General features: G+C 62.4%; 50 protein-coding genes (1 of these 50 running past the window's edge). 25 read left to right on the plus strand and 25 right to left on the minus strand.

Annotated elements, in window-relative coordinates; genetic code table 11:
* Window positions 1-137: 137 nt before the first annotated feature.
* Window positions 138-1,028 carry a LysR substrate-binding domain-containing protein gene (locus ACW9IB_RS05595; RefSeq protein ID WP_457365580.1) on the minus strand — a complete coding sequence of 297 codons (891 nt, stop codon included), beginning with the start codon at window positions 1,026-1,028 and terminating at the stop codon, window positions 138-140.
* Between the two features lie 101 nt (window positions 1,029-1,129).
* Between ACW9IB_RS05595 and ACW9IB_RS05600 the strand changes: the two genes are divergently transcribed.
* From ACW9IB_RS05600 to ACW9IB_RS05610, 3 genes are all read left to right on the plus strand, one after another.
* On the plus strand, window positions 1,130-2,545 hold the full coding sequence (locus ACW9IB_RS05600) for an aldehyde dehydrogenase family protein (protein WP_457412683.1): 1,416 nt from the start codon (window positions 1,130-1,132) through the stop codon (window positions 2,543-2,545).
* A 145-nt stretch (window positions 2,546-2,690) separates the two neighbouring features.
* Window positions 2,691-4,583, plus strand: coding sequence for a penicillin-binding protein 2 (mrdA, locus tag ACW9IB_RS05605; RefSeq protein ID WP_457365582.1), 1,893 nt, complete (start codon window positions 2,691-2,693; stop codon window positions 4,581-4,583).
* Between the two features lie 74 nt (window positions 4,584-4,657).
* Window positions 4,658-5,125: an SRPBCC family protein gene (locus tag ACW9IB_RS05610; protein WP_457365583.1), complete on the plus strand. Its 468-nt coding sequence runs from the start codon at window positions 4,658-4,660 to the stop codon at window positions 5,123-5,125.
* Window positions 5,126-5,158: 33 nt separating this feature from the next.
* Here the strand turns inward: ACW9IB_RS05610 and ACW9IB_RS05615 are convergent, their stop codons facing one another.
* Window positions 5,159-7,396: a TonB-dependent receptor gene (locus ACW9IB_RS05615; RefSeq protein WP_457412685.1), complete on the minus strand. Its 2,238-nt coding sequence runs from the start codon at window positions 7,394-7,396 to the stop codon at window positions 5,159-5,161.
* A gap of 181 nt (window positions 7,397-7,577) precedes the next feature.
* Between ACW9IB_RS05615 and ACW9IB_RS05620 the strand changes: the two genes are divergently transcribed.
* From ACW9IB_RS05620 to ACW9IB_RS05635, 4 genes are all read left to right on the plus strand, one after another.
* Window positions 7,578-9,935, plus strand: coding sequence for a DNA polymerase II (locus tag ACW9IB_RS05620; RefSeq protein WP_457412687.1), 2,358 nt, complete (start codon window positions 7,578-7,580; stop codon window positions 9,933-9,935).
* A gap of 70 nt (window positions 9,936-10,005) precedes the next feature.
* A complete protein-coding gene (locus tag ACW9IB_RS05625) occupies window positions 10,006-10,584 on the plus strand; it encodes a GNAT family N-acetyltransferase (protein WP_457365586.1) in 579 nt (192 codons plus the stop codon).
* 12 nt (window positions 10,585-10,596) lie between these two features.
* Window positions 10,597-11,229: a glutathione S-transferase N-terminal domain-containing protein gene (locus ACW9IB_RS05630; protein ID WP_457412688.1), complete on the plus strand. Its 633-nt coding sequence runs from the start codon at window positions 10,597-10,599 to the stop codon at window positions 11,227-11,229.
* Window positions 11,230-11,394: 165 nt separating this feature from the next.
* Complete coding sequence (locus ACW9IB_RS05635; RefSeq protein ID WP_457365588.1) at window positions 11,395-11,976, plus strand: DUF4174 domain-containing protein; 582 nt, start codon at window positions 11,395-11,397, stop codon at window positions 11,974-11,976.
* A 366-nt stretch (window positions 11,977-12,342) separates the two neighbouring features.
* Here ACW9IB_RS05635 and ACW9IB_RS05640 read toward each other — a convergent pair whose 3' ends face one another.
* From ACW9IB_RS05640 to ACW9IB_RS05700, 13 genes are all read right to left on the minus strand, one after another.
* On the minus strand, window positions 12,343-13,371 hold the full coding sequence (locus ACW9IB_RS05640) for an acyltransferase family protein (protein ID WP_457412689.1): 1,029 nt from the start codon (window positions 13,369-13,371) through the stop codon (window positions 12,343-12,345).
* Window positions 13,372-13,414: 43 nt separating this feature from the next.
* The gene (murJ, locus tag ACW9IB_RS05645) at window positions 13,415-14,824 is read right to left on the minus strand and encodes a murein biosynthesis integral membrane protein MurJ (RefSeq protein WP_457412690.1); all 1,410 of its coding nucleotides are present in this window, start codon (window positions 14,822-14,824) and stop codon (window positions 13,415-13,417) included.
* Window positions 14,825-14,826: 2 nt separating this feature from the next.
* Window positions 14,827-16,260: an O-antigen ligase family protein gene (locus ACW9IB_RS05650; RefSeq protein WP_457412691.1), complete on the minus strand. Its 1,434-nt coding sequence runs from the start codon at window positions 16,258-16,260 to the stop codon at window positions 14,827-14,829.
* A complete protein-coding gene (locus tag ACW9IB_RS05655) occupies window positions 16,257-17,360 on the minus strand; it encodes a glycosyltransferase family 4 protein (protein WP_457365592.1) in 1,104 nt (367 codons plus the stop codon). The genes ACW9IB_RS05650 and ACW9IB_RS05655 overlap by 4 nt, the downstream gene beginning before the upstream one ends.
* A complete protein-coding gene (locus tag ACW9IB_RS05660) occupies window positions 17,351-18,568 on the minus strand; it encodes a glycosyltransferase family 4 protein (protein WP_457412692.1) in 1,218 nt (405 codons plus the stop codon). Before ACW9IB_RS05660 ends, ACW9IB_RS05655 begins: the two co-directional genes overlap by 10 nt.
* Before the next feature lie 8 nt (window positions 18,569-18,576).
* Entirely contained in the window at window positions 18,577-19,905 is a 1,329-nt protein-coding gene (locus ACW9IB_RS05665; protein WP_457412693.1) for a GH39 family glycosyl hydrolase, read from the minus strand.
* Window positions 19,895-21,085, minus strand: a complete 1,191-nt coding sequence (locus ACW9IB_RS05670; protein ID WP_457412695.1) for a glycosyltransferase — start codon at window positions 21,083-21,085, stop codon at window positions 19,895-19,897. The genes ACW9IB_RS05665 and ACW9IB_RS05670 overlap by 11 nt, the downstream gene beginning before the upstream one ends.
* Window positions 21,085-23,076, minus strand: coding sequence for a GumC family protein (locus ACW9IB_RS05675; protein ID WP_457365596.1), 1,992 nt, complete (start codon window positions 23,074-23,076; stop codon window positions 21,085-21,087). Before ACW9IB_RS05675 ends, ACW9IB_RS05670 begins: the two co-directional genes overlap by 1 nt.
* A 14-nt stretch (window positions 23,077-23,090) precedes the next feature.
* Complete coding sequence (locus tag ACW9IB_RS05680; RefSeq protein ID WP_457365597.1) at window positions 23,091-23,867, minus strand: polysaccharide biosynthesis/export family protein; 777 nt, start codon at window positions 23,865-23,867, stop codon at window positions 23,091-23,093.
* Between the two features lie 29 nt (window positions 23,868-23,896).
* The gene (locus ACW9IB_RS05685; protein WP_457365598.1) at window positions 23,897-24,808 is read right to left on the minus strand and encodes a glycosyltransferase family 2 protein; all 912 of its coding nucleotides are present in this window, start codon (window positions 24,806-24,808) and stop codon (window positions 23,897-23,899) included.
* Window position 24,809: 1 nt separating this feature from the next.
* On the minus strand, window positions 24,810-26,270 hold the full coding sequence (locus ACW9IB_RS05690; RefSeq protein WP_457365599.1) for a mannose-1-phosphate guanylyltransferase/mannose-6-phosphate isomerase: 1,461 nt from the start codon (window positions 26,268-26,270) through the stop codon (window positions 24,810-24,812).
* Window positions 26,270-27,709: an undecaprenyl-phosphate glucose phosphotransferase gene (locus ACW9IB_RS05695; protein ID WP_457365600.1), complete on the minus strand. Its 1,440-nt coding sequence runs from the start codon at window positions 27,707-27,709 to the stop codon at window positions 26,270-26,272. The genes ACW9IB_RS05690 and ACW9IB_RS05695 overlap by 1 nt, the downstream gene beginning before the upstream one ends.
* Before the next feature lie 560 nt (window positions 27,710-28,269).
* A complete protein-coding gene (locus tag ACW9IB_RS05700; RefSeq protein WP_457365601.1) occupies window positions 28,270-28,950 on the minus strand; it encodes a DJ-1/PfpI family protein in 681 nt (226 codons plus the stop codon).
* Window positions 28,951-29,040: 90 nt separating this feature from the next.
* On the opposite strand from ACW9IB_RS05700, the gene ACW9IB_RS05705 reads away from it, so the two are divergent.
* Window positions 29,041-30,006, plus strand: a complete 966-nt coding sequence (locus tag ACW9IB_RS05705; RefSeq protein WP_457412697.1) for a GlxA family transcriptional regulator — start codon at window positions 29,041-29,043, stop codon at window positions 30,004-30,006.
* Here the strand turns inward: ACW9IB_RS05705 and ACW9IB_RS05710 are convergent.
* The 3 genes from ACW9IB_RS05710 to ACW9IB_RS05720 all read right to left on the minus strand — a co-directional run bounded on the left by ACW9IB_RS05710 (window position 30,003) and on the right by ACW9IB_RS05720 (window position 33,700).
* Window positions 30,003-30,902, minus strand: coding sequence for an alpha/beta fold hydrolase (locus ACW9IB_RS05710; protein ID WP_457365603.1), 900 nt, complete (start codon window positions 30,900-30,902; stop codon window positions 30,003-30,005). The two genes, ACW9IB_RS05705 and ACW9IB_RS05710, sit on opposite strands and share 4 nt — an antisense overlap.
* Before the next feature lie 178 nt (window positions 30,903-31,080).
* On the minus strand, window positions 31,081-32,907 hold the full coding sequence (locus tag ACW9IB_RS05715; RefSeq protein ID WP_457412698.1) for a glycoside hydrolase family 15 protein: 1,827 nt from the start codon (window positions 32,905-32,907) through the stop codon (window positions 31,081-31,083).
* Window positions 32,900-33,700, minus strand: coding sequence for a glucose 1-dehydrogenase (locus ACW9IB_RS05720; protein ID WP_457412699.1), 801 nt, complete (start codon window positions 33,698-33,700; stop codon window positions 32,900-32,902). Before ACW9IB_RS05720 ends, ACW9IB_RS05715 begins: the two co-directional genes overlap by 8 nt.
* Before the next feature lie 289 nt (window positions 33,701-33,989).
* Between ACW9IB_RS05720 and ACW9IB_RS05725 the strand changes: the two genes are divergently transcribed.
* The 9 genes from ACW9IB_RS05725 to ACW9IB_RS05765 all read left to right on the plus strand — a co-directional run bounded on the left by ACW9IB_RS05725 (window position 33,990) and on the right by ACW9IB_RS05765 (window position 41,924).
* Window positions 33,990-34,703 carry an HAD family hydrolase gene (locus tag ACW9IB_RS05725; RefSeq protein WP_457412701.1) on the plus strand — a complete coding sequence of 238 codons (714 nt, stop codon included), beginning with the start codon at window positions 33,990-33,992 and terminating at the stop codon, window positions 34,701-34,703.
* A 29-nt stretch (window positions 34,704-34,732) separates the two neighbouring features.
* On the plus strand, window positions 34,733-35,959 hold the full coding sequence (locus ACW9IB_RS05730) for a transaldolase family protein (RefSeq protein ID WP_457412702.1): 1,227 nt from the start codon (window positions 34,733-34,735) through the stop codon (window positions 35,957-35,959).
* A complete protein-coding gene (locus ACW9IB_RS05735) occupies window positions 35,956-36,684 on the plus strand; it encodes a sulfotransferase-like domain-containing protein (protein ID WP_457412704.1) in 729 nt (242 codons plus the stop codon). The genes ACW9IB_RS05730 and ACW9IB_RS05735 overlap by 4 nt, the downstream gene beginning before the upstream one ends.
* Before the next feature lie 10 nt (window positions 36,685-36,694).
* Window positions 36,695-37,420 carry an SDR family oxidoreductase gene (locus ACW9IB_RS05740; RefSeq protein ID WP_457365610.1) on the plus strand — a complete coding sequence of 242 codons (726 nt, stop codon included), beginning with the start codon at window positions 36,695-36,697 and terminating at the stop codon, window positions 37,418-37,420.
* Window positions 37,417-38,553 carry a hypothetical protein gene (locus tag ACW9IB_RS05745; RefSeq protein ID WP_457412705.1) on the plus strand — a complete coding sequence of 379 codons (1,137 nt, stop codon included), beginning with the start codon at window positions 37,417-37,419 and terminating at the stop codon, window positions 38,551-38,553. The genes ACW9IB_RS05740 and ACW9IB_RS05745 overlap by 4 nt, the downstream gene beginning before the upstream one ends.
* Window positions 38,554-38,560: 7 nt before the next feature.
* A complete protein-coding gene (locus ACW9IB_RS05750) occupies window positions 38,561-39,331 on the plus strand; it encodes a class I SAM-dependent methyltransferase (protein ID WP_457365612.1) in 771 nt (256 codons plus the stop codon).
* 10 nt (window positions 39,332-39,341) lie between these two features.
* The gene (locus ACW9IB_RS05755) at window positions 39,342-40,571 is read left to right on the plus strand and encodes an MFS transporter (RefSeq protein WP_457412706.1); all 1,230 of its coding nucleotides are present in this window, start codon (window positions 39,342-39,344) and stop codon (window positions 40,569-40,571) included.
* The gene (gene cysC, locus ACW9IB_RS05760) at window positions 40,568-41,206 is read left to right on the plus strand and encodes an adenylyl-sulfate kinase (RefSeq protein ID WP_457412707.1); all 639 of its coding nucleotides are present in this window, start codon (window positions 40,568-40,570) and stop codon (window positions 41,204-41,206) included. The genes ACW9IB_RS05755 and cysC overlap by 4 nt, the downstream gene beginning before the upstream one ends.
* A gap of 73 nt (window positions 41,207-41,279) precedes the next feature.
* The gene (locus ACW9IB_RS05765) at window positions 41,280-41,924 is read left to right on the plus strand and encodes a CGNR zinc finger domain-containing protein (protein WP_457412708.1); all 645 of its coding nucleotides are present in this window, start codon (window positions 41,280-41,282) and stop codon (window positions 41,922-41,924) included.
* Window positions 41,925-41,931: 7 nt separating this feature from the next.
* Here ACW9IB_RS05765 and ACW9IB_RS05770 read toward each other — a convergent pair whose 3' ends face one another.
* The 5 genes from ACW9IB_RS05770 to ACW9IB_RS05790 all read right to left on the minus strand — a co-directional run bounded on the left by ACW9IB_RS05770 (window position 41,932) and on the right by ACW9IB_RS05790 (window position 47,185).
* The gene (locus ACW9IB_RS05770; RefSeq protein WP_457412709.1) at window positions 41,932-42,516 is read right to left on the minus strand and encodes a TetR/AcrR family transcriptional regulator; all 585 of its coding nucleotides are present in this window, start codon (window positions 42,514-42,516) and stop codon (window positions 41,932-41,934) included.
* A 108-nt stretch (window positions 42,517-42,624) separates the two neighbouring features.
* Entirely contained in the window at window positions 42,625-44,001 is a 1,377-nt protein-coding gene (locus ACW9IB_RS05775) for a carbohydrate porin (RefSeq protein ID WP_457365617.1), read from the minus strand.
* Window positions 44,002-44,055: 54 nt separating this feature from the next.
* Entirely contained in the window at window positions 44,056-44,421 is a 366-nt protein-coding gene (locus ACW9IB_RS05780) for a RidA family protein (protein WP_457365618.1), read from the minus strand.
* A gap of 110 nt (window positions 44,422-44,531) precedes the next feature.
* The gene (locus ACW9IB_RS05785) at window positions 44,532-45,530 is read right to left on the minus strand and encodes a dipeptidase (RefSeq protein WP_457365619.1); all 999 of its coding nucleotides are present in this window, start codon (window positions 45,528-45,530) and stop codon (window positions 44,532-44,534) included.
* Window positions 45,531-45,532: 2 nt separating this feature from the next.
* On the minus strand, window positions 45,533-47,185 hold the full coding sequence (locus tag ACW9IB_RS05790; RefSeq protein ID WP_457412710.1) for a serine hydrolase domain-containing protein: 1,653 nt from the start codon (window positions 47,183-47,185) through the stop codon (window positions 45,533-45,535).
* Between the two features lie 100 nt (window positions 47,186-47,285).
* On the opposite strand from ACW9IB_RS05790, the gene ACW9IB_RS05795 reads away from it, so the two are divergent.
* The 5 genes from ACW9IB_RS05795 (at window position 47,286) to ACW9IB_RS05815 (ending at window position 53,305) form a co-directional block, all read left to right on the plus strand.
* Window positions 47,286-48,059 (plus strand): helix-turn-helix domain-containing protein, encoded by a 774-nt coding sequence (locus ACW9IB_RS05795; RefSeq protein WP_457412711.1) that lies wholly within the window; start codon window positions 47,286-47,288, stop codon window positions 48,057-48,059.
* A gap of 83 nt (window positions 48,060-48,142) precedes the next feature.
* Window positions 48,143-49,288: an NAD(P)/FAD-dependent oxidoreductase gene (locus tag ACW9IB_RS05800; protein WP_457365622.1), complete on the plus strand. Its 1,146-nt coding sequence runs from the start codon at window positions 48,143-48,145 to the stop codon at window positions 49,286-49,288.
* 19 nt (window positions 49,289-49,307) lie between these two features.
* Window positions 49,308-50,648, plus strand: coding sequence for a serine hydrolase domain-containing protein (locus ACW9IB_RS05805; RefSeq protein WP_457412712.1), 1,341 nt, complete (start codon window positions 49,308-49,310; stop codon window positions 50,646-50,648).
* Between the two features lie 60 nt (window positions 50,649-50,708).
* A complete protein-coding gene (locus ACW9IB_RS05810; protein ID WP_457412713.1) occupies window positions 50,709-52,715 on the plus strand; it encodes a S9 family peptidase in 2,007 nt (668 codons plus the stop codon).
* Window positions 52,712-53,305 (plus strand): HD domain-containing protein, encoded by a 594-nt coding sequence (locus tag ACW9IB_RS05815; RefSeq protein ID WP_457412715.1) that lies wholly within the window; start codon window positions 52,712-52,714, stop codon window positions 53,303-53,305. The genes ACW9IB_RS05810 and ACW9IB_RS05815 overlap by 4 nt, the downstream gene beginning before the upstream one ends.
* A gap of 53 nt (window positions 53,306-53,358) precedes the next feature.
* Here the strand turns inward: ACW9IB_RS05815 and ACW9IB_RS05820 are convergent, their stop codons facing one another.
* Entirely contained in the window at window positions 53,359-54,753 is a 1,395-nt protein-coding gene (locus ACW9IB_RS05820) for a heavy metal sensor histidine kinase (protein ID WP_457412716.1), read from the minus strand.
* Window positions 54,726-55,421 (minus strand): heavy metal response regulator transcription factor, encoded by a 696-nt coding sequence (locus ACW9IB_RS05825; protein WP_457365627.1) that lies wholly within the window; start codon window positions 55,419-55,421, stop codon window positions 54,726-54,728. The genes ACW9IB_RS05820 and ACW9IB_RS05825 overlap by 28 nt, the downstream gene beginning before the upstream one ends.
* A 228-nt stretch (window positions 55,422-55,649) precedes the next feature.
* On the opposite strand from ACW9IB_RS05825, the gene ACW9IB_RS05830 reads away from it, so the two are divergent.
* From ACW9IB_RS05830 to ACW9IB_RS05840, 3 genes are all read left to right on the plus strand, one after another.
* A complete protein-coding gene (locus tag ACW9IB_RS05830) occupies window positions 55,650-56,252 on the plus strand; it encodes a hypothetical protein (RefSeq protein WP_457412774.1) in 603 nt (200 codons plus the stop codon).
* 69 nt (window positions 56,253-56,321) lie between these two features.
* Complete coding sequence (locus ACW9IB_RS05835; protein WP_457365628.1) at window positions 56,322-56,945, plus strand: cytochrome b/b6 domain-containing protein; 624 nt, start codon at window positions 56,322-56,324, stop codon at window positions 56,943-56,945.
* Window positions 56,938-57,176 carry the start of a molybdopterin-dependent oxidoreductase gene (locus tag ACW9IB_RS05840; RefSeq protein WP_457412717.1) on the plus strand. The gene runs 523 nt beyond the window's last position, so only the first 239 of its 762 coding nucleotides appear in the window; its start codon is at window positions 56,938-56,940; its stop codon lies off the right edge, out of view. The genes ACW9IB_RS05835 and ACW9IB_RS05840 overlap by 8 nt, the downstream gene beginning before the upstream one ends.

Consider the following 57,176-nt stretch of genomic DNA (forward strand, 5'->3'; position numbering starts at 1 on the left):
GTGGGGTTTCCCCATGTGAGAGTAGGTCATCGTCAAGATTAAATTCCGAAACCCCATTTGCGAAAGCAGATGGGGTTTTGTTTTGGGCGGGTGAAAAGTTTGAACACTCACCAGGCCCTCAGTCCTCTACGCGCCCATCAAAACCCTTGCTCTCTGATCAGTTCTATCAACGCTCTAAGCCCCGCCGGAACGTGTCGTCTTCCTGGATAGTAGAGGCGCAGCTTATCGAGCGGTGGTGTCCAATCCTCCAGTACACGCACCAGCGTCCCTGCGGCGAGGTCTGAAGCCGCGTGCCACTCCGTCAAATAAGTCAGCCCCATGCCTGCTCTGGCTGCTTGCGCCATCAGCGTAGAGTTATCGAGTGTCAACGAACCCTGCACATCCACAGATATGGCTTCGCCATGCCGTTCGAACTCCCAGCGATAAATCGCACCACTCGGCATTCTGCTACGAATGCATTCATGGCTGATCAGATCCAGGGGCGATTTTGGGACAGGCCGATTGGCAAAGTAGGCAGGGCTGCCCAGCACCGCAAAACGCTGCGCAGGACTGATGTCTACGGCGATCATGTCCTGCGCAATGCTGTCGCCCAGACGAATGCCTGCATCGAACCCTTGGGCGACGATATCGATCAGACGCCCCTCCGTGACAATATCCAGCTTCATCTGCGGATAGCGCCGCGCGTATTCCAGTAGCAGAGGCATCACCTGCTTGGCTGCGCCAGCCGAGGTGTTCAGCCGCAGTGTGCCGCTGGGTGCGGCCTGACGATTTCCTGCCTGCTCCAGTGCCACCCGGATCGTCGAAATAGCCGGAGTGATTGTGCTGACAAACTCCGCTCCCACCTCCGACAGCGACACGCTGCGCGTCGTGCGATTGAACAGCCGTACACCTAGCCGGGCCTCTAGCCCGGCAATGGAGTGGCTGAGTGCGGAGGTCGAGACATTCAACTCTGTCGCCGCTGCCCGAAAGCTGCGATGACGCGCAACTGCCAGTACCGCTTCCAACTCATTCAGTCCCGAGGTATTCATTGTCCTGTATCGCTCATCAACTCATGCTGTTTTGTACGGATTATCAGGCTAATCATAGTGGCATACCGTAGGGCATACCAACTGAGTTCCTTGGAGGTCCCATGCATCAGATCAACCAGATTTATATCAACGGCCAATTCGTGACGCCCCATGGCGAAGAGCTATACGATCTCTTCAATCCCGCCACCGCCCAATGTATCGGTCAGGTTCGCTTGGCCGACGAGCAAGATGCGATCACCGCGATCCATGCCGCAAAGCAAGCGTTCCCCGAATACGCTCGCACCACAAAAGCGGTACGAATCGACTATCTCAAACGCATGCACGCTGCCGTTGCGTCCATAGAGTCAGAACTCACCGATGCGATCATCGAAGAGTATGGCGCCCCAGTGTCCCGGGCGGTCTGGATGGCCAAACATGCCGCGAGTGTCCTGCTGGACGCGGCAACCGTGCTGCAAGACTACGGATTCACCCAGCGTATCGGCATTGCCGAAGTGACAATGCAACCCCTGGGTGTCGCCGGCCTCATCACGCCTTGGAACAGCAACGCCGGTTTCATTTGCGGCAAACTCGCGGCCGCGCTGGCCGCCGGCTGTACGGCGGTGATCAAACCCAGTGAGATGAGCGCCCTGCAAACCGCTATCGTGACACGAGCCTTGCACGAAGCGGGTTTACCGCCGGGTGTCTTCAATATCGTGACTGGACGCGGCGAAACCGTTGGCGCCGTACTCAGCACACATCCGGATATCGCCAAGGTTTCGTTTACCGGCTCGACAGCTGTGGGTAAGCAAATCCTGCGTGCCGGCGCGGAGACCCTGAAACGCATCACCCTCGAGTTGGGAGGAAAGTCGCCGGTCCTGGTGCTTGACGATGCGGACCTGAAAGAAGCCATCCCCATGGCGCTTCAGGCCGGCTTCATGAACAGCGGCCAAGCGTGCATTGCTGGCAGCCGAATCCTCGTACCCGCTCATCGGCTGGAAGAAGTCGAGGCGCTGATCGTCGAGGAAGTCGCTGCGATCCGTGCGGGAGAGCCCCGCGACCCAACCACCAGCGTCGGCCCCATGGTCAGTCTCAAACAATGGCAGCGGGTCCAGCGATACATCCAGCTCGGCTTGGAGGAGGGCGCTCACCTGCTGGCTGGCGGTCCAGGCCTGCCGGACGACATTGAGTCCGGTTGGTTTGTGCGACCTACCGTATTCAGTCGAGTGACCAATCAGATGACCATTGCCCGTGAAGAAATCTTTGGCCCGGTGCTGTCGATCATTACCTACAGCGATGAGGCCGAAGCCCTGAGCATCGCCAACGATACGCCCTACGGGTTACAGGCGTACATTCTGTCCTCCGACCCCCATCGAGCCCGCACATTGGCCGCTCAAATCGAGGCAGGTCGCGTGTTGATCAACACCCTGGCTCACGAACCGTTTGCGCCGTTCGGTGGTTTCAAGCAATCGGGCATTGGCCGTGAATATGGCACTTTTGGCCTGGAAGCCTTTTTGGAGCCAAAATCGGTTTTGTCTTGATGAAATAAACGTCCTCCAGCCTGCCGTTGGGGAAATCGATGCAAAGTGTTTCTGCATTTTTGGTATGGTGCAGCACATTTTCACAGGGATTGATTCTTCACCCGCAGGATGCGGCGTCGACCTTCTTCAACGAGATGCTGTAGAAATGCCTGAACCCATACCGATCAAGGACCACGAAAAAGAATACCGCCTGGTCAACAAGCGCCTGTTTGCCTGCGCATTGCTGGTGGTGGGCATTACCTGCGCCCTGGTGGGGCGCATGTACTTCCTGCAGGTCGTGCAGTTTGACTATCACTCCACCATTTCTGAAAACAATCGTGTTCACGTACTGCCCATCACGCCGACCCGCGGGCTGATCTATGACCGCAACGGCGTGGTGCTGGCCGACAACCGCCCCAGCTACAACCTGACGATCACCCGTGAGCGCACCACGGACCTCAACGGTGAACTGGATGCCATCGTCAATTTGCTGCATTTGCCTGCCGAAGACCGCGCGGTCTTCGACAAGGCGCTCAAGCAGGCACGCCACCCCTTTGTGCCGGTGACACTGTTTTACGAACTGACCGAAGAACAAATCGCGTTACTGGCCGTGAACGAGTTCCGCCTGCCTGGCGTCGACGTCGAGCCACAGTTTGTGCGGCACTATCCATTGGGGGCGCATTTCGCCCATTCCATCGGCTACGTGGGGCGGATCAACGAAAAGGAATCCAAGGCCCTCGACTCGGTTGAATACCGTGGCACCCAGTCCATTGGCAAGACCGGTATCGAGCGCTTTTACGAGTCCGAACTGCACGGCCATGTGGGTTATGAAGAGGTCGAGACCAACGCCCAGGGCCGTGTGCTGCGTGTGCTCAAGCACACCGACCCGATTCCCGGCAAAAACATTGTGTTGAGCCTTGACGTCAAACTCCAGGAAGCTGCTGAAGAAGCCTTGGGCGATCGCCGTGGCTCGGTGGTCGCACTCGACCCGCAAACTGGCGAAGTGCTGGCCATGGTCAGCAAGCCGAGCTTCGACCCGAACCTGTTCGTTACCGGTATCAGCTTCAAGGAATACGCCGCGCTGCACGACTCCATCGACCGGCCGCTGTTCAACCGCGTCCTGCGCGGGCTCTATGCGCCAGGCTCGACCATCAAGCCAGAAGTGGCCATCGCCGGCCTCGACAGCGGTGTCGTTACCGCTCAGACCCGGGTGTTCGACCCCGGTTACTACCAACTGCCCGATTTTGACCACAAATACCGCAACTGGAACCACAGCGGCGACGGTTGGGTAGACATGGACGCAGCGATCATGCGCTCCAACGACACCTACTTCTACGACCTGGCCCACAAGCTAGGCATCGACCGCCTGCACGACTACCTCGCCGAGTTCGGTCTGGGTCAGAAAGTCTCGCTGGACATGTTCGAAGAGTCCGCTGGCCTGATGCCTTCCCAGGCATGGAAACGTGCGACCCGCCGCCAACCCTGGTTCCCCGGTGAAACCGTGATCCTCGGAATCGGCCAAGGTTATATGCAGGTCACGCCGCTGCAACTGGCCCAGGCTACCGCGCTGATCGCCAACAAGGGCGTGTGGAACCGACCGCGCCTGGCCAAGACCATCAATGGCGTGCCGCCGGTGGACGAAAACCCGATGCCCAACGTGGTTCTCAAGAATCCGCGTGATTGGGAGCAGGTCAACCATGGCATGCAGTTGGTGATGCACGATCCGCGGGGTATTGCCCGTGCCGCGGCGCAAGGCGCGCAGTACCGTATCGCTGGCAAGAGTGGTACCGCGCAAGTGGTGGCGATCAAACAGGGCGAGCGCTACAACCGCGACAAAACCCTGGAACGCCATCGTGACAACGCCTTGTTCGTCGGTTTTGCCCCTGCCGAACACCCGAAGATCGTGATCTCGGTGATGATCGAAAACGGCGAGGCCGGTGGCCGCGTGGCGGGCCCGGTGGTGCGGCAAATCATGGACGCCTGGCTGCTCGACCAAGAGGGGCATCTGAAGCCGCAATACGCAACCCCAGCCAAGGCGCCCGGTGATCCGCGCGTCTGAAGCGACAACCCGAGTGTGCCGTGAAGAGTTGCGCATTGTTCGATGTCGCCTACTGTCAATGGAGGAGGTGACTTATGCACGTATTGGATCGCATAGAACGAAAAGTCCTGCTCAACGCGCCACGTAAACAGGTCTGGGAAGCACTGGTCGATGCCGAGCGGTTCGGCAACTGGTTCGGCATCGCCCTTGAGGGCAAACACTTTGTGGCGGGGGAAACACTTGAGGCACCGATCACTTATCCCGGTTACGAGCATGTGATCTGGAAGGCAAAGATCGAGCGGATCCTGCCGCAAACCCTGTTCTCTTTCCGCTGGCATCCGTTTGCAGTAGAGAAGGGTGTCGATTACGACAAAGAAACACCCACCTTGGTGGAGTTCACGATTGAAGACCGTTCGCCGGGCATTTTGCTGCGGGTAGTCGAGTCCGGGTTTGACGCCGTACCCGAAGCTCGACGGCAAAAAGCGTTCAAGATGAATTCCCGAGGCTGGGATGAACAGATGGGCAACATCGAAAACTACCTGAGCCAGGCCCGTCAGGCCTGAAGAGCGGCAGCCTTGGCTGCCGCCCATCCACCCTTAGAAGTCCACCGTTGCCGAAAACTTCGCCACGCGCGGGTCGCCTTGGCTCAGGAAGCCACCCTGGGCCGATTCCCAGTACTTCTCGTTAGCGACGTTTTCGACCGTTGCACCCAGGGTGACGTCACGCTGGGCGACCTTGAAGTTGTAGCGTGCGCCCACGTCGAAACGGTTCCACGTCGGTAGGCTCAGGTTGTTGGCCGCGTCGGCATACTGGCCGCCGGTACGCAGCATGCGTCCGTTGAGCGTCACGCCTTGCAGGCCCGGCACATCCCAGTCCACCCCGGCATTGAGCTGGAAGGAGGGCACGCCGATGGCGCGGTTGCCGTCGTTGGCGCCGTTCTGGGTGTCCTTGAGTTCGGTCTTCATCACGGTCACACCGCCGAGCAAACGCAGGCCGCTGACCGGTTCGCCGAAGACGTTGAACTCCACGCCCTTGTTTATCTGCTGACCTTCACGCACATAGCGCGCGGTGTTGGCGTCGATCACTTCGGTGTAGCCGGCGCCGGGCTGTTCGATACGGTACACACCCAGCGTCGCGCCGTAGGTGCCCATGTCCACTTTCACGCCGGCTTCGATCTGCTTGGAACGTGCCGGCGCATAGGCCTGGCCGCCGCCGATGACTGTGCGGGTGCCCGAGTTGATCGGCGAAGTGGGGCCCTGGGCCAGCCCTTCGATGCGGTTCGCATACAGGGACACATGTTCCCACGGCTTGAACACAAGGCCATAGACCGGCGTGGTGATCGACTCGTCATAGTTGGCCGTACGGGTGCCACTCATGTAGTTGTAGCCCTGCACCACCATCTGCTGGCGGCGGGCGCCAACGGTGACCAGCAGGCGGTCATCGAACAAGCCCAGCGTGTCGGACACCGCCAGGCTGCGCACGAAGGTCTTGCCGGTGATGGTCGGGTCGCTGAAGTCGGTACCCGGCGTATTGCGCGGGTTGTTCAAGGCCGGTGGCGCACCGGTCACCGGGTTGTAGATATTGGTCGCGGTGCGTCCACTGGCGAACACATAAGCATTGCGCCCCTGGGTCCAGATGCCCGCCAGGCCGACATTCAGGCGATGGCTGACCTGCCCGGTCTGGAACTTGCCGTTCAGACCGCCCATCACGCTGCTGTTGTCTTCTTCGTGGGCAATGGTCGAGCCGCTGGCCTGGGCATTGCCGAAATTGTCGGTCAGGGTCACCGACGAGTAACGGCCCATTTCGCGGGTATGCTTGGCGCCGGCCGCCGCGTAAGCGGTCCAGTTGTCGTTCAGGTCGTACTCGGCGCGGAGCATGCCCAGTGTGTCTTCCAGGCTGGTACTGCTCCAGCTCGGCGCGTAATTGGTATCGGCTGATGGCGCATCCGGTACGTGGGTGGCGGTACCGAGGAAGACGGAGTTGCGTCCGCCGTTGATACGCTGCTTCTGATACACAAAGTCACTGGACAGGCGCAACGCATCGCCACGGTAGTCCAGGCCGACTGCGAACAGCTTCGAACGCTGGCTCTCGTCATCGATGCCGGTATCGCCTTCGCGCTGGGAAATGTTCACCCGTGCGCCAAACCGATTGTCCTCACCGAAGCGCTGACCAAGGTCCAGGTGCTCGCCTACCCGGCCATCGCTGCTGATGTCGGTGCTGAAACGACGCAATGGCACATCGTCAGCGCGTTTGGCTTGCAGGTTCACACCACCGCCAATGCCCGAGCCGGTGGGGGTGACGCCGTTGATGAAAGCGTTCGGGCCCTTGAACACCTCGACCCGCTCCAGTGCGTCAGTGGAGATGATCTGACGCGGCAGGATGCCGTACAGGCCGTTAAAGGAAATGTCGTCGCCGTTCAGTGGCAGGCCGCGAATCATGAAGGTCTGGGCCTGGTTGGCGAAGCCCGACGCCTGGCGTACGGACGAGTCGTTGAGCAGCACATCGCCGACGGTTTCGGCTTGCTGGTCGCGAATCAGTTTTTCGGTATAGGAGGACATGCTGAACGGCACATCCATGATGTCCTGATTGCCCAGCACGCCCAATTGCGCACCGCGTGCCACCTGACCGCCGGCGTATACCGGGGGCAGGGCATTGGGCGTAGGGGCTTCGGCGTTGATGCTGGTGGCGCCCAATTCCAGGGTGTTGCCATCCTGACGGTTGTTCGCATCCTGCGCAGTGGTGGGGCTTGCGGCGTGAGCGGCAACGCTCAGGGAGCAGCAAAGGGCGAGCAGAGTCGGGCGAAACGGCACATCGAATGGGCTACGGGCGAACATGGTCGATCCTGTGGGAAAAAGGGCAACAAATGTTGCGCGTCCTCACTGCGCGGATACGACTCCGATGCAAATGATAGTAATTATTATTAACGCCCTGCAACAATTATTTGTCTTGACGGTCTGCGTGCGCGTATTGCCGAGTAGAATCTCGTCCTGAAAGCGATTCCTGAGGTGCGGTACGGTGGATTTACAGCAGGGTTTTGTCCTGACCCGGCATTGGCGCGATACCCCGGCGGGCACGGAGGTCAGTTTCTGGCTGGCCACCGACCAAGGGCCAAGGTGCATCCGCCTACCCGTACAAACCTCGGTGGTGTTCATTCCCGAAGCCCATCGCAAACCGCTGGGTTGGCTGCTCAAGGACGAACGCGACATCGAACTGCGCCCCCTGCAGTTGTGCGACTTCCATCACCGCCCGGTGCTGGGCCTCTACGCCCGCCAACATCGCCAGCTCATGGACGTGGAAAAACGCCTGCGCGCCGCCGGTGTCGACGTCTACGAAGGCGACGTGCGTCCGCCCGAGCGCTACATGATGGAACGCTTCATCACCGCCCCCGTGTGGTTTGGCGGCACACCTGCTGCCGACGGCGTGTTGCTGGAGGCGCAGATGAAACCAGCGCCCGACTACCGCCCCTCGCTCAAGCTGGTGTCCCTCGACATCGAAACCACCGCCAAGGGGGAGTTGTATTCCATCGCCCTCGAAGGTTGCGGCGAGCGTCAGGTATACATGCTCGGGCCGCCGAACAAGGCCGATGCCGTCGACTTCAAGCTCGACTACTGCGACACCCGCGCCCAACTGCTCGAACGTCTCAACCAATGGATCGCCACGCATGACCCCGATGCAATCATCGGCTGGAATCTGGTGCAGTTCGACCTGCGGGTGCTCCACGAACATGCCCAGCGTCTCAACGTGCCGCTGCTGCTCGGGCGCGGCGCCGAGCCGATGGCCTGGCGTGAGCATGGCAGCCGCAACCATTATTTCGCCGCGGCGGCGGGGCGCTTGATCATCGACGGTATCGAGGCCTTGCGCTCGGCCACCTGGAGCTTCGAATCCTTCAGCCTCGAAAACGTCGCGCAAACCCTGCTGGGCGAAGGCAAGGACATCTCCACACCGTACCAACGCATGGACGAAATCAATCGCATGTTCGCCGAGGACAAGCCGGCCCTGGCGCGCTACAACCTCAAGGACTGCGAGCTGGTCACGCGCATCTTCGAAAAGACCGAGTTGCTCACGTTCTTGCTCGAACGTGCCAGCGTCACCGGGTTGCCGGCCGACCGCAGCGGTGGCTCCGTCGCCGCGTTCACCCACCTGTACATGCCGCTGATGCACCGCCAGGGCTTCGTCGCGCCGAACCTCGGAGACAAACCGCCCCAGGCCAGCCCCGGCGGATTTGTCATGGACTCGCGTCCCGGCCTGTACGAGTCGGTGCTGGTGCTGGATTACAAAAGCCTCTACCCCTCGATCATCCGCAGCTTCTTGATTGATCCGGTCGGCCTGATCGAAGGCCTCAAGCACCCCGACGACGCAGAGTCGGTGGAAGGCTTTCGCGGCGCGCGCTTCTCCCGTACCCGGCATTGTCTGCCGTCCATCGTTGCGCGGGTTGCCGAAGGCCGCGAAATGGCCAAGCGCGACCACAACGCGCCGTTGTCCCAGGCGTTGAAGATCATCATGAACGCCTTCTACGGCGTACTCGGTTCCAGCGGCTGCCGTTTCTTCGACACACGGTTGGCCTCGTCGATCACCATGCGCGGCCACCAGATCATGCGCCAGACCCGCCAGTTGGTCGAAGCCCAAGGCTATGAAGTGATCTACGGCGACACCGACTCCACCTTCGTCTGGCTCGGCAGTGCTCATTCCCAGGAAGACGCCAATCGCATCGGTCAGGGCCTGGTGCAACACGTCAACGACTGGTGGCGCGAACACCTGCAACGTGATTTCGGCCTGCAAAGCGCCCTGGAGCTGCAATACGAAACCCACTTCACGCGCTTCCTGATGCCGACCATCCGCGGTGCCGAGGAGGGCAGCAAAAAGCGTTATGCCGGCCTGGTAGTGCGCAGCGATGGCCGTGAAGACATGGTCTACAAAGGCCTGGAAACCGTACGCAGCGACTGGTCGCCTCTGGCCCGGCAATTCCAGCAGGAGCTGTATCAGCGCATCTTTCATCGCCAGCCCCACCAGGACTACGTGCGTGACTACGTGCGGCGCACCCTCAGTGGTGAATTCGACGAGCTGTTGATCTACCGCAAACGCCTGCGCCGCCAACTGGACGACTACGAGCGCAACGTCCCGCCCCATGTGCGCGCGGCGCGCCTGGCCGACGACTACAACGACCGCCTGGGCCGGCCACGCCAATACCAGCGTGGCGGCTGGATCAGTTACGTGATGACCGTCAACGGTCCGGAACCGTTGGAAGTGCGCCAGGCGCCGATCGACTACGACCACTACGTCACCCGCCAATTGCAGCCGGTGGCCGATGCGATTCTGCCTTTCGTGAATGACGACTTCAGCACGCTGGTCGGTGGGCAAATGGGCCTGTTCTGAAACGGCTTGCCAGCACCGGCCAAGAGCCTGCACTCTAGGCCACTGACGACCCTCAGACGGCGCAGCCTCCATGACCCAGATCACCCTGACCGGCACCACGGTCGAACTCCTGCCCCTGCAACGGGAACACGCCACCGCCTTGCTCGACGCCGCCGCCGATGGCCAACTGTGGAACCTCAAGGTCACCAACGTACCGGGCCCGGACACCGTCGATCAATACATCGATACCGCCCTGGCCGGACGCGACGCCGGCACGGTGATCCCGTTCACCATCGTGCGCCGCGACACCGGCCAGGTGGTCGGCAGCACGCGGTTCTGGAAGGTCGACCGGGTCAATCGCAAGCTGGAAATCGGCCATACCTGGCTGGCGGCATCCACGCAGAAATCCTCGATCAACACCGAAGCCAAGCTCCTGCTGCTGACCCATGCCTTCGAAGTACTCGACTGCGTGCGCGTGCAATTCACCACCGACGAACTCAACGAAAAATCCCGCGCCGCGATCCTGCGCCTCGGCGCCGTGCAGGAAGGCATTGTGCGCCACGAACGCATCATGCCCGATGGCCGCAAGCGCAACTCGGTGCGCTTCAGCATCATCGATTCGGAATGGCCGCAGGTGAAGGCCCACTTGCAGGCCAAACTGCAACGCTAGGAGGAAGTGCCCATGTACACGCTCTATGGCATCGACGAGTCTGGCTCCTGCATGATCGAAATCGCCCTGCAGCGTTGCGGGGTGCCGTGGCGGAGGGTCGACGCCAGCTCCTGGGTCACGGGGGAGGGCAGTGACGAACTCGCCCGCATCAACCCGCTCAAACAGGTGCCGACGCTGGTCACGCCCAATGGCCAGGTGCTGACTGAAAGCGCGGCGATTCTGATTCATCTGGGCCTGGAATACCCGTCTTCCGAACTGCTGGCCGGCAACCGCGCGCAGATCCTGCGCGGCCTGGTGTACATCGCCGCCAATTGCTATTCGGCCATCGGCATCATCGACTACCCGCAGCGCTGGTTGGGCAATGTCAATGAGACGGTGCAGACGCAACTGGTCACCGGCACGCGGCGCTATCTGCACCAAGCCTGGGTGGTTTTCGCCGACCAGTTTGCCGAGCAGCTGTTTGCCCCCGGTGGAGCGCCGAATGCCCTGGGCATCATGGCGGCGGCGGTGTCGCGCTGGGATGAGGCGCGGGACGCCTTGAACGGCCTGGCGCCCGGCTTTGCCCAGAGCCTGGCGCAAGTGGACGCCGATGCCCTGGTGGCCCCCGTGTTTGCGCGGCATTGGCCGGAATGGAAGGTCTCATGATGTTTCCGCAATCAGAAGAAACAATGACCCGTGAACCCTGGCAACCCCTTGCGCAGCGGGCGTCCTGACCTACGCTTTCTTAAAGTGGTGTAGGAATCATCCTTGAATTTGACTGTCGCAGACATGAAACTCAAGAACCCTGCACGGAATTCAAAGGAGGTGTGCATGCTCATCCGGTCGCTGACCCTGGCTACCTTGATGGCTTTTACGGGGCCGCTGTTGGCCGCGGATGATATCAACCCGCTCAAGCAGGATTTGGGCAAAGCCCGGCCGCTGGTGGTGGTGGAGCTTGATTCCGGTAACGACACCCTGGCGACCCTCAAGAAACAGCTCGACGAGCCTGCCAACAAACAATCCTTTGAAGAACGCAGCATGGTGTTCTACACCGTGAAGTTCGGCAGCATCGGTGCCGAGGGCGAGAAGTTCGCCAAGGACCCCAAAGACAGCAAGAAACTCACCCCTCCGGAAACCAACGCACTGATCCGCGCCCTCAAGCTGGGAGCCGGCAGCGGGACCAAAGTGATCCTGGTGGGCAAGGACGGCGAGAAGAAGGTCGAGAAGACCGTGCCGCCGGATACCCTCGACCTCAAGGCCTTTTTCAGCGCCATCGACCAGATGCCCCAGGCTGAAAAAGACCTGGCCGCGCCGGCCGAACCTGAACCCGCCGCAGCGGCTCCTGCGCCGGCCAAGGGCGCCAAAGCAGGCAAACACCCGACCAAGCCAGCCCCCCAACAACTCGACGACTGAACCACGCTTTTTCATGGTGAACGGGCTTGTCGAATCGTCGCACCGCCCGCGCGGGTCTGCGCAGCAGACCCAAACCCGGACAACGCGCTACACCTGAAAGAACGCGCTGGTTCGAATGGGGCCGCTTCGCAGCCCGGCGCAGGGCAAGCCTGCTCACCACAAGGCCAGTGGCGCTGATTTCTTATTGGATGAGCGAGCTTTTTGTGGTGAGCGGGCTTGTCGAATCGTCGCACCGCCCGCGCTGGTCTGCGCAGCAGACCCAAACCCGGACAACGCGGTACACCTGAAAGAACGCGGTGGTTCGAATGGGGGCCGCCGGCGCAGGGCAAGCCTGCTCACTACAAGGTCGGTGGCGTTCAGCGAGTATCAGCGCGGTTCCTGGGGTTTTTTATGTACTGGAAACGGAAAATAGAAAAACCGCAGAAACGCCACCCGCTTGATCACTTCCCCGATCAACAACGGCACCACCACCGCCACCACCAGACCGACACAGGCCGCCAGGAACGCATGCAGGCCCAGACGCCCCATCAGGTCGAAGGTCTTGTGCTGGATCTCACCGTGGAAAATCAGCAGGATCAGCGTCGACTGGCCGATATAGGTCATCGCCCGGGTGACCAGCGCCGACACCATCAGTACCCGTGCCAGCGCCCAGCACGCGTACACGCCAATCACCGCCAGCAGGCTGGTCCACAACCAGTGATCATAGCGACGCTGCGCCAGGTCCATGGTGTCCCAGGTCGGAATGAACACCGCCGCAAACGCCAGCACCGCGATCACCAGCATCAGCCATGAACCCGGATGGGTGCGCAACCAGTCGCGCAACAGGTAGCCAACGATGAAATAGGTGCTGCTGATCAGCGTGATATCCAGGCTGAACGGCAACCCCGGCAGCACCCAGGTGTGCTCACCGAACGTCACCGGCAGTTGCCAGAACATCGGCAGCACCCAGATCCCGACCAGCAGTTGCACGCCCACCACCAGCAGGCTGGCCCATAGCGGCAGCTTCAGGCGCTGGATCAACCGCAGCATCACCCAACTCAACAGAATCGCCACCCAGAAGTGCGGCAGGAACCACATGGCCTGCCACGGGATGGTGTCCACCGAGGCATACAACACGCCACCGATGTCGGGCAACAAAGGCTGGCCGCGCAGGATGGCGCGCACGGTCACGTACAGCAACATGGTGAAGAAAAACGGCTTGAGCAGACCATCGGCCTTGCGTATCGCCATTTCCACGAACGGTTGCTCGGGCTTGAAGAACACCCCGGACAAAAAGAAAAACAACGGCAGGATGAACGACGCCAGAATCGGGTACATCAGGTCCGGGGACGTGGCGACGAACCAACTGTGGGCATACACGATCACCAGGATGCCGATGCCTTTGGCGATATCCATTTGAATCCAGCGATTTTTCACCTGACCTCTCCCAAACGATCATTCAAGCCTTGCGCCAGGGTTTCAGCCACAGGCCCATCCCCAGCAACACGACGGCGCCGGCCAGGGTGCTCAGACCCAGTTGCAGCCACACGCCTTCAATTCGAAACAACACCCAAGCCGCCAGGCCCATCAGCAATGCGCTGAGCAGCCATTGCCGCGCCCAGGGCAGGGCGTCCAGCAAGGCCTGGCGCTGCATCAGCAACAGCGCGGTGCAGATCACTCCCGCCAGCGCCGCCAGCGGGATACCGGCCAGGCCAAACACAAAGGGCAGGGCGCCGAGCAACAGCACGTTGACCAGGCTGCCCAGCAACTCGCAGCGCAGCGGCTGGCGCGTATCCCCGGCGGCGTAGGCGTAGCGCGCGAGCAAGGCGTTCCACGCGCCGAACACCAGCGGCACGGCAAACCACGCCAGCAGCAGCGGCAGCGGCGAGTCCGCCGATTGCTTGGGCAGCAGCAAGGCCACCAGGCTCGGTGCCGCCGCCACCAGGCCGACGCCGGCGGGCAGGGTCAGCACGCTGGCGGTTTCCAGGCCGCGTTTGAGCAGGGCCAGGCGCTCATCGCCCTGGCGTCGGCTCATCATGCCCAGCAACACCTGGTTGAGGCTCATCAGGGCAATCAGCGGCAGGTTCATCAACTTGCGCGCCAGGTTCACCCAGGTCACCGCGCCTTCCCCCAGCAGCGAGGCCACCAACCGCTCGATAAGGGCCAGGCCCTGGCTGGCGCCGTTGCTCAGCAAGAGCGGCCCGATACGCTGACCCAGCTCCCGCAACGGTGCGAATGTCCATTGCCAGTGCCACGGGCGCCAGCCCTGGCGCCACACCGACGGCAGCAGCGCCAGCGGCATCAACAGGCTGCCGGCCAGGCAGGCCAGGGCGAGTGCATGGGGCTGCGTGGCGGTGCCGGCCAGGGCGAGGTAAGTCACCGGCGGCAGGTTGAACAGCAGCGAGCCCAGGCCCGCCAGCACAAAGCGCTCGCTGGCCTGCAACGGGATACTGAACAGTGCATGCAACATCAGGCCAGGCACGCACCAGGCCACGATCTGCAAGTTACTGCCGGCCAGTTCCGTGGCGCTGGCCGCGAGACCGGGGCCGAGCACCTGCACCAGCCAGGGCGCGAGCAGCGTCAGCAGCCCACTGGTCAGCAGGGCGATCAGCAACAATGTCGGGAACAATACCGCCAGCCAGCCCAGGCGCTCGCCGTCCTTGCGTTCCAGGTACAGCGGCAGCGCGGCGGCGCTCAGTACACCGCCGGCCAGGGACATGCGCAATGCTTCGGGCAGGAACAACGCAATCAGGAATGCATCACTGCGCTCGCCCGCCCCCCACGCGGCCACCAGCAACCATTCACGCGCGAACCCCAGGCACAGGCTCAGCAGGGTCGCCACGGTCAGCCAGGCGGCGGAACTGAGCATGGTCAGGGCCGCACGCCATTAACCAGCGGCTTGCGATACACCACGGTCTTGACCTGCGGCAGGCGCGCCGCAAACAGCCGGCGTGCCTCCAGCACATTGATCCCCACCATCATCCAGAACAGCGCCACCATCACCACGGCAAAACTGAAGTAGTGATCGAACAGGCCGCTGACCAGCGCCGCAAGAATCCCGGCGGTACTGCCCAGCCACAAGGCGTTGTCCTTGGTCAGGCGGATCGGGCCTTTTTCCGGACGCGCCTCGCGCCACCAGCGCACGGTCACCGCGACGAACAGCAACATGCCGACGATGCCGGTCTTGTAGATGAAGTTCAGCCACAGGTTGGAAATGCCCAGCAAGTGCGTGCCCGGCACCGGCGGGTCGACCTTGAAGCCGATGCCGAACGGGTAGGCCGCCACGGCCTGCGGGAACATGCGGTATTCATCGAAGCGCACTTCGGTACTGGCGTTGCTCGACGAAAAGATCGTCGCCAGACGCTCCTGCAACGGCGGGTACGCCATCACCAGCGCCACGGTCAGCGCGGCGCCGATCATCAGCAGGCGACCGGTATAAGGCACGCGGCGCGTGGCCAGCCAGATCAGCACCAACGCCAGGCTGACCATCGCCCCCCGGCTGCTCGCCAGCAGCAACGCCGCCGCCCCCAGGCACGCCACACCCAGGCCCAGCGCGCGTTTCCAGCCCTGTTCGGTCATGCCGAAACAGAACGCCAGCGGCAGCAGCAAAGCCATGATCCCGCCGATGGCGTTCGGGTGCATCCACGGCGAGCCCATGCGCGACGACATCGCTTCCAGGCCGAATTTGAGCATGTCGAAGTTGCCGTAGTTGAGCAGTGCCAGCACCGGCGCGATACCGGCGCCGGAGCGAGTGCGCACGAACACGGCGATCGACAGCACCAGCATCGCCAGGCTGCCCAGCAGCAGCGCGATCACCAGGGATTCGCGGTGCCTGCGCTCCTCCAGCAGTTTGGCGCAGAGGAACACCGACGACAGGCTCAGCAACCAGCGCAGCCAGTTGGCCACGCCGCTGGTCTCGGCTTGAATGGTGACCTGCCCGACAATGAACGGGAACACGCTGAACAGCATCAGCCACAGCAGCATCTGGTCGGTGGGGCGACGGGTAAGGCTCGGCGTGTCGGGCAGGCGTGCGAGGAAGTTGTGCCACAACACCGCGCCCCAGGTCAGGGCCAGGATGGCTTCGCTGACGGTACTGCGGATCCCCAGGTTGATGGTCGAGTACGGCATGAACGTGGCGACCAGCGCAAACAGCAACAGGCCCCAGAGCGGAAAGCGCAGGATGGTCACCGCGGCCGCCAGGCCAATCACCGCCAGAAATGCCTTGGCCGGTGACAACGCCAGCGCGAGCGCGCCGAACAGCAGGCCGAACAGGATTGCGACGAGGCTTGCCAGGGATAGTCTCACTTCAGTTCCTCGATCAATTCGGCCAGACGCTGGCGATAAGCGTGCGGGTTGTAGCGTTCGGCCCACTGCCGGCGTTGTTCGGGCGACGTCTCATCGGCGTGCTCGGCCAGGCCGAGCATCAGTTGCACCAGCGCCGGGCCATCGGTGGGCGAAAAACGCGGTGCCGAGGGCGGGGTGATTTCATCCAGCGAAGTGCCGCTGGCCACGGCCACGGGCGTGCCCACGCTCAATGCCTCGATCACCGGCAAGCCGAAGCCCTCGGCATAGGACGGCTGCCACAGCCGCGAAGCCTGTCGATACAGCGCATGCAACTCGGCGTCCGACACACCGCTCAACGCGCGAATCCCCGGCAGTGCGCGCTGGGCCTCGGGCAAGTGGTCCAGGCTACCGACCATCACCAGTTCCGGCACCGCAGGCGACTGTCGGCGTGCCTGCTGCCAGGCGTCGACGAAGAACGGCACGTTCTTGCGCAGCTCACGGGTGCCCACCAGCAACCAGTAATGCGGCGGCAGTTGGCGTGCAGTCAGGTCCGCGGCCAGCTCGACAAACCCGTCGACCTGGTTGGGCAGCACGCGCACCTTGCCCGCCGCCTTGGGAAACAGCCGCACGGTTTCATCGGCGCTGTACTGCGACGGCGTCCATACGCGGTCGGCACTGTGCACCGCGTAGGCAATCGACAGGCGATCACTGGTCTTGTAGATCAGCGCCTTCAAACGGTTGGCGTGGTAGTTGTTCAAGGTGATCTGAAACAGGTCATGCAACAGCACCACCGTACGCAAGCCTTTCGGCTTGGGCGGCAACGGCAGGCCCATGTTGAAGGTGCTGATGTACAGATCGATCTGGTGTTCGCGCAAGGCGCGGGGCAAAAAACCGGCTTCGAAACGCAGGCGGTTCTGCGGCTGGTGCATGGCCGTCTTGGCACAGCCCCAGTCCGGGCAGTGGGCGTGCAAACGGGTTTCATCGCCCAGCGGCGCCACGGTAAAACGCTGCAGTTCGACGTCGGGCAACGTGTGCAAGGCCGCTTCCAGCGCATACACCTGGCGGCTGATGCCCGATTGCGGCGAAGTGCCGACGGCGCGGTAGTCCAGGCCTATACGCATGCGGGCTCCTTGTGATTGAGCGGGGAAAGGCTGGCGTACACCTGTTCCAACTGGCTGGCGGCGACACTCCAGTCATGGGCGCGGCGCACATAAGCGCGGCCCGCTTCACCCATGGGCGCGGCGGCGTCGGGGAACTGCAACAGGCGCACCACCGCATCCGCGAGGCTGGCGGCAGTCTGGCCGCCGAGATAGTCCAGGCCTTCCACCAGGTCCAGGCCTGACACGCCTTGTGCGGTGCTGGCTAATGGCAGGCCGGCGGCCAGGGCTTCGAGTACCTTGAGCTTGGAACCGCCACCGTGGCGCAGCGGCGCCAGGAACACCGAACTGCTCGATTGCAGGTTCAACAGGTTCGGCACAAAGCCTTGCCATTCGATGCGCGGGTCCTGCCAGCGCTCACGCCAGCTGTCCGGCATGCCGAAGCCACACACGCTCATGCGCGCTTCCGGGCAGCGCTCCCAGACCTTGGGCAGGATCTCGTCCAGCGCCCATTCGATGGCGTCCACATTGGGCGCGTATTCGTAATTGCCGAGGAACAGCACGCGCCGCGTCGACGGGTCCGGACGCGCGCCGGCGAAGTGTGCGCAGTCCACGCCATTGACCACCACCGGCACCGGTTTGCCGGCGATGTTCTCCAGGGTTTGCGCATCGGCTTCGGTCACCGCCACCACCTGCGCAGCCTGGCGCATCACGCGGCGCTCCCAACGTTGGTAGCGCCATTGATCGTAGCGAATGAACGGCAGCGCCCACCCTGGCAAGCGGTCGTAGGTGGCGGCGCCGAGGGATGATTCGACGTTGTGCTCGGTCAGCACAAAGGGCTGGGATTTGTCCGCCAACGTTTTCTCGTACGGCTGGAAGCTATAGGTGTGTTCGATCTGCACCACGTCCCACGGCTCGTTGAGCAACCGAGTGAAGCGGTCTTCCAATGCCGCCGACAGGCCGTTCACGCTGGCCAGCAGCGGATAGGGCGCAAACAGCCCGGCCAGCACGGTCTTGACGCTGCGCAAGGGCCGGCGCGGCAGGACGATCAATTGTTCGAGAAACGCCTCCAGCACCTGGCGGTCGGCGGGGGACACCGGGTGTTTGTCATGCAGCAGCAACGTGATCCGGTGCCCACGCGCCGCCAGGCTGCGCAGCAGATGAAACTGGCGCGTCTTGCCGCCGCTGGTGGCGGGCCAGGGCGAATAGGGCAGGATCCATAAAATGCGCATGGCTGGCTCTAATCCCATAACAGAATTTGCAGGTTCGACTTGACCGGCACGGTCAGGCCGTTGGCGCCGCTTACCGGGGTTTGCGTACCTCGCAATGGGTCGTACAGGGTCGCGCTGGCCAGGTTCGGCAAGTGCGCGTTACCGCCCTGGGCGGACCAGAAGAACCACAGCTTGCGCCCGTCGGCGCGGGTCCAGCCGATGCTGAACAGGCCGTCGGGCAGTTGGTCGGCGGTGGGCGGGTCGCCGGGGATGAGCTTGGGCCCGCTCACGTCGAGAAAGTTTTTCAGCGCGGTGTAGACCGGCTTGGGGTTGGTGTCGATGTCCAGTAAACCGTAGGAGCGGTCACGCACGCTGGCCCGCAGGTCGAGGTCGCTCAGGGTGAACAGGAAAATCCGGTCGTAATCCAGTGCACTCATCAACGCCAGGCGCCGCACCACGTAATCGGCCTGGGATTGGGGGCTGATCAGGTCCTGGGCGTCTTTGGGCCCCTTGTAGGTGGACCAGCCCCACTCGGTGCTCCACAGGGTCTGCACGCCGCCGCTGCGCAGGGCCTGGTTGAGCTGGGTGGCTTTGTCGATAAAGTCCAGGTTGGCCGGGTCGTTGCCTTCGGGCAACTGGGTGTAGGGGTGGTAGGACACGATGGTGTTCAGGCTGGCGACACCCAGCGCGCCGAGGGCACTGAACATGGTCTGGCCGTTGGGCATCTCGCTGAAGAACGCCATGCCGGCGGCCACCACCGGTTTGTTCGGGTCCACCACCCGCAGGGCGGCGGCGCTCAGGGTCAGCAACTGCGCATAGCCTGCCGGGTCCGCCGCCGGGCGCCAGAAGCCCAGCAAATTCGGTTCGTTCCACACCTGCCACGCATCGACGCTGGGGTAACGCTGGGACAACAGCGCGATGCGGTTGGCGAACACGTTCGGGTCTTTGGGCGGGTACTGGTCGGGGTACATCGACAGCGGCGGGGCGCTGGTGATGAAGCGCGCCGAGCCCACCAGGTAAAACACCGATTTGAGCTGGTTCTGTTGCAGCTTGCCCACCAGTTCATCGAGGGTGGCGAGCTTGTACTGGTTCTGCGCGGTTTCCAGCTGGTCCCAGTGCAGATCCAGGCGCACCCACTCCAGGCCCAGGGCCTTGAGGCGGTCGATCTGCTTCTGATAACGCTCGGGGCTGAACCACAGGAACTGCGCATTCACCCCCAGGAAATCCTTCCACACCACTTCCTTGTTGCCCTTGAGCACATGGCTTTGGGCGTCGGCCTGACGGCCCCACAAAAAGGCCGTCAGCCCCAGTGCGGCGACCACGGCCAGGGTGGCCAGCCAGGTGCGTTTAGCGGCCATAAGGCGCCCCCTCGATGGCGTCGCCAAACAGCTTGGCAAATTTTGCCGCGGTCAGTGGCCACAGGCGTTCGCGGCCAATCTCGCCGGCACGTTCGGCCCAGTCCCGGGCCAGCAGCGGCGTGCGCGCCAGGCGCAGTAGTTGCTCGCCCAGGGCGCTTACGTTGCCTTCGGGGTAGATGGCGCCGTTGCCGCTGGCGACTTCCTCGGCAAAGGCGCGTGCATCGGAAGTGATTGCGCCGCGCCCGCAGGCCGTAGCCCAGGACAACGCGCCGCTGGTGCCGCGCTGGCGCCCCAGCAGGCCGAGTTTTTTCGATTCGCGATACGGCAGCACCATTACATGGTGGGCCTGGATCGTCTGGGCAATCTCCTCGGCGGGCAGGTTCAGTCGCCAGTCGATGGCGTCGGCCAGGCCGAGTTCGGCGATCTGTTTGTTCAACTGGTCCAGGTAGTTGCCGCCTGCGCCAAAGGCCATTTCCGCAGCGGTGCCACCGGCCAGGGTCAGGCGCACACGGTCACGCAATTCGGGGGCTTGTCGAAACACATCGGCCAGTGCCTGCACCAAGTCTTCGATGCCTTTGCCGCGGTAGATAAAACCGAAATACAACACGCGCAGGGTGTCGAGCGACGGCAGCGGTGCCGGCGCAATCGCCAGGTTGGCGTGGTTGATGACCGCCACTTTGCCCGCCGGCAATTGCATGCGTTGGCTCAGGCAGTCGGCGCCCAGGCGGGTCAGGGTGACCAGCCGGGTCAGGCCCTGGGCAACCTGACGCTCTTCGCGCAGGGTCAGGGGATCGGCCAGCACCACCGCCGCTTGCGGCAGCGGGCTGGGCAAACGGTCCAGCAGGTTCAGCGGAAAGGGCAGTTGCTCGCGCCGCCACACGATCCGCTCGGGATCATGCACGGTGGCGGTCAGCGGCAGTTGCGGGTAGGCCTTGCGCAGTTCGCGCAAGGCCAGGAACTCGCCGAGGCGCCCGCCGCCCAGCTCGGCGTGGACCAGGTCCACACCCTGCCAGTCGAAGGCCGCCACGGCTTGGCGGATTGCCGCACTGTTCGGCGACACACCGCTCAACGGGGTCAACACCGTGACGCCCAACTGCTCCAAGGCCGTCTTGAAATGGTTCGCGTAGTCGGCGATCCCGTTTTTTTCCGGCGGCAAGGGAGCGAGCAGGGCGATACGCATCAGAACGCCCCCCGGTAGTGGGCGATGGTGCGCAGCACCTTGGCCGGTACCTCGAACTTGCGGCGGTTGATAATGATGCCATCCACTTTGCCGAACGCCGTATTGAGGATCGACAACGCATGTTCCACCACCGGCACCGTGCTTTTCTGGGCCTCCACCACCAGCGCGATCAGGTCGGCACGGCGCAGGTTGATAAAGGCATCGCGGTTGTCCAGCAGCGCCGAAGCGTCCAGCAGCACGACTTCACCCGGTGCCGGTGAGTCGGCCCCGCCGATGCGCACCGAAATCCCGTTCTCTTGCAGCAACTGGCGCAGCTGTTCCACCACGAAGGTCACGCCTTCGCCGTGGCGCGCCGAAGTCAGCCCCAGGGTCAGGCCCTGTTCGGCGATCCGGTCGAGCTGCAACAAACCATACAGCCGATAGATGCTGGCGTTGAACGCGTTGGTGCTCTGCGCGGTGCTGGTGTCCAGCTCCGGCAGGGTGGTCCACAGCGGCAGGCCGAACTTGCGCTCCACCAGGCCACCGTCGTGAATACGCTGGTCGAGCAGGTAGCACAGGTAGATCACCAGCAACCCGACGACGATCGCAAACGGGATCGCCAGCACCAGCATCACCAGGGTTTTCGGGAAGATGCGGCCCGGGTTCAGGGTGGCTTCCTCGATCACCGCAATGTTGCTGATCTGGCTGTTGTCCAGCTCACGGTCGATGCGCGATTTTTCCAGGTTATCCACATACAGCGCGTAGTTGCGCTCGGTGGCGCCCAGCTCGCGGGAGAGACGGGTCAGCTCAGGCTCGATCTCCAGGGCTTCCTTGCGTTGAGCCTCCAGGTTGACCAGTTGCTTTTGCTGTTGCACCAGTTGGGTACGCAGCGCCAGGTTGTTGCTGGACTCATCCAGCAGCACCCGCTGCAAGTGGATTTCCAGGGTGTTCGGCGCACGGTTTTCCGAACTCTGCACGGTGTTGCTTTCACTGGCGACCTGGGCCCGCATCGCCTGGATCGACGCGTCCAGGGCTTTGACCGGCGGCGCATTGTCGGTGTAGGTGCGCATCATGTCGGCCTTTTCCAGCAGCTTCTGGTTGAGCAGGCGACGCAAGTCCTGCTGCTGCGGGTTCAGGGCGATCTGGCGAACCGTGGTCACTTCCTTGGGCTGGCCCTTGAGTTGCTCACGGGTGCTGGCGATGGCGCTGTCGGACGAGGCGATCAACCGCGTAGTGTTGAAGGTTTCGCCGCGCAGCACGTTGATGCGCTCGGACAAGTCTTCCAGGCGGTCGGTGATGCTCGCCGCGCCGATCTGGTTCAAGTGCGTGAGGATCTGCTGCTTGTAGCTCTGGATCTCGGTTGCGCTGTTGGCCACCTGGCCTTCATAGAACGCGTACAGGCTCTTGCGGCCCAGGGCCTGGGTGCGCTCGTTGACGTAGGTGTCCACCCAGTGCTTGACCACCGCCTGGGCAATCTCCGGGTCGCCCCAGTGGAAGCTGATGTCCATCACCGTGGAGCCGGCGGCATGGCTCACTTCGAAGTTTTTCTCCAGGCTCGCCGCGAGGCGTTCCACCGGCGTGGTCTTCTCGACGATGCCCACGGTTTCCAGCACCACGCGCACGCCATCGAACACCGCACCCACGCCGCTCTTGACGTAGTACTTGGTGCGCTTCCAGAAGCCTTCCGGCGGTGGCGCGTTTTCGATGACCTCCAGGTAGTGCTCGGCCACCGCGCGCACGATGGGGCGCCCGGTCAGCAGGCGTTCCTCGTCGACAATCGGGTCACGCTGGGTGCTGGGCATCACCAGCGCCTGGCGGTTGCTGATCTCGATGGGCAGGGTCGAATCCCGCCCCGGCTTGACCAGCAGGCGCGCCGTGGACTCGTACTTGGCCGGCAGCAGGAAGGCCCCCAGCAGGATGATCACCAGCGCGGCGATGGCGGCCAGCCTGAACTCATGCCGGAAGATGAAGAACAAGCGCAGAAGATCACGAAAAGAACGGATCTCGATCATGGGATGTCGCTCCTTTAGTTATTGCCGCCGCTGGTTCGGGTGTAGTTGTAGCCCACCCCAATGGACTTGGTGAACGGGATCAATTGGTTCAAGTAGGTATCCACTCCCTGGATGCGCTCGCCCACGTTGGATTTGGGCACGAACACCACGTCGCCCCGTTGCAGTCGAACCGGTTTGCGCCCATTGGGACCGGGTTTGAGGTACTGGCTGAAATCGAGGAAGTACGCGTGATACGCGCCTTGTGCATCTTCACGCAGCAGCGCGACCATGCTGGCATTGCCCGACGGGTTCACGCCGCCGGCGCCGATGATGGCTTGCTCCAGGGTGCTGGCCAGGCCGATCTGCACCGCCGTCGGGTTGTTCACCGCGCCGCCGACGATCACCGAGTTGGCCGGTGCCTGGTTGATGTTCACCGTCACCCGGGGTTCGCGATACACCGGCGCGAGCTTGTTGCTCAGTTCGGTGGCCAGCTCCGAGGGCTGACGCCCCGCGACCTGGATCGGCCCCAGGAACGGGTAGTTGATCTTGCCGTCGGCCTGCACGGTATACAGCGTCAGCTCGTAGATGGTGCTGACGTTGAACGCCGAGAGGGTCGGCATCTCGCCGGCGTCGCGCACAATGCGCAACTGATCGCCGACGCGGATGCGTTCCACCGCCGGCGGCAGTTGGGCAAGCTGATCGAGGGCGCGCTTGCCGTCTTCGACGGTCTTGTCGTCCGGCGGGACGATGCGCGCGGGTGTATTGCAGGCAGCCAGGGCCATCATGGCCAGGACGAGCACGGTTCGTTTCATCAAATGGGACTTCCTGTTGGTCATGATGCTCACCTCCAATAACCGGGGAACATGCTGATGCGCCGTTTGAGGGCGAGGGGGAGGCGGCGCTCCAGATGGCCCAGCCGGTAGCCGAGCAGCTTGAACGCGCTGCGCACCAGGACTTCGGGTACGCGGTGCAATGCACCGGCTGCGCGCAATGCCGCCAGCTCAGCCAGTACATAGCGTTTACCTTCACCGCCGGCATCGCCAAATGCCTGGCGGATCCACGGTTCGCGACCGTAGAACACGCCAATGTCGAAGTAGCGGTGAAATTCATCCATGAGTCGGTAATCGTGGGAGTGATACACCAGCGCCGAGGCGGCGTAGCGCACCTTGTAGCCTTCCAGCAGCATGCGCGCCGCGACGTAGGCGTCTTCGCTGCCGATCACGTCGGCGGGAAAACCGCCGACCGATTGCAGGGCGCTGCGCCGGTACACCGAGAACGAGTCGGAACTGAAGCACGTCTTGATGCCCAGCTCCGGCGCATCGGCCAGGCTCTTGCTGCGGCTCTGGGCCGGGTAGTTGAAATGCCGCGACTGCGCGCCCAGCACCCCGGCACCGGGATGCGGCAATTGCCGACCGTAGGCCACGCCGTTGTGCGGGTCCTGCTGCAATTCGTCGAGCAGGTTGGCGAAGGTGTCGGGGGCGGCGGGGATGGCGTCCTGGGTCATGACGATCAGCGCGTCGCCATTCACCTGTTCGCTGGCCCAGCGCCGTGTGCCGCCGTGATTGAAGTCGCGGGCGTCGATCACTTCGACCCGGGCGCCGAAGTCGCGAAAACGCGCCACGGTGTCATCGCTGGAGGCGCTGTCCACCACCAGCATTTCGTCCGGTTGCAGGGTCTGCATTTTCAGCGCCGGCAGCAGTCGCGCCAGGTGGCTGGAGGCGTTGCGGGTCGGGATGATCAGTGACGTGCGCATGTCATTTTTTCACTTCAGCGGGCGCCCGCCCGTAGATGTCATCAAAGCGCACGATGTCGTCTTCGCCCAGGTACTCGCCGCTCTGCACCTCGATCATCACCAGGTCGATGATGCCGGGGTTGGTCAGCCGGTGTTTGTGCCCGGCGGGAATGTAGGTGGACTCGTTGGCGTTGATCAGGAATTCGCGCTCGCCATTGGTGATCTGCGCCGCGCCGCTGACCACCACCCAGTGTTCGCTGCGGTGGTGGTGCATCTGCAACGACAGCGACGCCTGGGGCTTGACCACGATGCGCTTGATCTTGAACCGGCTGCTTTCCTCCAGCACGGTGTAGGTGCCCCAGGGCCGGGTGACCGTGCGGTGCAGGCTGTACGCCGGGTGGTTCTGGCGCTTGAGTTCGGCAACGATGTAACGCACATCCTGACTGCGGTGCGCATCGGCGATCAGCAGGGCGTCGGGAGTGTCGACGATGATCAGGTCGCGTACGCCCACCGCGCCGAGGACGCGCTTGGGCGAGTCGATGTAGCAGTTGTGCACGTCATGCAGAATCGCTTCGCCATTGACCTGGTTGCCATGGGCGTCGCTGGGCGTGAGCTGGCGCAGGGCTTCCCACGACCCGATATCGCTCCAGCCGATGTCGCAGGGCACCACGGCCACTTGCCGGGATTTTTCCATCAGGGCCACGTCGATGGACACATCCGGCGCGCTGCCGAACGCTTCGGAATCCAGCTCGCGCTGGCGCGAAGTCTTGTTTTGCAGGCTCTGGCTGTGTTCCAGCGCGGCCTGGGCGGCGGCCAGCACGTCGGGCGCATGGGTGCCGAGTTCCTCCACCAGGGTGCTGGCCTTGAAGCAGAACATCCCGGCGTTCCACAGGTGCTTGCCGCCGTCCAGATAGGCCTGGGCCGTGGCCAGGTCGGGCTTCTCGACGAAGCGCTTGACCCGGTTGCCATGACTCAGCTTTTCACCTTGTTCGATATAGCCGAAGCCGGTTTCCGGATGGTCAGGCTGGATGCCGAACGTCACCAGGTAGCCCGCTTCGGCCAGGTCACGGGCCTCGTTGACCGCCTGTGCGAACGCCACTTCGTTGAGGATCAGATGGTCGGCCGGCATCACCAGCAACTGGGCGTCGCCGCCGAAATGCTCCTGCACGTGCAACGCCGCCACCGCGATCGCTGCTGCGGTGTTGCGGCCAAACGGCTCAAGCAGCAAGTCCAGAGGCAGGTGCCCCTTGTTCACGCCACGGTAATCGTCGAGGGTGCGAAACAACAGGTCGCGGTTGGTCACCGTCAGCACGCTTTCCACGCCGGGCAGTTTGGCGGCGCGCTGGAAGGTCTTTTGCAGCAGGCTCTGGCCGTCGCGCATGCGCATGAAGGGCTTGGGCATGTTCTGCCGGGACACCGGCCACAACCGCGTGCCCGAACCACCGGAAATGATGCAGGGAATTAATCCGTTGAGTGTATTCATCAATAGACTTCCTTGGTGGAAAGGACGGCCGGGACCGTCATGAAGACGATGTACAAGTCAAACCACACCGACCACTTGGAGATGTATTCCAGGTCGTACTCGACACGTTTCTGAATTTTGAACAGGGTGTCGGTTTCACCCCGGTAGCCGTTGATCTGCGCCCAGCCGGTGATCCCCGGCTTGACCCGGTGCCGCGAGCTGTATTCGCTCACGGCCACTTCGAACGGAATGCCCGCGGCCTTGGTCGCGGTGGCATGCGGGCGCGGGCCGACCATCGACATGTTGCCCAGCAGTACATTGAACAGCTGCGGCAACTCGTCGATGCTGGTCTTGCGGATGATCCGCCCCACACGGGTGATGCGCGGGTCCTCGCGGGTGGTCTGGCGTTCGGCGGTGAAGTCGCTCTGGTCGGTGAACATCGAGCGGAACTTGAACACGCGGATCTCGTTGTCGTTATAGCCGAAGCGGTTCTGACGAAACAGGATCGGGCCCCTGGAGTCGAGTTTGATCGCGAGCGCCGTCACCAGCATGATCGGTGACAGCGCCACCAACGCCAGGCTCGCCAGCAGCAAATCTTCGCAGCGCTTGATCACCGGCGACCAACCGCGCAGCGGCAATTGCGAGGTGTTGAACATCAGGATGCCGCCCACGTCGGTGATGCGGCTGTGGCCGTAGCGCAGGGCCGCCATGTCGGGCACCAGCATCACGTTCACCGACATCTGCCGCAGGCGGTTGACCAGGCCGTGGATGCGTTGTTCGGCCGCCCAGGGCAGGGTGATCATCACCTGGTTGACCTGTTCGGCGCGGATCAGTTTTTCCAGGTCGCGGGTATTGCCCAGCAGGGGCAGGTTGCTCAGTTCCTTGGGGATGCGCTCGGTGCGGTCGTCGATAAACCCGATCAGGCCGGAGCGGATATCGCCGTTGCGTTGCAGGTGATCGGCGACGTGCACGGCGGTGTCGGTGAAGCCCAGGATCACCGTGCGTTGCAGGTACATGCCCTGGCGCATCAGCCGCCGGTACAGGCGCAGCATGAGCAGGCGTTCAAGGCAGAACAGCGCCAGGCTGGCGACGTACCACACCACCAGGTTGCGCGGGTTCACTTGCGGGAACATCTGCAGGATCTGGTACATGAACAGCAGGATGCAAAACGCCGCGGACCAGGCCTTGAGCTTGGTGCGCAGGCGCAGCCGATTGCTGAACAGCTCTTCGGAATAGATCCCCAGCGCCTGAAACAGAATGATGGTCAGGACCGCGAAAAACAGCAGCAGGCCCAGGAAATGGTTGCGCATTTCCGGCGCCATCGGGTCGGGGTAAAACACCAGGATCAGCGCGGGCAGAACGGCAGTCAGACCATGGATCAATTTGACGAACACAACAAAGAATTCAACGAAACCGGCACGCGTCAAAAACAGGCTGTCGACTGACGACTTCTCTCGCATAAAAACATCCCTCATTGCACTCCAGACTTCTGCGTTCGGCTGTGGGTTCAATAAAGCAGCGCGCTGCGTTAGTGAGGGCAAGTCGAACTACGGCTTCTCTGGGTAAAACGCAATTACCTATCCATTTGAAGGAAATTTGCGGGGGTAGTGGCTTAAGGAGTGTTCCTTTTTAGTTGCTTAGTCAATGAATTGACGATGATGCGGAGGTGGCATGCTAGACACGTTAATCAGTCTTTTTTGTGGCATTTTATTGACTTTCCTTGTCCGGACACTCGGTGTTTGGGCGTGTTTTTGAGTGTAGGAACAAATGTGAGAATTTTCCTGTTCGAAAGGAAAACCTTTTTTGCGGAGAGGTAGGAAAGGGGGACAAATAAAGTAAGAGAAGTGTGACGAAGTGCCCGTTATACAAGGCTTTCGGTCGAAAGGTAGTTGCCTTGCAAGGCTAGACGAAATAGTGAGTTTCGCACGGCAAGTTACGCAACTTCATGCAGGTGATGGGGAAAATTCTCGCACGTCGGTCGCCACCAGCCATGGAGAGCCCATGGCTGGCGTCAATGGCATCAGCCAAGCCTGGCCGCTGCACGGGCGACGATTTCACCGCGTACCCGGCGCGATTCCGCGGTGCGCTTTCTTGCTTCTTCCAATATATGGGCTGGGGCGGTGTCCGGGCTGCCCGCGTTGAACGGCGGCGCCGGCGCGTATTCCATCTGCAACTGCACCAGTTGCGCCGCCGCTTCGCTGTACAGCTCCGAGGCGAGGGTGAGGGCGAAGTCGATGCCGGCGGTGATGCCGCCGCCGGTCAACAGATTGCCGTCACGCACCACCCGCGCCTGTACCGGGATGGCACCCAGCGGGGCCAGCAGGTCGTGGTAGGCCCAGTGGGTGGTGGCTTTGCGGCCACGCAACAGGCCCGCCGCGCCGAGCACCAGCGCGCCGGTGCACACCGACGTCACGTAGCGCGCGGTCTGGGCCTGATCCTTGAGAAAGTCCAGGGTCTGCGGGTCTTCCATCAACGCGCCGACGCCGGCACCACCGGGCACACAGATCACGTCCAGCCTCGGGCAATCGGCATAGCTCACGCTCGGGGTGAACACCAGCCCGTTGCTGGAGGTGACCGGCGCCAGGTCTTTCCACACCAGGTGAAGCTTCACGTCCGGCAGCGTGCCCATCACGTCGTACGGGCCGGTGAGGTCCAGTTGCTGGATGCCGGGGAACAAGAGAAAGCCGATCTGCACAGTCATGGTTGGGTCTCCGATAAAAGGGTGGACGGGTCTACTCTAGAAGCCTAGGCTTTGGCGTGTACGCCATTGAACCCACAAATCACGCCAAACATGCCTAGAATCATCCACATACTCGCGTTTGACCATGCCCAGGTGCTCGACGTGACCGGGCCGTTGCAAGTGTTTGCCTCGGCCAACGACCTGGCTCGCCAGCGTGGCTTGCCGCTGCCTTATGCCGCTTCCGTGATTGCCGCCCAGGCGGAGCCGGTGAAAACCTCCGCGGGCCTGGCGCTGCTGGCCGAGCCTTTGCCTGCCGTGGACGAACCTTGCGACACCCTGGTGATCGCCGGCGGCTGGGGCGTGTACGGTGCCGCCGAAGACGCGGACCTGGTGGCCTGGGTGCGCGAAAAGTCCCGTCACACCCGGCGCACGGCCTCGGTGTGTACCGGCGCGTTTCTGCTGGCCGCCAGCGGCTTGCTGGATGGTCGTCGCGTGGCCACCCACTGGACCCGCTGTGAAGAACTGGCGCGCAAGTTCCCGTCGCTGACGGTGGAAGCCAACCCGATTTTCATCCAGCAGGGCGCGGTGTGGACCTCCGCCGGTGTGACCGCCGGCATCGACTTGTGCCTGGCCATGGTGGAGGAGGATTTGGGCCGCGCCGTGGCCCTGGAAGTGGCGCGCCATTTGGTGGTGTTTCTTAAGCGTCCCGGGGGGCAATCGCAATTCAGCGTCACCTTGTCCCTGCAAAAGAGTGACAGCCGTTTCGCCGAACTTCACGCCTGGATCGCAGACAACCTCACCCTCGATTTGACCATCGCCACCCTCGCGGCCCAGGCCGGCATGAGCGAGCGCAGCTTCGTGCGCCATTACCGCGCCGAGACCGGCCAGACCCCCGCGCGGGCGGTGGAACTGATTCGCGTCGAAAGCGCGCGTCGGCAACTGGCCGACAGTGTCACGCCGATCAAACGCATCGCCGTGCAGTGTGGCTTCGGCTGTGAAGAAACCCTGCGCCGCAGTTTTCTGAGGGCCTTGTCGGTTACGCCCCAGGCTTACCGCGAGCGCTTTTCGCCGGCCTAGGCGAGCAATTCGAGCAGGGCGTCCAGCGTGGCCTGCGGCGCTTCCTGGGGAATATTGTGGCCCACGCCCGGCAAGACCCGGCGGCGGTAAAACCCGCTGAAGTGCGGGGTGTCATCGTCCACTGCCGGCGGCGGACCCACGCCGTCGTCGGCACCGCACAACGAAATGCTCGGCACCGAAATCGCCGGTTGCAGCGCCAGGGCCTGTTCGATGTGTTCCAGGGCAGGGTCGCCGGGGGCATACATGAAGCGGTGGCGATAGGAGTGAATCACCACCTCGACGAAGTCCGGGTTATCGAACGACGGCGCGGTCTGGCCATACAGGCCGGGCCCCTCGGCCCAGGTCGGCGACCAGAGTTTCCACAGCAGCTCACAGAACGCGCGGCGGTTGGCAGTCAGGCCATCGACGCCCCGCTGGGTGTGGAAGTAGAACTGGTACCACAACCGGTGCTCCTTCTCCGGCGCCCGAGGCTTGAGCGACTGGGCGATGTTCTGGATGTTGTAGCCATCCCCGGTGACCAACCCGCGCACCCGCTCAGGCCACAGCGCCGCGACGATACACGCGGCGCGTCCGCCCCAGTCGTAACCGGCGAGGGTCGCCCGGGCTATCGACAAGGCATCCATGAACTCCAGCAAGTCCTTGGCCAGTGCCGCCTGCTGGCCGGAGCGCAGCACCTGATCATGGATAAACCGCGTCGGTCCGTAGCCGCGCAGGTACGGCACCAGCACCCGATAACCACGCTCGGCCAGGCGCGGGGCGATTTCGTCATAACCGCGCGGGTCATAGGGAAAGCCATGCAACAGGATCACCGGCTCGCCCTCGACGGGGCCATGGGCTTCATACGCCACTTCGAGCATGGACGTGCGCACGTACAACAGCGGAGCGATAGGGGTCATGGTGGACGCTTTTCGGTTGGTCAGGGGTGCAGACACTCTAGCCCATGGCCGTGACGGCACGGGGTGCAAATGAAGGCAGTGGGTTTACTTGTCTAGGCGCTGTACGAAAAGCCTTGATACTCGATGATGCTGCGTTGAAAACAGCCTGACCTTCGTCTCAAGACTTTTCATGCAGACCCTAGGGCTGCCAGGTCGTCTTCTCCCCACTGAGCTTGCGGTCCAGAAACGTCGCCGCGCTGATCAATGCCAGATGGCTCAATGCTTGTGGCGTGTTGCCCAGGTGGCGGGCCTGGCTGTCGAATTCTTCGGCATATAAACCCAGGGGGTTGGCGTAGCGCAGCAGTTGTTCGAATTCCAGATGGGCTTTTTCCACTTGCCCGGCGCGGGCCAGGCATTCGACGTACCAGAAGGAGCAGGCGGTGAACGCACCTTCGGTGCCTTGCAGGCCGTCGATCTGCGTGTCGTCGTTGCGGTAGCGGTAGACCATGCCGTCGCGCACCAGGCTTTTCTGAATCGCTTCCAGGGTCGAGAGCCAGCGTGGGTCGGTGGCCGCGACGAAGCGCACCAGCGGCATCAGCAGCATCGAACCGTCCAGGGCGGTGCTGCCGATATGCTGCACGAAGTGCCCGCGTTCTTCGTTCCAGAAGTTGCTCCAGATGTCGGCATAGATCGCCTGGCGCGTCTGGTCCCAGCGCGCGAACGGCGCCGGCAGCGAGCGTTTGGAGGCCAGGCGGATCGCCCGGTCCAGGGCCACCCAGCACATCAGCCGCGAATGCAGGAAGTGATGTTGCTCACCGCGCATTTCCCAGATGCCCACGTCCTCGCGGTTCCAGATCTCACAGACTTGGTCGGCTACTTCCACGGTGTGTTTCCAGCCTTCGTGGGAAATCGCTTCACCGTATTTGTTCACCAGGTAGACGGCGTCCATCAGCTCGCCGTAGATGTCCAGCTGGATCTGATCCACCGCTTCATTGCCGATGCGCACCGGCTTGGCGCCGCCATGGCCGGTCAGATGGTCCAGCGCACTTTCGGGCAGCTCCTGGCGGCCATCGATGCCGTACAGGATGTTGATCTTGGTCGGTTGGCCGCAGCAATCGCTGACCCGGCCCCTGAGCCAGCGCATGTAGTCGTTGGCTTCGTCGACGAAGCCCAGGCGCATGAAGGCATACACCGTGAACGACGCGTCGCGGATCCAGGTGTAGCGATAGTCCCAGTTGCGCTCGCCGCCGGGCGCTTCCGGCAGGCCGAAGGTGGCCGCGGCGATGATGGCGCCGTGTTTGCGCGAGGTCAGAAGTTTCAGGGTCAGGGCCGAGCGGTTGACCATTTCGCGCCAGCGTCCGCGGTAATTCGACTGGGCGATCCAGCCGCGCCAGAACTTCAGGGTATGGGCCAGCGCCAGGTCGGTGCAGCCGCTGTCGACCCGCTCGTCGTCCTGGCCGCCCAGTACGAACTCGGCGTCTTCATCCTGCTTGAGGGTGAACGTGGCCACCGCCGCGTCATCCTCGATATGCAGCGGGTGGCTACCGGACAAGCGCACGCCGGGCTGGCCCTCGGCACTGAAACACACGGTGCCGTTGTCGACGGTGGCGTGGGTCGCCGTGCGTGCATAGTCATGGCGTACGGCGCAGCGCAGGTGGAGGCTGGCCGTGCCGCTGACCACGCGCACGCGGCGAATCAGCAAGGGCAGGTCATCGATTTCTTCGCTGATGGTCAGCAGGTCGGTGATCTCCACCACGGCGGCGTCACTGAGCCAGCGGGTTTGCAGCACGTTGGTGTCGGGCAGGTAGATCTGCTCGCGACGGGCGTTGGGCAGGTCGGGGGCGAGTTGGAAGATGCCGGCGTCGGGAGTGTCCAGCAATGAACAGAAGATCGACGGGCTGTCGAATTCCGGCCAGCAGAAAAAGTCGATGCTGCCCTTGTCATTCACCAGCGCCGCACTGCGCATATCGCCGATGATGCCGTGGGCATCGATGGCGCTTTGGGGTTCGTTCCTGAAATCAACCATTGCCGCGAAACTCCGGATAAAGGCTCATGCCGCCATCGATGAACAGGGTGCTGCCGACCACGTAGTCGGAGGCATCGCTGGCCAGCCACACCACGGCGTTGGCCACATCCTCCACGTCGCCCACGCGACCGTAGGGGATCAACTTCAACAGTTGCCGCTCGGCTGCGCCTTCGGTGGCGGCGCGGTTGATCGCCGTACGAATCGCCCCCGGCGCAATGCCGTTGATACGGATGCGGTGTTCGCTGACTTCCTGGGCGAGGGTGCGCATCAGCATGTCCACGCCGCCTTTGGACGCGGCGTAGTTCACATGCCCGGCCCAGGGAATGACCTGGTGCACCGAGCTCATGTGGATGATTTTGCCGGCGGCCCGTGACACGCCGTCCCGCAGTCCCTGGCGCTGGAAGATACGCACGGCGGCGCGGGCACACAGGAACTGGCCCGTGAGGTTGACGCCGATCACTTGGTTCCAGTCCTCGAGTGTCATGTCGACCACGGCGGCGTCCCGTTGCATGCCCGAGTTGGCGACCAGGATATCCAGGTGGCCGAAGGCATCCAGGGTCTGTGCAAACAGGCGCTCCACCTCGGCTTCTTTCGACACGTCGGCACCGAGGGCGATCGCCCGCCCGCCACCGGCGTTGATCTGTGCCGCAAGGGCCTCGGCCGGCGCCGCCTGGGCGTTGTAGTTCAGCACCACGGCCGCCCCGGCCTGCGCCAGGGCCTTGGCTGCGCCCGCGCCGATCCCGGAACTGGCGCCGGTCACCAGCGCCACTTGTTGCTCCAACGAAATGTGCATCGCCCACCCAGTCTTTGTCCGTGAGTTCAGTCAGCTGACTGATGAGGCGTGGCGGAAGTTCAGCGCTCGATGCGCCGAGCGGGTGCTGGCTGGAGCGGCGCGGGCGCGAAAAAGTAAAAATCTGTAAACCGATAAGCGGCAAAGTGATGGCTTCTAAATAACCAGAAGGTATTAAAAAGCCGTCTAAAGGCGTTTGACAGGATTTTTGGCCTCGTGTCTCATAAGCACACCACAACTCACTCCGCTGGTAGTTCAGAAGTCATCGCGGAATTACCTATAAGAGATGCCCATGTACCCATCGGCAGTTATAGGAGAACTACCCAGTCAGGGGGCACTACCGAGGCAACGCGGTGCCCCCAAGTTAGTGATCTTCGATTGCGACGGCGTGCTCGTTCAAAGTGAAGAAATCACACTGTCTGTGTTGATCTCCATGCTTAATGCAGTTGCAAGTACCCAGGCGCCCGCAAGTACGCCTTTACATCCAGACCCCTTTATCGAGCGATTCCGCGGACGGAGGATTGCCGAGTGTTTGAAAGAAGCCGAGCACATTTTGAATATTCGCTTGGATCAGCACTTTGAAGTTACTTATCGGCAACAGTCGCTGGACGCCTTGGCGCGCAACTTGAAAGCCACTGAGGGCATTCACGAAGTACTCGACAAGTTGCCGATGAATTATTGCGTGGCGTCCAGTGCACCGCGCGCAAAGATTGAACAGTGTTTGCAATTAACCGGGTTGTTTTCTTATTTCGAAGGCCGGGTATTCAGTTGTTATGAGTTGGGCCGCTGGAAACCCGATCCGTTGGTGTTTTTAACCGCCTGTGCGGCACATCAGGTGGATGTCGGTGATGCACTGGTCGTTGAAGACAGTGTGACCGGTATTCAAGCGGCAGTGGCCGCGGGCATTAAAGTTCTGGGTTTTGGACCACCGGATCGACATGCGTTATTGGCACGTGCAGGTGCAATGCCGTTCTCGGACATGCGTGAACTGCCAACACTTTTTTAAATTCAAAGTTTCACAGGGAAGGATGCATTGTGAACACAACAGGCTACATCGAACGGCTGAAGGTCAACGATCAACGCTCGCAAGTGTGGTGGGATTCATCGCCTGTCTTATATGCACCGTTCAAACAGTATTTGCTGGAGAAGTACCCGGCGGCCTGCGGCGCGATCGAGCAACTGATGCCGGATGATTTCTCGGAGCCCGGCCGCGGGTTCAGTGGCGTCACCACCAACCCGCGTCTGGTGACGGCGGCGATTCTTGAAAAGCCGGATTACTGGTCATCGCGCTTCAACCTGTCCGGGTTGTCGCCCAGGGAATTGCGCCGTGTCCTTTATAACGAAGTCATCGTCGAGGGGGCTGCCGCGCTCAAGTCACTCTGGGTGCACTCGGCGCAATCGGCCGGATGGATGTCGGCCCAGGTCGACCCGGTGGATGTGCGCAGCACGGAGCGCATGACGGCGCGTGGCCTGGAGTTGCGCCAGTTGGCGCCGAATGTGATGGTCAAGGTGCCGGGCAGCCTGGAAGGCTTGGCGACGGTCGAAGCCCTGGTGGCGCAAGGCTGCTCGGTCAACATCACGTTTTGCTTCACGGTTTCGCAGTTCCAGGCCGGCCTGCAGGCCATCGAGCGCGGCACGGTGACCGCCCGCGCCAACGGCATCGACACCCGCAGCTGCCGTCACGTGATCACCTTCATGATCGGCCGCTTCGCCAGCCAGCCCGAATTCACCCTGCAGGCCGTCGAGCGCGGCCTGACGCTGAGCCCGGAGGACCTGCGCTGGGCGGAACTGCTGATTTATGAGCAGGTACAGACCCTGGTCACGGCGTCGAAGCTGGCGGTGCAAACGCTGTTGTCGAGCATCAAGGTCGATGTCGACGCACGGGGCAACAAGTACGCCTGGCACCTGGAGAAAACCGGTCTGTCGGCGACCTGCTACACGCTGACGCCGGACGTGGTGGAGTTCCTGATCGAGCGCGAAAGCCACGGCAAGCCGGTCGGGCCGGTAGCGGAGCGGATCAAGCCGCCGCCGTCGACCTTTGCCAAGCTGGTGCGTATCCCGTACTTCGCCGAGGCGTACATGCCGGATGGCATCGAGCCTTACGACTTCGGCAACCAGGAGGCGTTTCTCAACGCCTGCAATGAAGCCAACAGCGCCCATCGCCGCCTGACGGACTATTGCGCGCGACTGTGCCCGCCCGCGAAGCCGTTCCGCCTGTCGATCAGCGCAATCATGGCCGCCGAATACGGGGTGGTGCTATGAACCGCATGGTGGGCTTGTGGGCGCACCCACGCTCGCGCTCCACGGTGCTGGAGCGGGTGTTTATCGAGCGCGGCGACTTCGAGGTATTCCACGAACCTTTTGCGCATATGGCGTTTTCGGCGGACTCGGCGATTCCGTCGGATGAATGGGACCCCGGTTTTCCCACCACGTATGCGGGTATCAAAGAGCATTTGTTACAGGCGAAAGAATCCAGGCACGTGTTTCATAAAGACATGTGTTACCACTGCCTGGATGATTTGAAAGTTGATCTGGCGTTTCTCGCGCAACAAGACAATATCTTTCTGATTCGCGAACCGGCCAGCAGCATTATTTCCCATTATCGGGTGCACCCCGATATGCCGATGGAAGCCATCGGGCATAAAGCCCTGTATGAGATTTTTTGCGTGGTCACCAAGTTGACCGGGAAAGTGCCTTATGTGATCAACGCCGATGATTTGGCGGCTGATCCGGAGCGGGTCATCCGGAAGTTATGTGACTACTTGAATATCCAATTTCTGCCCCACGCCATGACGTGGAAACGCGAATGCCCGGAACAATGGAAAACATGGCGCCGCTGGCATGAAGCGGCCGAACACAGTGAACGGATTGTTTCGCAGCCCATAACGTCCCTCGACAGGGATATCTTCAGCCAAGTGCCGAAGTTAAAAGCGATGTACGACTATCACCGCACGTTTTACGCGCGGATGAACGAATTTTGTCAATAGGGAGGGTGACATGAACACGTTGATTATTACTGGAGCGGCCAATGGTATCGGCCGCGCCACGCTGGAAAAAGCCATTCAACAGGGCTATTACGTGATTGCTGCGGATAAAGATGCCGAAGGCTTGCAGGCGCTGACGCTTATTTATGGGCCTGATGCACTGGAAGTTCACGTTGCCGACTTTGCGCAGGATGGCGTTATCAAAGGTTTTATTCCGGCGCTGTATGAACGCCATTCGACTATTTATGGGCTGATCAATAACGCGGGGATTTATCACGGTAAAAGTGTCTACGCCTACAGTGATGACGAAGTGGACGAAATCCTCAACGTCAACCTCAAGGCTCTGGTGTACCTGTCCAAGGATTTCGCCGAACGGGAAATGCGCCACGAAGCACCGCGCTGCATCGTCAATATCGCCTCGGTGGCCGGAGAGGTGGGGAGTTGCGATGCCCTTTACGGGGCGACCAAGGCCGCAGTGATCGGCCTGACCAAGGCCAACGCCTGGAATTTCGCGCCGTTCGTACGGGTGAACGCGGTGTCTCCGGCGTTGATTCATGACACTGCCATCTACGACACCATCCCCGAATACCGTCGTGTGGAATACGCACGCCAGGAAATCCTCAAGGACCCGATCCGGCCAGGCGGGGTGGCTGACGTCATCCTGCTGTTGGTCAGCGACGTGACCCGTCATATCACCGGCAAGGTCCTGCCGGTGGACAACGGAGCTTATCCACGATGAGCCCGTCGATGCCCAAGAAAAAGCTGCTGCTGGTGGGGGCGGGCAACCTGTGCCTGCAGATCCTCAAGATCCTGGCGCCCAGGAATGCCTTCGAATTCGTGGTGCTGGGGCGCAACGAAGAAGCGACCGTGCGGCTGTGCAACCTGGTGGCGCTGTCGTGTGCGCAACTGGGCCAATACATTGCGATCCAGCCGGTCATCGCCGACCTGACCGATGTCGACCGGGTCACGCGGGTGCTCAAGGAGCAGGCGCCGGACTTGATCGTGAACTGTGCGTCGTTGCAGTCATGGCGGGTCATCACCGGCTTGCCCAAATTGTCGTTCGAGCAACTGGACTCGGCGCAGTTCGGGCCCTGGTTGCCTATGCACCTGACCTTGATGCATCACTTGATGCAGGCGGTGCGGGCCTCGGGGATCGTGACCAGGACGGTCAATGCGGCGTTTCCCGACGCGGTCAATCCGATCCTGGCCCGGGTCGGGCTGGCGCCGGACCTGGGCGTGGGCAATGTGGCCAATCTGGTTCCCGCCACACGGCTCGCGATCGCGCGGTTGCACGGGTGTTCGCCCGCCGAGGTACAGGTGATGCTTTATGCCCAGCATTACTTCAGTCACTACGTGCCGCGCGGCGGCCTGCCGCCCCGCGCCAATTACCGCTTGTTGTACGAGGTTCAGGGACGCCAGCCGGTCGAGCGGCCGTCGGACGCGGCGATTTTCGCCACGGTGCAATCGGATTTTCGCCGCTTGGGCGGCATCGATGGGCAGTTCCTCACCGCCTGCTCGGCAGTCACCGTGATCGAAGGGTTGTTTTCACCGACGCCGGTGCTGGTGCATGCACCGGGACCACTGGGCCTGCCGGGAGGCTACCCGGTGTGGCTGCAGAACGGCCAGATCCGGGTGCAGTTTTCCGAGGACTGCCCGCAGGACGACGCGGTGCGCATCAACGCCATTTGCCAGAGCCAGGACGGTATCGACGAGATCCATTGCGATGGCTCCGTCACCTTCAACCCGCAGTGCATGGCCGTCATGCAGGCGATGCTGGGCTACGCCAAAAACACCATGTCGATCGAGCAGTCCGCCGACTTCGCCCGTGAGTTGGCGAGCAAGTACTTGTCCTTTAAAAATTCAACCTGGTAGGTGTGCGATGAATCCATTGTCAACGCGGGAACATGATGAAGTGGCCAGTTACTCGGCCCAATACTCGACGGATTTTGTCGCGCGCTGGGACGACCTGATCGACTGGGACAAAAGGAAGGCGGGCGAGAACGGCTTTTTTGAAACCCTGCTGCGCAAGCTCGGGGTGCAGTCGGTCATCGACGTATCGACGGGCAGTGGTTTTCACTCGGTGCAGTTCAAGAACGCCGGGTTCGAAGTGGTCGCCACCGATGGCAGCAGCACCATGCTGACCAAGGCGCGGGAGAACTTTCGCCGGCGCGACCTGACCATTCAATCCCATTACCGTGACTGGCTGGCCCTGGATCCGCTGGAGCTTGGGCGATTCGACGCGGTGGTGTGCCTGGGCAGTTCGCTGTGCCACGTGTTCGACGCCCACACCCGGATCCGGGTGCTGGAAAAGTTCAGGGCGCTGCTCAAGCCCGGTGGTGTGCTGATTGTCGACCAGCGCAATTTTTTCGCGATCCGTGCGGGGAATTTCCAGTCCAGCGGCAACTATTACTACTGCGGCACCACCGCTTCGGTGAGCCTGGGACGCGTCGATCAGCGGGTGTGCGAGTTCATCTACAGCTTCGATAACGCCGAGCGCTACACGCTCAAAGTCTATCCGTTGTTGCCGGGCGAACTGACCACCGAAATCCTCGCCAGCGGCTTCGCCGAACATGAAACCTACGGCGATTTCCAGCGCGATTACGACATGATGCACTGCGATTTTGTCATCCACACCGCGCGTGCCGTGTGAAGGAGCTGTGATGAGCACACTTGTACAAAGCAATACGCGGGCACTGGACAGCGTGGTACTGGCGGTGGTGCTGACGGGCTTCGTGGCGAGCACCTACGGGTTCGGGGTGTACCTGTTCGCCAACCTGGTGGTCGACATGCGCCGCGACATCGGGTTCGACTACACCACGGTGGGCCTGATCACCGGCGGGGCCCAGGTGGGCTTCCTGCTGTTTTCCTCGGTGACCAGTTACATCAGTCGTTTCGTCGAGGGCTGGAAAATCAGCCTGGTCTCTACGGTAATGACGTCCCTGGCGTTGCTGGGCTTGAGCGTGAGCGACAGCATCGTCTTGTCGGGTGCGTTGTTGATCCTGCTGGGCGGCTGTTCTGCCTCGGTGTACATCCCGCTGGCGGAAATCGTCACCAAGGGCTTCAGCCCGGGCAACCGTTCGCGGGTCATGGGGCTGATTTCCAGTGGCACCAGTTACGGCGTTTTCATCAACGGCTTGCTGGTGTCGTTTCTCACGCTGCATGGCGGTTGGCGTTCGATCTGGCTGACCGCCGGCCTGGTGTCGGTGGCCTTGTGCATCGTCGCCTGGTTTCTGTTGCGCGGCATGGGTGGGAGCCCGCAGGTGGGGTTCGCCGACCAGCGTTCGAAGACGCTCGACAGCGATAAACCCTGGCTCGGACGCTCGCTGTACCTGACCTGGGCGATTGCCTTTCTCAACGGCATGGCGCTGCTGCCGTTCCAGACGTACCTGGCGCCTTACTTGCGCGACGAGTTGAGTGTGTCGGTGGCGTCCACCGGGTTTATCTGGACGACCATCGGCGCGGTGGGCATGGCGTCCGGGTTTCTGGTGGGATGGATTGCCGACAAGGTAGGGGTCAGGGCGTCGCTGGCCATGTGTTTCCTCAGTGCGGGCCTGGCCAGCACGCTGGTGTTCAGCTTCAGCAGTGTGCCGGTGTTCTACGTGGCGGCGTTTCTCTTTGCGCTGGCGTTTTACCCGATCTTCGGCCTGGTCCCCAGTTATATCGGGCAGATCGTGCCGGTCAGCCGGCTGACCCAGGCCTTCGGCATCGCCAACGTGCTGATCGGCCTGGGTGGCGTGTGCGGCAACTTCCTGGGCGGGTTGTCCAAGGACCTGACGGGCTCGTTCTCGACGGTCTATTGGGTGGTGGCGTTGCTGCTCTTTGTGCAATGCGTGATGGTGTTCCTGTTGGGCAACCCGCGGCTGACCACAACAGAAGGTGAACGGGCATGAACGACGCTGCCGAGACATCCAGTCGAAACCTGCATGCCTACGCGTTCAGCCATCAGCGTGCGGCCCATTCGCCGATGAAGCAGCAGCCCATGGTCATCTGGATGACCGGAATCTCTGCCTCCGGAAAGTCGACCATTGCCGACGCGCTGGAAGTGACCTTGCAAGCCCAAGGGCGGGTGACCTGCATCATTGACGGCGATTCGGTGCGCGGCGGCCTGTGCCGGGACCTGGGTTTCACCGACGGTGACCGCGATGAAAATATCCGCCGGGTCGCGGAAGTCGCGCGTTTGATGCTCGAAGCCGGACTGATCGTGATCGTCGCGCTGATCTCGCCCTCATCGGCCAGCCGGCATTATGCGCGGTCGATCATCGGCAACGAGCATTTCGTCGAAGTGCACGTGGATGCGCCGCTGGCCACGGCGGAACAGCGCGACCCCAAGGGCCTGTACAAAAAGGCCCGGCTCGGGTTGATCAAGCACTTTACCGGCATCGATTCGGGCTACGACATCCCGGTGTTTCCCGAAGTGCACCTGAACACCCATTTGCTGACCGTCCAGCAGTCGGTCGAGGCGATTCTCCAACGGGTCGCCACAATGGGAGAGGCGGCGTGCCCGTTGGTCTCCCCGTCGGAGTGAGGCTGTCGTCCACGCCTGCAAACAAGGTAATCTGCGGCCTCGCGCAATTACCGGGTGATCTCAGGGAGCGGGCATGACGCATTTCACGGGCACGGCAAAATCGATCCGCCTGATTGGCGGGTCGCGGGTGTTGGACTTTATCAATACCACCAACGGTCGGCGCCCGGGCACTTCGCTCATGGTCAAGGAAGAACGGCTCACCAGTGCACAGTTCTTCTTTGAGTGGGCCCTGCATGCGTCGCTGGTGTCCGCCGAAGAGTTCGAACTCTACAAGCCCATGGTGTTCGAGGTGCCCATTTCGTATCAGCCGGACCTGAACGCGATCATCGAATTCAGGGAGTGCCTGTACAGCGTGTTCTACAAGTTGTCCCAGCACCAGGTGGCTGCCGATGAAGCGCTGGAGCAGATCAACCTGGCGTTTCAACGCGGCGTCGTGTGGCGGGTGTTGGGTTCGGTGGACGGTTTGCCCGCCTGGCACTGGAAGATTTGCAGCTCGGCACAGGAACTGACAACCATGCTGATCGGCCGCCTGGCCATCGAAGCCACGCAATTGCTGGTGTCCCGTGACCTTCAGACCCTGCGCTGCTGCACCGCCACCGATTGCGATTGGATATTTCTCGATATCTCCAAGAACAAACAGCGCAAATGGTGCCAGATGAGCGTGTGCGGCAGCCGGGAAAAACTCAGCCGGCTGAAGCAGGCATCGGGCACGGCCTGAGCTGGGGTTATCGGTCGAGCGTGGCAATGATGCCGTAGGCGAAGCGTTTCAATACGGCGCTCTGCTGGCCGCCATCGTCGTCGAGGCTGAGCCATTGGGTCTGGTTGAACAGCATCCCGATCACCGCGTCTGCGGCCATGGGCAGCAGCATCGGAGGGGAAGGGGGCGCCTTGATCAAGTCCTTGATGATGTCCGAGAGAATCTGGATGTATTCGCGCTTCAGGCCATTGAAGTCGTCGGCTTGCTGGCGGGTCAGGTTGATCTGCTCGCGCGACAGCAGGTAGGTACGGCTCGCCGAATGCTCCCGGAAGGTCATGAACGTGTCGACGAAGCAGTCCAGCCGGTCGTCAGCCTGGGCCTTGCGGCGCAGGTTCAGGCGTGTGAAGTGAAGTAGCTCGCTGATGGCGTCTTCCATGAGTTCGTACAACAGCGACTGCTTGCTCTCGATGTGGTGATACAGCGAGCCCGGCTTGATGCCGACATACTCCGCCAGGTCCCGCAAGCCGATGGCCTGGAAACCGCGTAGGGCGAACAGCTCGCACGCCCCATCGAGGATGCGGTCACGCGGGCTCTTCGGCTCGGAAATGGTCATGGCGTTTCTCTCATGGCGAAGCGTTCGGGGTGCAGCGCTGACTCAATCATTCATGGGACCCACCGTGGCGTGTGCGCTACCCATCGAGGCTAGCGCACGCGACGTGCATCAGAACACCAGTACCAACGTCGTGTAGGCATTCACGGAACTGTCCCTGCGTGGCGCGAACGTCGGGTTGTCGGTGTGGATCAAAGCGGTTTGCAGATAGATCCCGCGGCTCACCCGGTAGGCATAGGACACCGAAATGTTCGTCGAGGCATCCGCATAATCCAGGCCTGCGTCCCCGGCGTTGCGTCGTGCGTAGCGGCTATATTCGTTTTTTGACGCGCCAATGGCAAACAAGTCGTAGGGCCGGGACTCAAACGGCCCCAGGTTATACAGCGAACCGCCGAACGCCCCGGGCAGATAATTGACGTTGTCCCGGCCTTCGTTGATATAGGCGTTCACATACCAGCCTTTGTACGGCAGCGATGAGCTGGGTTGGGTCAATTGCAGGTCGCCCACGATGTAGGCGCCGTGGTTGGTGGTTTTCTCGCCCGGCTCGTCCAGTCGGGCGTATTGCGAGTTGTTGTACACGACGCCGCCGCGCAGCCAGATTTTCTTCTGGTCGGGCCCGGCCTCGACGCGGTACCCGACTTCGTCGATCACCACCGCCCGGGCATCTTTGGTATTGAAGCGCAGGCCGGACCGATTGTCGTCGGCGTCGGGAAACAGGCCGGCAGGGCTGATGCTGCGGGCCACGCCAATGTGATTGTAAAAACGCTTGTCTTCGGAGTAGAGGCGAATGTCCAGCGCCGGAGAGGGCTTGAAGCCCTGGGCACCGGTTTGCGCCAGAAGTCCGCTGCTTGGGCCCAGCGTCGAGGCGGCGATGTTATTGCCCAACAGCGTGCCGTAGAACTGGCCCGCCAGGCTGAAATAACCAACCTGCACGATCACCCGATCATCGTAGAAAGGCACGCGCGCGGACAATTGGCTGATGAATCCCTCGCGCAACCCGTCGCCACGAAAGCTGCTGTAGGCGAACGATCCCCCCAGGGTGAACAGCGACCCTGCGGGAAGCCCGTACCGTCCCAGGTCGTGGTTGATCAGCAGGCTGCCGGTCGAGGTGGACGAGGGCCGTTGGCCGCTGTACACCTGGGTTTCGCGGTCGTGGCTTTTGAGGTCGTAGGTCAGGCCCGTGGTCAGGATGAGCTGCGCGTTCCACCCCGAGTTGAACAGGGTTTCGCGAAACCCGCCCAGTTCCGGGGCAATCGATTCGCAGTTGGACGGGAAGGGCGACTCGGACCCCCGGTAGTTGTATTGATCGTATTTCGCACAGTTGGGCGCCGCCGGGGCTGCCACCTCCTCAGCGCGAACGGTCTGCCCGAGCAGCAACAGCGCTGTCAGGGACGCCAGAAGGGTGCGCGAGCCCGGCGTGAACCCGCCCTTGAGCGCGTCAGGTTGTTGCTGTGAGACGAAGGATGAATGCGCGATGAGGTCGTTCATCTGATTTCCTTTATTTTTGTTTGAAGTGGAAAGTGGGCAAGTGCGTTGATCGTGTTATTGCGCTTCGCCTGGGACCGCAGCGGTCACGACGATTTCTACCTTGATCTCCGGCATTGCCAGCCGCGCCTCTACCGTGGCCCGTGGCGGTGCATGGCCGGCTGATACCCATTCGTCCCAGGCGGCGTTCATCTCTGCGAAGTCGGTGATGTCGGCCAGGAAGATCTCGGCCCTCAGCACCTGGGTCTTGTCCGTGCCCGCGCGGGCCAGCAGGGTGTCGATGGCCTGCAACACCTGGGTTGTCTGGCCACGTACATCGGCACTCATGTCGGAGGGAATCTGGCCGGCCAGGTAGGCGACGCCGTTGTGCACAGCAACCTGGGAAATACGTGGGCCAACATCGAAGCGTTGAAGGTAAGTCATAGCGGTTCTCTCGGTGAATAAAGGAGCAACGAATCTTTACTGCGCCCGCGGCAGGGCTCGCCCGTCCCTTGAGGGCGGGCGGCCTGGGTGCGGGTGATACGTGTGGAGGGCTAGTTGCGCCAGACCTGCTCGGCCAGTCGCAGCCAGTTGCCGCCGAACACGGCGGCCAGTTCGGCGTCGGCCATGCCGGCTCTGCTCAGCTCATCGGCCAGCGCGGGTAGCTCGTCCGGCGCCATCATCTTCATGCCGGCCCCGTAGCCGAGGTGGGGCGGGAATTTGTCCGGGTTCGCCGCGAGGTAAGCATCGATCTCCTCGCTGTCGTGCATGAAGTCCAATCCGAGGCCGACGTGTTCGGGCCCGACCAACCCGGCCACGTACAGTACGTGCCGCGCCACATTGGCGGGGGACGCGTCGTTGTCGCCAAGGAACAGGCCGATGCCGTTGATACCGATGACGCCGCCGCGCGCGGCGCATGCGCGAATCAGTTCGTCAGGAATATTGCGCGGGTGCGCGTGCAGTGCGCGCGGGTTCGAATGGGAAAAGATCAGCGGCGCAGGCGAGGCATCGATGGCCTCGCGAGCCGTGCGGTAGCCGGTGTGCGAGCAGCAGCCGAGCATGCCGACACGCGCCATTTCTTCCAGCATTGCACGACCGAACGCGCTCAAGCCGGGGTCATCGTCCTGGCAACCGCCGCCGGCCCGGTTGTTCTGGTTGTAGGCCAACAGCATCCAACGCACACCCAGGTCGCTGTACAGCTCGATCAGGCTGAGCTGGTCGCCGATCGCATTGGCTCCTTCGATGTCGAAACCCACCGCCAGTTGCCCGGCTGCCCGGGCCGCGTGGATATCGGCCACCGAGTGGATCAGCCGGTAGTGCGTCGGACGCGCCGCCAGCCAGGCGCGAAACGTGGCAAGCATGCGCAGATGGGCCTCGATGGCGTCATCACCAAAGCCGACGTTGAGCATCACGACGTCGGTGCCGGCGCGGCGATGCCATTCGAGCTGGTCCAGGAAACTGACGTCGTGGGGTGTGAGGGGCATGCAGGCGTGGTTGTCCCAGACCAGCATCGACGAGAGCCGCGAAGGTGGTGTGGGGGCGCGGGTGTTCATCCTCAGTCTCTCCGTTCGAATGACAGGTGGCGGGTACGCAGTGTATCGATGACGAACCCGGTGACGCGGTCGTCGTTGCGTTCAACGTTGAGCACGCCGCGCAGGGACAATGCCGGGATCGACGACACCAGGCCGAAGACGTCCGTACCGAAGGCCTCCAGGTGCAATACCGAATCGCCCAGCGCACCGTGAACGACCAGGTTCAGGGTCTCGCCGTCGAAGCGGATGTCGGCGTTCGCGTCCAGGTCGGTGCAGTGATACGGGCCGATCAGCGCTGCGCCAACGTGCGCCAGCGCAGGCACCTCGAACGGGAGACGTTCAAATGCCGAGACGTGGCCGGCCTCGCTGAACTGCAGTGATTCGGGTGCTTCGTCCAGGCCTTCCAATTGCGCGATCGGCACGATCAGCGGGCCGGCGGCGAGCGCCTGAAAACCGATGCTCAGCGTATCGCCGGTGTCTGTCAGGGGGATTGCCGGCGTATTCAGAAAGCTCAGGCCCAGCATGCCGCCAACGTCCGCGAAACCGATCACGTGACCGCTGTGTCTTGATTGGTAGAGAGTTCCTGGCAGCGTGGGGAAGCGTGCTGTCGCAGCCTTCCGGGCGTGTGCTCCGAGGGCATCGCCGAGCAGGACATCGACGATCTGGTTGGCCAGCTCGATGGGATTGGCCAGTGCGCCATTGGTCATGATGATCACATCCAGCGCATGACCCGGCACGCTCAGCATCTGCGCGGCGCCACCGATCACGCCGCCGGCATGGTGGACCACCTCGACGCCACGGTAGTCGTGGCGCATCAGCCCGAGGGCGTAGGGGAAGGCGCTGCCGTCGTTCAGCCGTGAAAGCGTGGTCATCTGCGCCCAGGTCGTCGCGTTGCCGACGGTGTGCGGGTGACGCAGATGCGCCAGCCATTTCAGCATGTCATCCACGGTCGAGATGATTGCGCCTTCGCCGAGGATTTCTTCGCTGGGGAAAATGCCACGCGCCCAGCCGCCGTCGGGTCGGGGCAGGTGCAGTGTCGCCATGCCGGAATGGATCTGCAGGTCGCTCGGCACCGAGGCGGTGTCCAGCAGGCCCAGCGGCACAAAGATGCGTTCCTGCAAGAACTGCTCGAAGGGCATGCCGCTGGTTCGCGTGATCACCTGTGAGAGCAAGTGATAGCCGCCATTGCAATACAGGCTGGATTCACCCGGCGCGAAGTTGGCCGCTGTCTGGCGTCGCAGGGTTGCCAGCGCGGTTCCGATGGGTTGTATCGCCATGCCGCTGGCGATGAAGCCCAGGTCCAGGTGGCAACGATAGCCGCCGGTATGCGCCATCAATTGGCGCAGGCTGGGTTCGGCTGCCAGGGCAGGCAATTCGGGGAGGTAGCGGCGCACGCCGGCATCGGGGTCGAGCTTCCCGTCCTCGGCGAGCAGCAGCACGGCCAGACAGGTGAATTGCTTGCTGGTGGAGCCGATGCGCAGGCGCGTCCCCGGCGTATTTGCGACGCCCTGTTCCACGCTGGCCAAGCCGAAGCCTCGGCGGTAGAGCGTCTTGCCATGCTGCGCGACGCCAACGACCAGACCTGGCGCATCACCGCGGTTGAATGGCTGGAAAAGCGCATCCAGTGCGGCGATGCCCGTGTTGGCTGGGATGGTCTGGGCGTCTGCAACGTTCATGACAGTCCTCTTGAGCAGCAACATATGCTGGGTAGTGCGATGGATGCTAGCAACAATATTTCCGTTTTGGAATATAAATTTCCATATGGTGATAATTGGTGTGGCTTTTTACTTGGGGGAATGGAACCTGCCTGCTACAGTGCACGCCATGAAAATGACCGATCCCACCCCCGATACCCGTAACAATAACCCCGGTGCCACGATCCGAGCGCTGCGCCGCAGTGCGGACATGACGCTGGCCGAGCTGAGCGCCAGGACCGGACTGGCTGCTTCCACCTTGTCGAAGCTGGAGGCGGGGCACCTGTCCTTGTCGTTCGACAAGCTCGCGGCCATCAGTCGCGGCCTGGGCGTGGACATGACCGAGTTGCTCGGCAGCCCGGCCCAGGCTCCCGCACCGGCGCCGGTGAGCATTGGCCGCCGCGTCCTGTCGCGTGCCGGCGAAGGCATGCAGGTGGACACCCGCAGCTACAGCCAGACCTACCTGGCCACGGAGTTGCTGCACAAGAAAATGACGCCGATGGTCGTCGAGGTGCATGCCCGGACCATGGAGGAATTTCTGGCGGAGTTCGGCGATCTGATTCGCCACCCCGGCGAGGAGTTCGTCTACATCATCGAGGGCGAAGTGGAGTTCTGCACCGATCTTTATGCGCCCGTGCGCCTGTATGCAGGGGATTCGCTGTACTTCGACAGCGAGATGGGGCATGCCTATCTCAAGGCCAGTGACGCACCTTGCCGTATCGTTGCGGCGGCCGCGCCGCGCGGGAGCGTGGAGCCGATGATCGAGACGTTTGTGTCGATTTCGGAGAAGAGCGGTGGGGCCATCGGCACGTCTGTGGAGAGAGCGAAGCCACGGCGCGCACCACGAACGAAGTAATCGCCACTTTGGAAAATTAATTTCCAAATATGCAAAATTATTTCGTATAGTCCACCTTTCCCAATCTTCTGGAGGTGGCAGTGATGAGTCAAGTCAGGGATGTTGATTTTGTGGTGATCGGCGCCGGCATCGCCGGGGCGTCGGCAGCGGCGCACCTGGCGGCGCATGGCTCGGTGCTGCTGTTCGAGACCGAAGACCATCCCGGCTATCACTCCACCGGTCGCTCTGCGGCACTCTTCTCCGAAATTTATGGCAACGCCGTCGTGCGTCGCCTGACCCGCGCCAGCCGCGATTTTCTGTTCGAGCCTCCGGCCGGGTTTGCCGCAGGGCCCTTGGTGACGCCACGGGATGTGCTGTTCTTCGGCACGCCCGATCAGTTGGACCTTCTCGAACAGTTCCGTCAGGACCCCGATGTGGCAGCCAGGACGCAGGTGCTGTCGCCCTCGCAAGTGCATGAACTCGTGCCGGCGTTCCGTGAGGGCTACCTGGGCGGCGCCGTGCTGGAAACGGGCTCGGCGGATATCGACGTCGACGCGCTGCATCAAGGTTTCCTGCGCCAGGCCCGTGCCCAGGGCGCGGAGATTCTGACGGCCTCGCGTATTGAGAAGCTGGTCTATGTCGACGGGCGCTGGCGCGTGAATACCCACAGCGGCAGTTTCCGCGCGCCCGTGGTGGTCAATGCCGCGGGTGCCTGGGGCGACGAGGTGGCACGCAGTGCCGGTGTTGCACCGCTTGGCTTGCAACCCAAGCGCCGCACGGCAGCGCTCGTCGATGTGCCCGCCGGTCTGGATGCCGCGCGCTGGCCGGCGGCGATTGCGATCGACGAGCAGTTCTACTTCAAGCCGGACGCCGGGCTGTTGCTGATTTCGCCGGCCGACGAAACCGACTCGCCGCCTTGCGATGCACAACCGGAGGAATTGGACGTGGCCATTGCCGTGGACCGTTTCGAGCAAGCGACCGGTGCCCAGGTGCGCCGTGTATCGAACAGTTGGGCCGGTTTGCGCGTGTTCAGCCCGGACCGTACGCCGGTAGCGGGTTTCGACCCGGTTGCCAAGGGCTTCTTCTGGCTGGTCGGGCAGGGTGGCTATGGCATCCAGACCGCAGCGGCGCTGGGGCGCTTGACCGCGGCGTTATGCGTCGACGGCGAACTGCCCCAAGACCTCATCGACATCGGGCTGCAAGCGCAGATGCTCGCGCCGGCCCGCTTGGGTACCCACAACAATAATTAACCTGGAAAAGGACACTGACATGACCCTGGATTTCGCCCGCGCCATCACGGACCTCACCGACAGCCGCGAGGTAACCGGCGCCTCTTTCGCTTTTTGGGACGGCAATCAGATGCACCAGTGCGTCGGCGGTCTGCGTAATAGCGTGACCGGCGACCCGGTGACGCTCGACACACTGATGCACATCGGTTCGATCACCAAAGTGCTGAACGCTGCATTGTTCATGCAGTTGGTCGATGACGGTCTGATCGGCCTCGACGATCCTGTCGCCCGACATCTGCCCGAGTTGCGCCTGGGCGATGCGCAGGCGCTGCCCGATATCACCTGCCGGATGCTGATCAACCACACCAACGGCATCGACTATGACTGCCCGGCGTACCGGGATTTCGATGAACAGTGCATCGTCAATGCGATCGAGGATTGTGCCTCCAAACTGCAACTGCACCCGCCGGGCGAGGCCACCGCCTATTCGAACATCGGCACGGTCATCGCGGGCTATATCGCCCAGAAGCTGCGGGGCGAGGGCTGGTACAGCCTGATCAAGTCGCGCATTTTCGAGCCCCTGGGCCTTAAGCATTCGCTGGCGGACATCACTGAACTGCCCAGGTTTCGCGTCAGCGTCGGCGATCAGGTCGATGAGGCCGGCAAGCTCGTACAAAGTACAAAGCCATTCCTGCCCCTGAGCTTTGCCCCGGCGGGCGCCACGGTGATGATGACCGCCGCGGACCTGGTGACCTTCGCCCGCGCGATGATCAATGGCGGCGTGGGCGTCAACGGCGTGCGCATTTTGTCCGACGCCAGCGCGTCGCTGATGACGCAGGAAACCACCGGATTCATTTCGCCCCACACCTGGCGCATCGGCCTGGGCTGGATGATCTTGTCCGGCGGCGTGCTGTTTCACGGTGGTGGCGGTCCGGGCGTCAACTCCGTGCTGTACGCGCACCCGGCGAGCGGCAAGGCCTTTGCGCTGCTGACCAACTGTTCGAAGTACGGCGCGTTCGACGCGACGCTCATCGACCCGATTCTGGCCAGTTGGGGCTCGACCAGCGAACCCTTGGTGCCGATTGAGGAGGCGGTGGACACGACGCCCTATGAGGGACATTTCGAGAACCAGCTGTTCCGGTTTGAAATCTACCGTGAGGGCCGCGAATTGTTCGCCAGAATGGTCGCTCGGCAAGACCTGTATGAGACCGACAATGCCAATGCGCCGGTCTTTCAACTGAAGCTCGCGGGCGAGCATCTTTTCCAGATGAGCATGAACGGCGTGGCGCATCCGTTTCCACTGGCGTTCGTCAACCCGGATGCCAGCGGCAAGATGCAGCGTTTGGGCGCGATGGTCAGGATTTTCAACCGCGTGGCCTGAACGCCGGCCAGGAAGAGCGCCCGCTGAAGCGCCATTGAACCTCGTGTTTCGGGACAGATTATGCAGAACGATTTTCGCGGCCATCGGTCGTTCATTGAAGCCGAGCAACTGACCCGGGCGTGGTTGCGCCCGGGGAGTGGCGAAGCTTCCAGTTTGAGCCAATTGAGTGTCAGCCCGGACGGCGCCACGGCGGTCGCCACGGCGATGGTGTGCGAGGCGCTCCAGGGGCATCCGTCGACGCGGATCGCGCTGGTCGACCTCGACTCGGGTGCGCTCGAGGTCATCACCAGCGGTCCGCGCTCGGACAGCAGCCCGCAATGGTCGCCGGATGGGGGTTCGATTGCGTACCTGTCAGACCGCGAGCAGGCGTATGTGAACCGCCTGCGCTTCTTTGACCTGGACAGTCGAACCGACCGTGCCGGCCCGCCGCTCGACGGCTTTGTCGAGTCGCTGGCCTGGTCGGCGGATGGTAAAACGCTGCTGGTCTGCATTGCAGGTTTTGGCTCCGATCTTGCGGGCGCGCAGGGCGCCTTCGCGGTCAGCCTGGACCGTGACGCGCAAGCAGGCTGGACGCCCACGGTCGAAGGTGCGCCGGAGGCAACACCCTGGCGCAGTGCGTGGCTCTGTGAGGTGGCGACGGGGCATGTGCGGCGGATCAGCTTGCCCGGCGTGAATGTCTGGCAGGCGAGCTGGGCGGGGCCCGACCACATGGTCGCGATCTGTTCGGACCAGCCGGAGGAGACGTGGTGGTACACGGCTGATGTGCGCATGATCGCGATCGAAGATGGCCAGTCCCGAACCCTGTTCAAGCCCCGTGACCAGCTCAATGGCGTGGTCGCCACGCCGTCGGGGAGCACCGTTGCGGTGATCGAAGCGGTCTGCTCGGATCGCAACCTGGTCGCAGGGGACCTGCGCTTGATCGACGTCGCGAGCGGCGAAGTGACCCAGGCGGCGACGCTGGGGGCCGATGTCACGCAGGTGCTCTGGCGTGACGAACACACGCTGCTCTTCGGCGCGGCGCAAGGACCTGATTATGTCGCCGGCCTGTTCGAGCGGCAGACTGGCGTGGCCCGCGAGTTGTGGCGTGACAGCGAGCGCCAGCCGAGCGGCTTGATCTTTCCGGAGATCGCGCCGCTGGGTGGCCGTGCCGAGGATTTTCTGTGTCTGGTGGAGTCCTTCTCGGACGCGCCCCAACTGGTCGCATTTGAAGGGTGCACAGAGCGTGTCATCCGCCGCTTCGGCAGCGCCGAGCTGGATGCCCGCATCCATGGGCTTGGCGCAACGGCGCGCGACTTCGTGTGGACGGCCCCCGACGGGCTGACACTCCATGGCTGGCTCATCACCCCCGCTGGCCCGGGCCCGCACCCGCTGATCCTGCATGTGCATGGCGGGCCGGTGTGGCACGTTCGTCCGCAATACCTGGGGCGTGCTGCGCTGCAATACGTCGCGCTTGCCGAAGGCTATGCGCTGTTCCTGCCCAACCCGCGCGGGTCGAGCGGACGCGGCCAGGCGTTTGCCCGGCTGGTGTTCGGCGACATGGGAGGGCGCGACACCTATGACTATCTGTCAGGCCTGGATGCGCTGGAGGCTCGGAGGGTGATCGACCCCACACGGATTGCGGTCATGGGCACCAGCTACGGAGGCTATATTGCCTCCTGGCTGATTACCCAGGATCAGCGGTTCGCCGCCGCCGTGCCGATTGCGCCGGTGACCCACTGGGTCAGCCAGCACCTGACCTGCAACGTGCCGACCTTCTGCGAGTTGTTCCTCAGCGACAAGCTGGGTGACCCGTTGGGCCAGTACTTTACGCGCAGCCCGATCCACTACGCTGAGCGGGTCAAGACCCCGACGCTGAATGTGTGTGGCGCACTCGACAAGATCACGCCCGCGAGCCAGGCCCTGGAGTTTCACCGCGCGTTGCAGGGCAGTACCGAAGTGGAGAGTGTGTTGCTGACTTACCCGCAGGAAGGCCATGGCATCCGCGCGATGCCGGCGATCTTCGACTTCACCGCGCGAGTCATGGCATGGTTGGAAAAACACATGCCTGACAGGAGATCACGCAATTGACAGCACTGGAAAAACAACTGGGCTTTCTGCGGGAAATCGACCGCTTGAAGAGTGTTGTCCGGCAGTCGCCACTGCTCGACAAAAGCCGCAAGGAAAACTCCGCCGAGCACTCGTGGCACCTGGCGATGTACGCCCTGATCCTGAGTGAATATGCCAATGGAACCGTGGATGTGAATCGCGTCATCCGCATGCTGTTGTTGCATGACATCGTCGAGATCGACGTGGGCGACTTCCCCATTCATGGCGGCGCTTCGGCTCAGGTACAGCAGGCCCTGGAAGCCGAAGCGGCGCAACGCTTGTTTGGTCAGCTGCCGTCGCCCCAAGGCGATGGGTTCATCGGGTTATGGCAGGAGTTCGAGCAGGGGCAGACAGACGATGCGGCGTTCGCCAAGGCGCTTGACCGCTTTCAGCCGTTGCTGATCAATGTATTCACCGAGGGCGGGACCTGGACCGAGAGCGATGTTTCCCTCGAACAGGTGGTGGCTCGCTATGGCCCGGTCATCCAGAAAGGCGCGCCGGCGCTGTGGACGTTGTGCGAGCAGTGGGTCGCCCGGCATTTCTCGGCAACCCCGACACAGCCGCACCGGTAACGAGTATTCCCGGGGGCGCGCGGCCACCGGAAACGCCGTGTTGAAGCGTTCGCTCAACCGGCGGGGAAGAACAGCGAAAACCGAATGGTGCCCACCGCCGGCTGGTCCACGCTGGCTTCACCGCCGTGCAGTTGCATGATCGCCGCAACAATCGCCAGGCCCAGGCCGTGGGAGTCGGACTGCTGATGACGGGAAGCGTCACCGCGGTAAAACCGGTCGAACAGTTTGTGCAGGGTCGCTTCGCTCAGCCCGGGCCCTTGGTTCTGCACGTCGATCCTGCACCCACCGCTCACTGTCTGCGTTTGCATGAGGATCTCGCTGCCTTCATGGGCATAGCGAATGGCATTCGCCACCAGGTTGCTCAGCGCGCGGCGCAGCAAAACCGGGTCGGCGCTGACACGGCTATCGCCATGGATGCGCAGGTGCATCTGGCGTTCTTCGGCAAGGCCTTCGAAGTATCCGGCGACGCGCTGCAACTCATCGCCCATGGACAACGGCTGGCGCTGAAGCACCGATTGCGTCTCGTCGGCACGGGCGAGGAACAGAATGCTTTCGACGATTCGCGAAATGCGCTCCAGCTCTTCGAGGTTCGAGGCCAGCAGTGCCTGATATTCGTCCTGGGTCCGCGACTGGCGCAGCGCGACCTGGCAATGCCCCATCAGTGAGCCCACCGGCGTGCGGATTTCATGCGCCAGGTCGGCGGAAAACTGCGTCAGGCGTTGATAGCCGTTGGCGAGCCGGTCGAGCATGGCGTTATAGGCCTCGCTCAGTTGTTGCAGCTCCACTGGGGTATCTGCGCTGTCCATGCGGCTGTCGAGCCGCTTGGGCGTGATGTTTGCCGCATGCGCCGCCAGGTTGCGCAACGGGCGCAGGCCACGCCGCAACAGGATGTAGCCGAGCAGCGCGGTGACCACGAATGCCAGGCTCACCGCCAGGTAGATCCGCTGGCGGAAGTTTTCCAGCATGGCCATTTCCTTGACCATGATGTGGGCGGCGGTGAGGCGCACTTCGCGACCGCCGGAGGTGGTTTGTACGGTCGCGGCGCGCAGGGGCACGCCGGACGCGGTGACGCCGCTGCGCAAATCGTGGCTGCTGAGTGGCGCATCGGCGTTTATCACCGGCAGGTCAGGCAATACCGCATTCAGTGGGTTGACCAGGATCACGGGCGGTTGGCCGGGTTCGCCAATGATGAAAATGTCGTCTTCGCTGTCGAGCATGTTCTTGAAGATCTGCGGGCTGTCGCGCAGCTTGTCCAGTGCCAGCTCGTAGTGCAGCAGTTTGCGAAAATGGTCCAGGCGCCCCATCACGGCGTGGTCGGTGTTCATCAGCACCGAGGCTTTCATCGACGCGTACAGATAAAACCCGGCGCCCGCCACGGCGAGCATCGCCACCAGCGAGAAGGCCAGCGTCGAGCGCAGGGTCAGGGACGGGGGGCGTCGGGGCCGCATGACCTTGCCTCGCATACATAACCGATGCCGCGCACCGTATGGATCAGTTTGACCGGGTAGGGCAGGTCGACTTTGCTGCGCAGGCGCTTGACCGCCACGTCGACCACGTTGGTGTCGCTGTCGAAGTTCATGTCCCAGACTTCCGAAGCGATCTGCGCACGGGACAACACATCGCCTTCGCGGCGTACGAACAGATGCAGCAAGGCGAACTCCTTGTTGGTCAGCACGATCACGTGTTGCTGGCGCGTAACGCGCCGACGCACCAGGTCCAGTTCCAGGTCGGCCAGGTGAAAGTGATCGGGTTCGCGCACCACCCCGCGACGCAGAATGGTGCGAATGCGCAGCAGCAGTTCGGTGAAGGAAAATGGCTTGACCAGATAGTCGTCAGCGCCCAGTTCCAGGCCGCGAATACGGTCGGGCAATTGGTCACGGGCGGTGAGAAACAGCACCGGCACGTCCTGGCGTGCGCGCAACAATTCGATGATCTGGAAACCATCGATGCCGGGCAGCATGACGTCCAGCACGATCAGGTCATAGGCGGTTTCCAGTGCCATGTGCAGGCCGTCGGCGCCGTGTTGCGCCCAATCGACGTTATAGCCGGACTCGCCAAGGCCCTTTTTCAGGTACTCGCCGGTTTTGGTGTCGTCTTCGATGAGCAAAATATGCATTCAGGGCCGCTCGGGGTTCACTGTCTGGTTCCAACTGCCCGGCCTCGATTCCGCGCAAGCCGCCGGGTGTGCAGTGTAACGGGCCGTGGACGGTGTGTCGGTTACATTTCTGTCATTCGCCGGATGGGCGGCCCGATGACAAAAATGTCATCGGGGGGTCATCGTGGAGGCCCGGTCGGGGTTGGAGGATGTGGGCACCCAAACCCGTGAGGAATAGTTCACATGAAGTTGAAGACTGCTCTGTCCACCACCCTGGGCGTACTGATTGCCGGCGCTGCGGTGCTTGCGACTGCCGCCGATATGCCCGTGATCAAGCCGCTGCGCGGGGTGGTTGAAAGTGTCGATAACCATACGCTGAACTTCACCACCCGCAACGGCGCGCACCAAAGCATCGCGTTGACCGACAAGACCGGTGTCGTACGGGTGTCCAAGGCGGCCGTCGAGTCGATCAAGGCTGACAGTTTTGTCGGCTCGGCGGCGGTCCCGCAGTCCGACGGCACCCTTAAAGCCCTGGAAGTCACGGTGTTCGAGTCCAGCCTCAAGGGCAGCGGCGAAGGGCATTACGGCTGGCAGAACGCGGACGGCAGCACCGGCACCATGACCAATGGCACGGTGGGCAAGCTGTCCAACGCCAATGGCCGTACGCTGACCGTCAACTACAAGGGGGGCGAGAAGCAACTGGTGGTGCCGGATGACGTGCCGATTGCCTATGTCGAGCCCGGCAAAGCCGATGAGTTGGTCAAAGGCGCAAAAATCGTGGTGTTCCCGGCGCAGGACGGCAGCGCCCGTGGTGTTGCGGTGGGTAAAGACGGCTTCCAGCCACCGATGTAACGCGACTTTGCGGCGGCAACCAGGCCCGCAGGGTCTGGTTGCAGCGGTTCTGGCGCGAGGGGGCGCGAGATGAAAAAGACTCCGATCCATGCCTGGCCTGTGCGTCTCACGCATTGGCTCAACGCTGTTTGCATGGTCTGCATGTTCATGAGCGGCTGGGCGATTTACAACGCTTCGCCGTTGTTTGCCTTCCGGTTTCCGGCGGCATTGACCGTCGGCGGCTGGCTGGGCGGTTCGCTGGCCTGGCACTTTGCGTTCATGTGGTTGCTGGTCATCAACGCCAGCCTTTATGGCCTGTACGGCCTGTTCAGCCGGCATTTCCGGCGGGACTTTCTGCCCATTACCCTCCCGGCGCTCAAGCGTGACTTGAATGACGCCGTGCATTTTCGGCTGACGCACGAGAAGGGCGTCTACAACGCTGTGCAACGCCTGATGTACGGGTTGGTGCTGGCGGCGGGCGCGTTGGTGGTGGTCTCCGGGGTGGCGATCTGGAAGCCCATTCAGTTGCAGGCACTGGTCGCGCTGCTGGGCGGTTATGACATTGCGCGTTATGTGCACTTTGCGGCGATGGCGGCCATCGGGGCGTTTGTCGTGGTGCATCTGGCGTTGGTATTGCTGGTGCCGAAGACCCTGTTGCCGATGATCACCGGCGGCACACGGCCGCTTTCTGACGGGAAACACCTTCATGATTGAACCCAGGAAACGCAGGATCCAGCTCGAGCCTGCCCAGCGGCTGCAACTGGAGAGCATCCAGCGCCGGCATTTTCTGCGCGGCGGGCTGACTGTCGGAGCGATGGCCATGTTGAGCGGGTGCAACCTGCAAGACGGCGACCAGGTGGACAAGGTGCTGTGGGCCATGTCGCGCTGGAACGACCGGGTCCAGGCCTGGCTGTTCAGCGGGCAGAAACTGGCCCCGACCTATAC

The sequence above is a fragment of the Pseudomonas sp. SDO524_S393 genome (assembly GCF_054071875.1).

Bases quoted from the DNA above. Each gene is read 5' to 3' on its own strand.
- ACW9IB_RS05595 (WP_457365580.1), bottom strand. From the start codon at position 1,028: ATGAATACCTCGGGACTGAATGAGTTGGAAGCGGTACTGGCAGTTGCG.
- ACW9IB_RS05600 (WP_457412683.1), top strand. From the start codon at position 1,130: ATGCATCAGATCAACCAGATTTATATCAACGGCCAATTCGTGACGCCC.
- mrdA (WP_457365582.1), top strand. From the start codon at position 2,691: ATGCCTGAACCCATACCGATCAAGGACCACGAAAAAGAATACCGCCTG.
- ACW9IB_RS05610 (WP_457365583.1), top strand. From the start codon at position 4,658: ATGCACGTATTGGATCGCATAGAACGAAAAGTCCTGCTCAACGCGCCA.
- ACW9IB_RS05615 (WP_457412685.1), bottom strand. From the start codon at position 7,396: ATGTTCGCCCGTAGCCCATTCGATGTGCCGTTTCGCCCGACTCTGCTC.
- ACW9IB_RS05625 (WP_457365586.1), top strand. From the start codon at position 10,006: ATGACCCAGATCACCCTGACCGGCACCACGGTCGAACTCCTGCCCCTG.
- ACW9IB_RS05630 (WP_457412688.1), top strand. From the start codon at position 10,597: ATGTACACGCTCTATGGCATCGACGAGTCTGGCTCCTGCATGATCGAA.
- ACW9IB_RS05635 (WP_457365588.1), top strand. From the start codon at position 11,395: ATGCTCATCCGGTCGCTGACCCTGGCTACCTTGATGGCTTTTACGGGG.
- ACW9IB_RS05640 (WP_457412689.1), bottom strand. From the start codon at position 13,371: ATGGATATCGCCAAAGGCATCGGCATCCTGGTGATCGTGTATGCCCAC.
- murJ (WP_457412690.1), bottom strand. From the start codon at position 14,824: ATGCTCAGTTCCGCCGCCTGGCTGACCGTGGCGACCCTGCTGAGCCTG.
- ACW9IB_RS05655 (WP_457365592.1), bottom strand. From the start codon at position 17,360: ATGCGTATAGGCCTGGACTACCGCGCCGTCGGCACTTCGCCGCAATCG.
- ACW9IB_RS05660 (WP_457412692.1), bottom strand. From the start codon at position 18,568: ATGCGCATTTTATGGATCCTGCCCTATTCGCCCTGGCCCGCCACCAGC.
- ACW9IB_RS05665 (WP_457412693.1), bottom strand. From the start codon at position 19,905: ATGGCCGCTAAACGCACCTGGCTGGCCACCCTGGCCGTGGTCGCCGCA.
- ACW9IB_RS05670 (WP_457412695.1), bottom strand. From the start codon at position 21,085: ATGCGTATCGCCCTGCTCGCTCCCTTGCCGCCGGAAAAAAACGGGATC.
- ACW9IB_RS05675 (WP_457365596.1), bottom strand. From the start codon at position 23,076: ATGATCGAGATCCGTTCTTTTCGTGATCTTCTGCGCTTGTTCTTCATC.
- ACW9IB_RS05680 (WP_457365597.1), bottom strand. From the start codon at position 23,867: ATGAAACGAACCGTGCTCGTCCTGGCCATGATGGCCCTGGCTGCCTGC.
- ACW9IB_RS05685 (WP_457365598.1), bottom strand. From the start codon at position 24,808: ATGCGCACGTCACTGATCATCCCGACCCGCAACGCCTCCAGCCACCTG.
- ACW9IB_RS05690 (WP_457365599.1), bottom strand. From the start codon at position 26,270: ATGAATACACTCAACGGATTAATTCCCTGCATCATTTCCGGTGGTTCG.
- ACW9IB_RS05695 (WP_457365600.1), bottom strand. From the start codon at position 27,709: ATGCGAGAGAAGTCGTCAGTCGACAGCCTGTTTTTGACGCGTGCCGGT.
- ACW9IB_RS05700 (WP_457365601.1), bottom strand. From the start codon at position 28,950: ATGACTGTGCAGATCGGCTTTCTCTTGTTCCCCGGCATCCAGCAACTG.
- ACW9IB_RS05705 (WP_457412697.1), top strand. From the start codon at position 29,041: ATGCCTAGAATCATCCACATACTCGCGTTTGACCATGCCCAGGTGCTC.
- ACW9IB_RS05710 (WP_457365603.1), bottom strand. From the start codon at position 30,902: ATGACCCCTATCGCTCCGCTGTTGTACGTGCGCACGTCCATGCTCGAA.
- ACW9IB_RS05715 (WP_457412698.1), bottom strand. From the start codon at position 32,907: ATGGTTGATTTCAGGAACGAACCCCAAAGCGCCATCGATGCCCACGGC.
- ACW9IB_RS05720 (WP_457412699.1), bottom strand. From the start codon at position 33,700: ATGCACATTTCGTTGGAGCAACAAGTGGCGCTGGTGACCGGCGCCAGT.
- ACW9IB_RS05725 (WP_457412701.1), top strand. From the start codon at position 33,990: ATGTACCCATCGGCAGTTATAGGAGAACTACCCAGTCAGGGGGCACTA.
- ACW9IB_RS05735 (WP_457412704.1), top strand. From the start codon at position 35,956: ATGAACCGCATGGTGGGCTTGTGGGCGCACCCACGCTCGCGCTCCACG.
- ACW9IB_RS05740 (WP_457365610.1), top strand. From the start codon at position 36,695: ATGAACACGTTGATTATTACTGGAGCGGCCAATGGTATCGGCCGCGCC.
- ACW9IB_RS05745 (WP_457412705.1), top strand. From the start codon at position 37,417: ATGAGCCCGTCGATGCCCAAGAAAAAGCTGCTGCTGGTGGGGGCGGGC.
- ACW9IB_RS05750 (WP_457365612.1), top strand. From the start codon at position 38,561: ATGAATCCATTGTCAACGCGGGAACATGATGAAGTGGCCAGTTACTCG.
- ACW9IB_RS05755 (WP_457412706.1), top strand. From the start codon at position 39,342: ATGAGCACACTTGTACAAAGCAATACGCGGGCACTGGACAGCGTGGTA.
- cysC (WP_457412707.1), top strand. From the start codon at position 40,568: ATGAACGACGCTGCCGAGACATCCAGTCGAAACCTGCATGCCTACGCG.
- ACW9IB_RS05765 (WP_457412708.1), top strand. From the start codon at position 41,280: ATGACGCATTTCACGGGCACGGCAAAATCGATCCGCCTGATTGGCGGG.
- ACW9IB_RS05770 (WP_457412709.1), bottom strand. From the start codon at position 42,516: ATGACCATTTCCGAGCCGAAGAGCCCGCGTGACCGCATCCTCGATGGG.
- ACW9IB_RS05775 (WP_457365617.1), bottom strand. From the start codon at position 44,001: ATGAACGACCTCATCGCGCATTCATCCTTCGTCTCACAGCAACAACCT.
- ACW9IB_RS05780 (WP_457365618.1), bottom strand. From the start codon at position 44,421: ATGACTTACCTTCAACGCTTCGATGTTGGCCCACGTATTTCCCAGGTT.
- ACW9IB_RS05785 (WP_457365619.1), bottom strand. From the start codon at position 45,530: ATGAACACCCGCGCCCCCACACCACCTTCGCGGCTCTCGTCGATGCTG.
- ACW9IB_RS05790 (WP_457412710.1), bottom strand. From the start codon at position 47,185: ATGAACGTTGCAGACGCCCAGACCATCCCAGCCAACACGGGCATCGCC.
- ACW9IB_RS05800 (WP_457365622.1), top strand. From the start codon at position 48,143: ATGAGTCAAGTCAGGGATGTTGATTTTGTGGTGATCGGCGCCGGCATC.
- ACW9IB_RS05805 (WP_457412712.1), top strand. From the start codon at position 49,308: ATGACCCTGGATTTCGCCCGCGCCATCACGGACCTCACCGACAGCCGC.
- ACW9IB_RS05810 (WP_457412713.1), top strand. From the start codon at position 50,709: ATGCAGAACGATTTTCGCGGCCATCGGTCGTTCATTGAAGCCGAGCAA.
- ACW9IB_RS05820 (WP_457412716.1), bottom strand. From the start codon at position 54,753: ATGCGGCCCCGACGCCCCCCGTCCCTGACCCTGCGCTCGACGCTGGCC.
- ACW9IB_RS05825 (WP_457365627.1), bottom strand. From the start codon at position 55,421: ATGCATATTTTGCTCATCGAAGACGACACCAAAACCGGCGAGTACCTG.
- ACW9IB_RS05835 (WP_457365628.1), top strand. From the start codon at position 56,322: ATGAAAAAGACTCCGATCCATGCCTGGCCTGTGCGTCTCACGCATTGG.